Origin of the sequence: Hymenobacter sp. B81 (genome assembly GCF_044628455.1) — a bacterium.
Classification (GTDB): Bacteria; Bacteroidota; Bacteroidia; order Cytophagales; family Hymenobacteraceae; genus Solirubrum.
The window spans coordinates 1-57,671 of the sequence record NZ_JBIYZW010000001.1 but is presented as its reverse complement, the minus strand read 5'-3'; the positions used below and the strand labels follow the sequence as shown (position 1 = coordinate 57,671).

Genomic DNA, 57,671 nt, shown 5'->3' with positions numbered 1-57,671 from the left:
GAAAGGCTACGAAAGGCAGCATATTGGGCCTGCCATTGTAGTAGCCCCAGCGGTCAATGGCCGCACTAAAGGGCGTGGTACTGCCAGTGCCGAAGACCTGGTGATAGGTAAACTGATACGGTGCTTCCCGTTGCGAATGCCCGTCGGCGTAGCCAACTTCCGTCACCGCCTGCAAACTCAAGCGGTTCGCATAGTAGCCGTAGCCAAGGCGGAAAGTCCGATAACGGGTGCTGTCGTCGAGATGCTTGATCTGCACCGAATCGAGTCGATGCAGGCCGGCGGCATCCAGGCGCCCGGCGGTGCTATACAAATCGACCCGGGTGCGCCCGCACCAGATGCGCCGCGGGTACTTGCCATCTATCAGCGTGCTGGGCCGCTCATGAACCTCCAGATGAACGGGCGCAAAATCGCAGTTAGCTCCGTATGTAGCGCTGGAACCGCAGCTATGGTAGTGCCCCCGGGTACTGGCCGTAGCGCCCTGCCCAACCGCGGTATAATCGAGCTGAGCCTGATAGTCACGGTACTGCAGCGTAATCGTTTCGTTGGTCGGCGAAATAACCTGCGTCAGGTACCAGGCCGATACGCCCTGCAGATAGCCCGAAGCCGTCAGCGGCTGCGACTTTTCGATTGCGGTGAACAGGCAGCGGGTGCCATCAGGGGCGGTAATCTGCCAACCACTCGCGGGGAGTAACTCAATGCGCAGCGGCTGCTGGGTGATAAGGTGGGGTTTCCCCTGCCGGTCCAGCATAAACGAGCCCGAGTACCCCAGGAAATTGAAAGTGAACAGATCCGGCTGGCTGTCCATCCTGCCTTTCAAAATCTCGTCGGCGTAGGTGTAGTAATCAGGAGTACCTGCTGTCCGATCTGTCCCGCATCGATGGGGAATTTCAACCGGCACCTCGGGTGCGCCTACCGCAAACCCATTGGAGGCAAAGTCGTCGATGCCGCGGCAGGTGCGGGTGACCACGCCCCCGGCCGAGAGCGTCCAGCCCAATCCTACCCACGAGGCTTTTTGGTCCAGCCGGACGCCCCCGCCGTGGTACTGTAGCTTCAGAGGCAGTGCTACCTCGCGGCCCGCCACGTTGAACAACGGCACCTCAATGGAAGGGACTCCGGTATACAGACTCACCGGGACTTCCCCGTACTTACCGAGGGCTGCCGCATCGGGAGAAGGCGGTAGAATGTTGCGATTTAAGAGCGCGGCGGGCAGGGGGCTCTGGCTCTGGCTGCAGATGGCGGCGCCAAATACTAAAGCCCATAGCAGGGCTATCCTAGCACTATGTCTCATAGGGCAGTGGGATAATAAACACCAGAAAAAGGCACTAAAAACCGGTTATTGAGCTAAAGATAACTAAGTCAGTTAGTAAATAAAACTATTCCGATAAAAAATTTAACTAAAAAATTAATTCAATGATTATCAAGTATTTAAATACTGTCCACCCGTACATCCGCTGGCTTTGGAACTTACCGGTGGCCACTCACCCGGGCTCTGCACGATGTCGCCCCAACCTTCGATTGACGCGCGGTTCTTTCATTAGCTCGGTTTCGCCCTAGCTAGGTCGTAGCTCGTCGGCTTCGTACACCTGCGGGAGCTTTTTTTTGCGGACCACCACCTGATAGCGGGCCCGGTCGGCGCGCTCGTCCCAGAAGATATCGGACACGACACCGCGCACCCGCGGCTGGCCGGGTTGCAGGTGTACGGCCTCCACCGCGTCGCCGAAGCCGAACGGTGGGCGCCGCAAGGGGTGAAACAGGTCGCGGCGGACCAGAAACTGCTGTTCGTCGTAGCGCAAAGTCAGCCATTCGTCGTCCTCGCCGATTTTCTCGAACACCTTGCCCAGCGGTTCCAGCCACTCAAAAGAGCGGCGGTTCGCGGGGTGCACGTAGGCGTAGCCGTAGTCGGGCGTCCAGCCATACAGGCCGTACTCAAGCGGTAAACGAGACATAAAGCGGGAAAGGAATTGCTACCGCAAGAACGGCATTCAGCAACGCGCAGATTCCTGGCAATCCTCCCTAAGCCCTACTAGTGTCAATTATCGTTATATTGTAATAGAATTTATTTAAATCGTTATAAGCATAAAACATGGACACGACTGCGGAAATTGCGGCCCGGGCGTCGGCCTATCTGGAAATCCTGAGTGGCGTCGTAGCAGAATGGCGGCTCGAAACCGATTCCGCTGAACCCACTTTATACGGGTTTCGCAGCTGGCAGCAGTTGCCGGCTCACGTACCCGCCCCGGCTCTGTGCCAGCGCGGCACCGAGCTCACGCGCGGGCGCTACCCCTACCTCGTGCTCTGGCCCGACCGCCCCCGCCGGGTGCCGCAGGCCTTGCCCCAGGATTGTAACTGGGCCAGCTTCTGCCGGCAGGGTCGCTACCTGCTGGTGGTGCTGCGTACGCTCACCAAGCCCCCGGTCAGTGGTGGGCCGGCCCTGGCCGACTTGCTTAAGCAGCCCGAGGTACTGCCCCAGGTGTGGCGCCAGCAGCTGCGCCGTCATATTTACGACGACCCGCGCCTCGCCCGCCGGCTAGCCTGGGCCCTTGACTTCACTCCGCGCCTGCTCCGGCAGCTGTTCCGCGACGTCTGGGCGGGGCCGCCGGCGCCCGATGCCCCGCCTCCACCCCCGCCCCGCAACTCGGCCGAGCTGCTGGCCGAGCCCGACAACCTGCGGGCATACCTGGCTCACTGGCGGTGTGCCGTCCCGTTTGCCTACGTGTATGCGCAGGAGCTGGAAGACGTGCTGGAGCGCCGCCGGCAGCTACACCGCAAGCAAAAGCTAGCTACCACCCTGGGCTCGGCAGCGCCCCCCGAACCCGTTTTGCTCAACCCCCGGCTCAGCCCCTGGGACCAGGCCCGCCAGCTGGGGCTGTTTGGGCTGGGCCTGTCGGGCGGCGGCATTCGTAGTGCCTCCTTCAACCTGGGCGTCATTCAGGCCCTGGCGGTAGCGGGTGGACTGCCCCGCCTCGATTACCTGAGTACCATCTCCGGGGGCGGCTACGTGGGCTCGTGGCTGGTAGCCTGGATTCGCCGCCTGGGTTCGGTAACGCAGGTGCAGCATTTTCTGCACCCGCGCCGCACTTCCAATCCGCGGAGTGAAGAGCAACGCCCGCTGCGCTGGCTGCGCAGCTACAGCAACTACCTGGCTCCCGAAGCCAGCGCCCTGTCGGTGGATCTGTGGACCGTGGGCCTGACCTGGCTGCGCAATACCCTGCTCAACCAGTTGGTGCTGGCCCTGGCCCTCGGCGCTTTGCTGGGCCTGTCCTATCTGCTGCTGCTGGGCTGGCAGCACGCCTGGCAAAGTCCCCGCGACTACCGCCTCTGGGGTGGGCTGCTGCTGGTCACGGTGGTGGCTGGCTGCGTGAGTCTGGCCAAGGTGGTTGCTTTTTTCTACCGCCGCCAGGAGCGGTTGCGTCCGCCGGAAGTCAGCTCCCTGACCATTGGCCTGCTGGCCTTCGAACTGCTGCTGATCGGCTACCTGGCCAGCGCCTACGCGGTGGCCCACCCGCAGCTGCCGCTTACCGGCCTCGCGGCGCGGCTGGTGTTTGGGGTGCTGCTCGCGGGCCTAGGCGCGGTGGCCTATTTCGGCCGCTACCACCGCAGCTACCTGCCCCCTACGCCCCGGGCCTGGCACCAGCAGCTTTGGGCCTGGCGCACGCGACTGGTGCTGGCCACGGTGATTAGCGCCGCCGCGGGCACCCTGCTGCTGTGGGGCGCGGCCGGGTTGCTGACCAACATAGCCAACTGGCAGTCCGGTCAGGATTCGAAAGGACTTCACTGGCCGCCGCTGACATTCGTACTGGGCATGCCCCTGATGGTAGAAGCCCTGGCCCTGACGGTAACGCTGCGCATGGGTTTGCTGGGCCGCCACATTCCCGACGACCGGCGTGAGTGGTGGGGCCGGCTGGGGGCGCTGGTGCAACTGCTGCTGCTGGCCTGGCTGGTGTTTTCCGGACTGTCGTTGCTGGCCCCTCCAATCATCCGGGAGGCGCTGCCCCCCACCGGTATCGGCGGCTACGCGCTGCCAGCTTCCCTGGCCGGCTGGATGCTGCTCGTGGCCAAGGGCGTGCAGTGGGCCCAAAGCACTGTCACTCCTGCGCAGCCCGATCAGCCCGCCAAGCCCCGTAGCGGCTGGCGCGACCTGGTGGCCCGGTTCGCGCCCTACGCCTTTGCCCTGGGGTTGCTGCTGCTGCTGAGCTGGGGCGTGGGGGCCCTGCTGCCGGTGCTGGAAGCCTGGCTCACGCAATCGGGGGCGGACTTTTCCTGGCAGTCGGCGGGGCTGCTCACGGTGGGGGCGGCGCTGCTGGCCTTGCTGCTGGCGTATTGCCTGGGGGTGAATGAGTTTTCCATGCACCACTTCTACCGCAACCGCCTCACGCGGGCCTACCTGGGCGCCTCGCGCCGGGCCAGCGAGCGGCAGGCCAGCGCCTTCACCGGCTTCGACCCCGACGACGACCTCAAGCTCAGCCGGCTGGTGCCCTTCCCCGACCCGGCTGCGGCGCCGTCGACCGGCGGGGCCGTCGAGCCGCCGGGCTACGACGGGCCGCTGCCCATCATCGGGGCGGCGCTCAACATCACCCGCGGGCAGGACCTGGCCAACCAGGACCGCAAGGCCGAGTCCTTCGTGTTCACGCCCCGCTACTGCGGCTTTGACTTTGCCCGCCTGCGGCCCGCGCCCGACCCCGAGCGCGCCGCCGAGTTTGGCTTTCGGCCCACGCCCCACTACGCCTACCCCGACGGCCCCGCCCTGGGCACGGCCATGACGATTTCCGGGGCGGCCGCCAACCCCAACATGGGCTACCACTCCTCGCCGGTCACGGCTTTTCTGCTCACCGTGTTCAACGTGCGCCTGGGCTGGTGGATGGGCAACCCCCGCAGCCGCCACGACTACCGCCGCGCCGACCCGCGCTCGGGCCTGTTCTACCTCTTCTACGACCTGCTGGGCCGCGCCACCGCCGACCGCGACTTCGTGAACCTCTCCGACGGCGGCCACTTCGACAACCTAGGCCTCTACGAGCTGGTGCGCCGCCGCTGCCGCTACATCATCCTCAGCGACGCCGAGGAAGACGAGCAAATGCGCTGCGAGGGCCTGGCCAACGCCATCCGCCGCTGCCGCGTCGATTTCGGCGTCGAAATCACCCTCGACACCCGGCCCGTGCGCGACCTCGACAGCCAAGACTTTTCGGCTGCCCACGCCGTGCGGGGCCGCATTCACTATCCCGACTGGCCGGCCGAGGACTACGGGCAGCTGCTGTACCTGAAAGCCAGCCTTACCGGCGACGAGCCCATCGACGTGCTGCACTACGCTGCCGAAAATCCGGATTTCCCGCACCAGTCCACCGGCGACCAGTTTTTCACCGAGTCCCAGCTCGAAAGCTACCGCGCCCTGGGTTTCCACATTGCTCACCAGCTGCTGCCCACGCTCGACGACCAGTTCACGCCCGACCGGCTTTTCGCCCTGCCCGCGGCTACGCCCACGGCGCCCTCGCTGCGCGTGGGGCCCAATGGCCGCCTGCACCAGGAAAACTCCCCGGTCAACAATGGCCCCGCCTCCTGGCCCGACGACTACCCGTAGAAGCCCGCGCTGAACTCATTGGCAGATGAGGCGGAACGGACCCGGCACAACCAAATCCGCAGCTCGACAGTTAGCCGCTAGTGGTTCCGCCCCCTCTTTCCTGATTCATGCCCCCAACTTCTCCTTCCGCGCCGCGCCCCCAGGCGGCGGCGCCCGTGGCCGCCCTGGCTTCTGGCATGGGCGCCATCTGGCACCCCACTAGCGTCACGTTTCGCGTGTGGGCCCCCCACGCCGCCGCGGCGGCCGTAGTCGGCCCCTTCAACGACTGGAATCCGCAGGCCCACCCGCTGCAGGCCGAAGGCCAGGGCTACTGGGCCGGCGCGGTGCCCGCACTGCCGGCCGGCACCGAGTACAAGTTCTGGCTGCGCACCGCGGCCGGCCAGGAGCTGCTGCGCCACGACCCCTACGCCCGGCAGGTCACCCACTCCAACGGCAACTCGGTCGTCTACGACCCGGCCTTCGACTGGGGGGACGACGCCTTTCAGATGCCGCCCTGGAACGAGCTGGTGATTTACGAGCTGCACGTGGGTACTTTCCACGCTCCCGACCCCGAGCGGCCCGGCACCTTTCTCGACGTCATCGACAAGCTGCCCTACCTGCGGGAGCTGGGCATCAACTGCATCGAGGTGATGCCGGCCACCGAGTTTCCCGGCGCCCGCTCCTGGGGCTACAACCCGGCCCATCCCTTCGCTCTCGAAACCGATTACGGCGGCCCCACCGCCTTCAAGCAGCTGGTACAGGCCGCCCACGCGCAGGGCCTGGCCGTGGTGCTCGACGTGGTGTACAACCACTTTGGCCCCGGCGACCTGGATTTGTGGCAGTTCGACGGCTGGCACGAAAACGAGGGTGGCGGCATCTACTTCTACAACGACTGGCGCGCCGAGACGCCCTGGGGCCACAACCGCCCCGACTACGGCCGCGACGAGGTGCGCCGCTACATCCGCGACAACGCCCTGATGTGGCTCGAGGAGTTTCGTGTCGACGGGCTGCGCGCCGATGCCATTGCCCACGTGCGCAACGTCGACGGCTCGACCGACCCTGCCCGCGACCTGCCCGAGGGCTGGAGCCTGATGCGCTGGATCAACGAGGAAATCCGCCAGCGCATGCCCTGGAAAATCACCATCGCCGAGGACCTGCTGGGCAACGAGTACATCACCCGCGCCCCCGAGGACCAGGGCCAGGGCTTCGCCTCGCAGTGGGACGCGGCCTTCGTCAACCCCGTGCGCGCGGCCCTCACCGCCCCCCACGACGCCGACCGCTCGATGCCGGCCGTGGCCGCCGCCGTGCAGCAGACCTACAACGGCGACGCGTTTCAGCGGGTCATCTACACCGAGTCGCACGACGAGGTGGCCAATGGCAAGGCCCGCGTGCCCGAGGAAATCATGCCCGGCGACGCGGCCCACTGGTTTCCGAAAAAGCGCGCCACCCTGGGCGCGGCGCTGGTGTTTACCGCCCCGGGCATTCCCATGCTGTTTCAGGGCCAGGAATTTCTCGAAGACGGCCACTGGTCCGACGACCAGCCGCTGCGCTGGGAACGGGCCGCCCAGCACCCCGGTCTGGTGCAGCTCTACCGCGACCTGATAGCCCTGCGCCGCAACCAGCACGGCCATACCCGCGGCCTGCTCGGCCAGCACACCGACGTGTTTCACGTCAACGACCACGACAAGGTGCTGGCCTTTTTGCGCCGCCACGACGGCGGCCCCGGTGACACCACGCTCGTCGTCTGCAACTTTGCCGACCGCACGCACCCGGCCTACACCCTGGGCTTGCCCAGCGGCGGCAGCTGGCACGTGCGCTTCAACTCCGACTGGCAGGGCTATGACCAGGACTTCGGCAACTTCGCGAGCCTGGCCACCACGGCCGCCGAGGGCGTGTACGACGACCAGCCCTTCCACGCCAGCTTCGGCCTGGGTCCCTACTCGGTGCTCATCGTTTCCCAGGACCCAGCCTAAGCCCGACGGCCGCCGGAGTCAGCCGCCCGTGCGCAGGCGGCTGGCAAATGCCGGCCGCAGCCCGGCGCTGGCGGGGTCCTGCCCCACTGGGTCGATTTCGTCGGGCCGGAAGGCCATGGTGGGCGCCAGCGCTTCGATGTAGGGAAACCACAGGGTGCGCAGCCGCACGTAGGCGTCGGCGCCGGTCTGCTCGTCGTGGAGGGTGTCGATGCCGGCCTCCTGCAGCCGCTGCCGCGCCGCGCGGTAGCGGGCCCGCCACCGCGCGGCCGTGGCAGCGTCGGGCGCGTAGTTGGGGTCGGGCGTGTGGCGGGGCAGGTAGGTCTCGGTCAGCGTCATCACCAGCAGCATGGCCGCCCGCCACAGCTGCGCCACCGGCGCCGACTCTTTCAGCCAGCCGTGCTGCTCGTCGCTGAGGGTGGTTTTGAGCAGCGACACCGTGTCGAAGCACATGAGCGTGATGCGCGAGACGGAGTAGTGGGGCTTGCGGAAGCGGAAGTAAAACAGCACCGGGTAGAAGTGAAACGACTCCTTGACGTGGGTCATTTCGGCCGCCATTTCGGCCAGCACCGTGTAGCCGCTGCTGAACTGGCCCTGCGGACCCAGCCCAGCCAGCAGCTCGGCCGCGTCGCCGTTTTCGGCGGCCAGCAGGTGCAGCTTCAACCCCAGGGTATTGCGCCGCTGCAGGGCGTTGTAGACCTGCATCAGGTACATGAGCGTGAGCGAGGTCACGGCCGTGCCCACAATGGAGTTCAGCAGGAAAAACAGCTTGTAGGCGCTGGTGTGCGGCTCGAAGCCGCTGGCGCTGAGCACTGACAGGCTGCTGCCGCCCACGAACAGGGCCGTCACGAAATCGGTGGGCGTGGCGCCGGTGCCGGCCCGCACGGCCGAGCCCAGGGCCGGCTGCAGCATCAGCGCCGCGCCGCCGGCCAGCGCCATCGACCAGAAAAACACCAGCAGCACCAGCACGAAAGGCCCGCAGAACGTGAGCACCGTGCTGCGGTGCCGCCCAAACGGCCGCGCCCCCCAGCGGAACGCGTGCCAGGTAGCCACTGCCACCCGGTAGCTGATGATGCTGGTGCCGATGCGCGCGTAAAGCACCGTCAGCCACACGTCCACCAGCACCAGCACGAACAACAAACCGCCCAGCACCTGCTGCACTACCGGATAATCACGCATCATTCCGCAGGTTGATTTTCGAATTGAGTTTCCTGAAACGCCGCCGGGGCCCGGGCCGTTGTGGCGGCCGCCGGTCCGTCGAAAAAGGCGCGCCGCCGCCCGCCGCGCCGGTTCTGCGCTTATCTTACCGCCGCGCCACAATCGTTTGCCTATGCAGCTGCCCCCGTCACCGCCCGAAACCGTTGCCCCCGATGCCCTGCTGGTCGAAGTCGCCTGGGAGGTTTGCAACCAGGTCGGCGGCATCTACACCGTCATCCGCTCCAAGGTACCCGCCACCGTTGCCGGCTGGGGCGAGCGGTACTGCCTGCTGGGCCCCTACTTCGCCCAGGCCGCCCAGGCCGAGTTCGAGCCCTTCACCGAAACGCAGGTTGCCGCCGGCCGCGACCCGGTGGCCCGCACCGTGCGCCGCCTGCGCGAGCAGGGCTACGAGGTGCACTACGGCCAGTGGCTGGTCACCGGCAAGCCCCGCGTGGTGCTGCTCTCGCCCTTTCAGGTCTACCCCCGCCTGGGCCAGCTCAAAACTGAGCTCTGGGAGCAGCACCACATTCCCTCGCCCGACCACGACGATTTACTGCACCAGGTCATTGCCTTCAGTTACCTGGCCCAGGCCTTCGTGCAGGCGCTGGCGGCCGAAACCGCGGCCCTGGAACACCCCCTGCAGGTGCTGGCCCACTTCCACGAGTGGATGACCGGCGGGGCCATTCCGGCCCTGCGCCGCGCCCAGAGCCCGGCCCGGCTGGTGTTTACCACCCACGCCACCCTGCTGGGCCGCTACCTGGCCATGAACGACCCCAGCTTCTACGAGCACCTGCTGCACGTGAACTGGGAGCAGGAGGCGCGGCACTTCAACATCGAAACCGCCGTGCGTCTGGAGCGGGCCGCCGCCCACGGCGCCCACGTGTTCACCACCGTCTCGGAGCTGACCGTGCGCGAGTGCATGTACCTGCTCGACCGCATTCCCGACGCGGTGCTGCCCAACGGCCTCAACATCGAGCGGTTCGTGGCCCTGCACGAGTTTCAGAACCTGCACCAGCAGTACAAGGCGCGCATTCACGAGTTCGTGATGGCGCACTTCTTCCAGTCCTACTCCTTCGACCTCGACAAAACCCTGTACCTGTTCACCTCGGGCCGCTACGAGTACCACAACAAGGGCTTCGACCTCACCCTCGAAGCGCTGGCCCGGCTCAACTACCGCATTCAGCAAAGCGGCATGGAAGGCCAGGTAGTGATGTTCTTCATCACCAAGCGCCCCTTTCACAGCATCAACCCCGAGGTGCTGCAGAGCCGCGCCATGCTCGACGAGGTGCAGGATACCTGCCGCGCCATCGAGCAGCAGCTGGGCGAGCGGCTGTTTTACCAGGCCGCCAGCAGCACCGACTTCCAGCTGCCCAACCTCACCGAGCTGGTCGACGACTACTGGAAGCTGCGCTACCGCCGCACCCTGCAAAGCTGGAAAACTTCGCGCCTGCCGCCGGTCATCACCCACAACCTGGTCGACGACGCCTCCGACGAAATTCTGGGCTTCGTGCGCCGCGCCAACCTGGTCAACAACCGCCACGACCGCGTCAAGATCGTGTATCACCCCGATTTCGTGGCCAGTACCTCGCCTTTGTTCGGTCTCGATTACGGCCAGTTTGTGCGCGGCTGCCACCTGGGCGTGTTTCCCAGCTACTACGAGCCCTGGGGCTACACCCCGCTCGAGTGCGTGGCCCGCGGCGTGCCCGCCGTTACCTCCGACCTCTCCGGCTTCGGCGACTACGTGCAGCAGAACGTGCCCGACCACGAGCAGAAAGGCATTTTCGTGGTGCGCCGCCAGGACCGCAGCTTCGACGAGTCGGCCGAGGAGCTGACCAACATGCTCTGGCAGTTCGTCATCCAGAGCCGCCGCGAGCGTATTGCCCAGCGCAACCACGTCGAAAGCTCCTCCGGCCAGTTCGACTGGAGCCAGCTGCGCCAGCACTACGATAGGGCCTACGCTATGGCCCTGGAGCAGCAGTAGGCCGGGCAGCCATCATCGAGCCCCCAAACCCAAACGCCCGACTCACTGTTCGGGCGTTTGGGTTTGGGGCTCGGGCAGGCCGCACTCAGGGCTGGGGCAGCAGCACGCGGTCGATGACTGACTGGGCCCCACTGAAAAGGTTAGCCGGATTTGCGTATTTGCTTTGTGGCTCGACTCCTGCTTTTCTTTCTTGCTTTGCTGCTGGCCCTGGGCGCGGCGGCCAACGAGTTCTGGCTCGAGCCCACCCGCTTCGTGCTGGCGCCGGGCAGCCCCGTGCACCTGGGCCGCTGGGTGGGCCAGAACTTTCGCGGCCAGCGCTGGAGTGGCCAGAGCCAGCGCCTCGAAGAGCTGCTGCACCTGGCGCCCGGCAGCTCCCGCCTCGACCTGACCGCCCCGGCCCGCGCCGCCGACTCGCTGCGCACCACGGTGGTGCTGGCCCAGCCCGGCACCCACCTGCTGGCGTTGCGCACCAACGAGGCCCTGCTCAGCTTCAGCGGCTCCGAGTTCACGGCCTACCTGCAGGCCGAAAACCTGGGCGACATTCTGTACCTGCGCCGGCGCCGCAACCAAACCGACCGGCCCGCCCGCGAGGCCTACCGCCGCTGCGCCAAAACCCTGCTGCTGGCTGGCCCCGCCGCGCCCTCCGACACCACTTTCCGCCAGCGCCTGGGCCACCCGCTCGAAATCGTGGCCGAGCAAAATCCCTACCTCCTGCGCCCCGGCGCCTCGCTCACCCTGCGGGTGTGGGCCGACGGGCAGCCCGCCGCCTACCAGGCCCTGCGCGCCTTTATTCGCCCGCTCGACGGCAGCCCCGTGCAAACGTTTCAGCTGCGCACAAACCCAAACGGCCGCGCGCTGTTACGCTTGCAGCAGCCCGCCACGGTGCTGGTCGCCGCGGTGCGCATGCGCGCTCATCCCGCGCCCGCTACCGCCGACTGGCAAAGCACCTGGGCCTCGCTCACCTTCGCCTTTACCGGCCGCTGAAGGAAGCCGGCGCCGAACTTTTTTGCCCGCCGGGCTTAGATTTTAAACATCTTTTTTTTCTTTACCTTCGCATCTCGCCCATACCGACCGAACCTGCTTGGCATGAAGTACTCCATCGATAAGAAAGAAAACTACACGATCATCACGATTGACGAGAAGAAGCTCGACACCACTGTCGCGCCCGACCTGAAATCGGAGTTCGTGAAGCTCAATGCCGAAGGCATCAACAACCTGATTCTGGACCTGCAGAACGTGAAGTACACCGATTCGTCGGGCCTAAGCTCCATTCTGATTGCCAACCGCCTGTGCAACTCCACGGGTGGTTTGCTGGTCCTCACCGGCCTGCAGGATCACGTGATGAAGCTCATCACCATCTCCAAGCTCGAGTCGGTACTGCACATCCTGCCCACGGTGGAAGAAGGCATCGACCGCATCTTCCTGCACGCCATCGAGCGCGACCTGACCAGCAAGGAATAGTCTGATCTGGTTGTCAGTTGAAAGGTTGTTCGTTGTCAGTGCGCGAAGCTGACAGCGGACAACCTTCTTCGTTTTGCGGCCCCGCAAGCCCCGCCGCGGCTGACAACTTGCACCTGGCAACCAACCACTGTTTTGGATTTCGAGCTAACCATACTCGGCAGCGCTTCGGCCACGCCCATGCTGGGGCGCCACCACACGGCGCAGGCGCTTAGCGTGGGCCGGCAGCTTTACCTCGTCGACTGCGGCGAGGGCACCCAGGAGCGCCTGATTGAGCAGCGCATCCGGTTTCTGCGCCTGAGCTGCATTTTCATCTCGCACCTGCACGGCGACCATTTCTTCGGGTTGTTCGGGCTGCTGGGCACCATGCACCTGCAGGGCCGCACCGAGCCGCTGCACCTGTTTGGCCCCGCCGGCCTCGACGAGGTGCTCACCACCCAGCTGCGCTGCTCGGGCACGCCGCTCTCGTTCGATCTGGTGTTTACCTGCGTCGACACCACCCAGCACCGGCTGATTCACGACGACCACCAGGTGCAGGTGTACACCCTGCCCATGCGCCACCGTATTCCGTGCTGTGGCTACCTGTTCCGCGAAAAGCCCCGGCGGCGGCGCCTGCTCAAGGAACTGCTGCCCGCCGGCCTCACGCCCGAGCAGCTGCAGGCCCTCACCCGCGGCGAAGACCTGCGCGATGAAGCCGGCCACGTGTGGCTGCGCCAGCTCGAGGTGACCGAGGCCCCGCCCGCCCCGCGCAGCTACGCTTACTGCTCCGACACGGTTTACACCGAAAGCCTAGCCGAGCTGGTGCGCGGCGTGGATTTGCTTTACCACGAGTGCACCTTCCTGCACGAGATGCTGGAGCGCGCCGTGCAAACCGGCCACTCCACCGCTCGGCAGGCCGGCCAGCTGGCCCAGCGCGCCGCCGTGCGCCAGCTGCTCATCGGGCACTTCTCGTCCCGCTACCGCGACCTGCAGCCCCTGCTCGACGAAGCCCAGCGCGAGTTTGCCGACACCCGCCTGGCCTTGGAAGGACTGCGCGTAGAGCTGTAACGGCGCCGACTGGTACCTTCACGCCCCGCCCGCATTGGGTGGCCTCCTGCCCGCATGGAAACTTTGCCCGCCAACTCCCGCTTCGCCCACAAAAAGCAGCAGCTTTACCTGGTGCTCAGCGCCATCTTCATCGTCAATGCGCTGCTGGCCGAACTCATCGGCGTCAAGATTTTCTCGGTCGACGCGCTGCTGGGGCTGCCCGGCAACCTCACCGCGGGCGTGCTCATCTGGCCGGTGGTGTTCGTCACCACCGACATCCTCAACGAGTACTTCGGCCGGGCCGGCGTGGTGCGCGTGAGTTTGCTCACGGCCGCGCTCATCGTCTACGCCTTCATCATCATTCTGGCCACCACCGAGCTGCCGCCGGCCGCGTTCTGGCTCGACGTCAACAAAACCGACGCCCAGGGCCGGCCCTTCGACGTGGAGTTTGCCTACGACAGCATTTTCCGCCAGGGTTTGGGCATCATCATCGGCTCACTCACGGCCTTTCTGATTGGGCAGGTACTCGACGCCACGGTGTTTCAGGCCCTGCGCCGCGTCACCGGCAGCCGCCTGATCTGGCTGCGCGCCACCGGCTCCACGCTCGTTTCGCAGCTGATCGACTCGTTCGTGGTCTTGTTCGTGGCCTTCTACCTGTTCGGTACCTGGAGCTTCGAGCAGGTGCTGAGCGTGGCCAACACCAACTACTGGTATAAATTCGCGGCCGCCATTCTGCTCACGCCGGTGCTCTACCTGGCCCACGCCCTCATCGACCGTTACCTCGGCAAGGAGGAAACCGTGGAGCTGCAGCAGGAAGCCGAGGCGAATGTGAGCGTCTGAAGTACTGGTTTTTGGTTTTTGGTTTTTCGTTTTTGGCTGTTTCGCAACGATTACCCCGGAGGCCAAAAACCAAAAACGAATAACCAACAACCAACCCATGTCCCGCATCCTGACCGGCATTCAGAGCACTGGCCGCCCGCACCTGGGCAACCTGCTCGGCGCCATTCTGCCCGCCATCGAGCTGTCGAAAAATCCAGCCAATGAGTCCCTGCTCTTCATTGCCGACCTGCACTCCCTCACCCAGGTGCGCGACGCCGAGTTGCTGCGCCACAACACCTACTCGGTGGCCGCCGCCTGGCTGGCCTGCGGCTTCGACACCGACAAGAACCTGTTCTACCGCCAGTCCGACGTGCCGCAGGTAACCGAGCTGACCTGGTACCTGTCGTGCTTCACGCCCTACCCGATGCTGGCCAACGCCCACTCGTTCAAGGATAAGTCGGACCGGCTGTCGGACGTGAATGCGGGCCTGTTTACCTACCCGGTGCTGATGGCGGCCGATATCCTGCTCTACGACGCCGACTTCGTGCCCGTGGGCAAGGACCAGGTTCAGCACCTGGAAATTGCCCGCGACATTGCCTCCGCGTTCAACAACCGCTACGGCGAAACCTTCGTGCTGCCCCAGGCCCGCGTCGACGAGCAGATTCAAACCATTCCCGGCCTCGACGGGCAGAAGATGAGCAAGTCCTACGGCAACATCATCGACATCTTCCTCGACGACAAGGCCCTGCTCAAGAACATCCGCGGCATCGTGTCGGACAGCACCCCGCTGGAGGCGCCCAAAAACCCCGACACCGACACCACCTTCAAGCTGTTTTCCCTGCTGGCCACGCCCGAGCAGACCGCGGAAATGCGCCAGAACTACCTGCGCGGCGGCTACGGCTACGGCCACGCCAAGCAGGCCCTGTTCGAGCTCATCCGCACGCGCTTTGCCCGGGAGCGGGAGCAGTTCAACTACTACATGCAGAACCTGCCCGAGGTAGACAAGAAGCTGGCCGAAGGCGCCCGCAAAGCCCAGGACTACGGCGCCACCGTGCTCAACAAGGTGCGCGAAAAAGTGGGCTACCTGCCGCGGTAGCACCCGCAGACGGTGCGGTTGGCTGACATTGCGAGCGAAGCAACCCTTCCTCCAGTAGCACCGCCGACCCAATACCTACTATCTAAAAACAGCACCGCCCGAAACTGCCGAGTTCCGGGCGGTGCTGTTTTGTTTTGGCGGTTTTCGGTTCTGGTTTTTGTGCCGCTTCTGCTACTGGAGGAAGGATTGCTCCGCTCGCAATGACAGCGGGGTGAACCGCCACTAGTAAGTCAGCCCGTCGTAGCCTTTGTGGCGCTGCTGTTGCTGCTGCTCGCTGCGGAAGCTGAAGCCCACTTTGCTGCCGCGGCTCACCTGCTGGTTTTCGACTTTCTGCTTGACGCTGATTTTCTGAATGTCGTGGATGGGCGGGGCAATCAGGTCGTTGTTGACGGCGGCAATCATGGCGCTTTCCACGAACAGGCGCATTGCGTCGTGGGTCACCGGGTCGTCGGCCATGTCGTGGTCGGGCATCTCCAGCTCCTTCACGCCCTCGATGAAGTAGTGGTGGTCGATGTTGACCAGCAGGCGGCCGACCAGGTAGCCCGGGTCGTTCATGCGCTGGTACTTGATGGAGTCGGCCATGAAGTTGTAGGCCATGATGTGGCCGAAAAACCGCCGGCGGAAGTCGTCGAGCACATATTTGGTGTTGAACAGCGGGAAGTCGTCGGGGAAGGTGATGATGTTGGAGTGCATCACGAACACCAGCAAATCGCCCGAAAACTTGATGTGAAACTCCAGCTCGTTGATGGGCCGGTACTCGATGAGCACGCTCGAATCAAGCGGCGAGAGGCGCCGCGTAAGCTCCACCACCAGCTCCTGCGACACCTTGCGCAGGCAGTCGAAAGTGGCCTCGGTGTTGCGGAAAATGGCCTGCTTCGCCGAGGACTTCTGCCGCAGCCCCTCGAAAATGAGGTCGAGCTTGTCGATTGGCTCCTCCTGCGCGGTAGCCGCCCCGGCCTCACTTCCACTGCTGGGCTCGGGCGACAGCACGTCGGCGGCCGCCGGAGTCTCGGCCGGGGCCTCGGCTACCGACGCCTCGGTGGGCGGCGGCGTGTCGGGAGCGGCCGACTTGGCGGCCGACTTGCGGGCGGCGCCGGTGGGCTCGTTGGCGGGGTTGGGCGTATCGGAAGTCCAGGAGAGCGGGTTGTCAGCCATAAGTGCGGGCCCGGGGGCATTGGTTCGGAAAAGAAAATCAGGCAGCCAGCCGACCGCGGCCGGCTGCTGGCAGCCCGCCCACAGCCCGGGCGGCGCGCCAACGTAGCCTAATGGTACGCAGCTTGGCCGGAACGCGGTTTGCTTTTCGCCGGAATTCAGTGCTGAACCGCGTGGCCGGCGGGCGGCGGGCCGGTTGCGGGGGCCAGTTCCGTGCCCAGCGGCGGCGGGGCGCTCAGCGCGGCCGCCGCCGGCCACTGCGCGCTGCGAAACGCCACCGTACGCAGGCCCGGGTGCGCAAATTCGGCGGTGGCGGGCAGCAGCATGGCGGCGGCGGCGGGCTGCCGCAGCGCCTCGCCCGCCGTGCGCACGGCCCCGGCCGGCACGGCCCGGCGCTCCAGCTCGGCCAGCAAAGCTTCCCCGCTGACCTCGCCAATGCGCGCCGCCAGCAGCTCTTCCAGTTCGGCCCGGTGCCGCACGCGGGCGCCGTTGCTGGCGAAGCGCGCCTCCGCCGCCCACTGCGGCCGCTCCAGCACCTGGCACAGCTGCGCAAACTGCCGATCCGAGCCCACGGCCAGCACCAGGCGGCGGCCATCGGCGGCGCGGTACACCGTGCCGTAGGGCACAATGCTGGGGTGGCCCGAGCCCAGGGGCTGGGGGTCGTGGCCGGTGACGAGGTAGGTGCTGGCCTGGTTGGCCAGCGAGGCCAGGGCCGCGTCGTGCAGCGACACCTGCACCAGGGCACCCTGCCCGGTTCGCTCGCGCCGGTACAGGGCCGTGAGCACACCTTCCTTGAGCTGGTGCGCCGCCAGCAGATCCATCAGGGCCACCGGCATTTTCAGCGGGCCGCTGCCGGGCAGGCCGTTGAGGTGCATGAAGCCAGTTTCGGCCTGCAGCACGGCGTCGTAGCCGGCGCGGACGGTATCGGGGCCGTAGCCGCTTATCTGCCCGTAAATCAGCCGCGGGTTCAGGGCCTGCAGCGTGGCGTAGTCCATGCGCAGCCGCTCGGCGTCGCCGGGCTTGTAGCTGGCCAGCACCACGTCGGCCCGGGCCACGAGCCGGTGCACGGCGGCCTGGCCGGCGGCCGTGCGTAAATCGGCCACGGCCGACTGCTTGCCCCAGTTGGCGCAGGCAAAGTAGGCCGACACGTCGGTGCCGGCCGCCTCCGCCGGGGTTTTCCAGCTGCGCGTCACGTCGCCGCCCGGAGCTTCTACCTTGAGCACCGCGGCGCCCAGCTCGGCCAAGAACTGTCCCACTTGCGGCCCGGCCAGCACGCTGGCCAGCTCCACCACGCGCAGCCCGTGCAGGGGCAGTTCCTCAGAAGTATCCGTTGATTGCATCATGGTTTTTCGGTGCCGGGGATGTAGGGGCGCGTGGCCCGCGCCCGTTTCTCCAGCGTAAAAGTGCATCCGTGCCCGCCGCTGCAAGAGCTACGCGGCAGTAAAGCCGCCGCCGCCCAAACCGCCCACTTGGCGACGCAAACTTACCGGCCCGACCGATTTCCGCCGGCAGCGGCCGGCACGGAAAGGGCACCCCCGCGCCGAAACACCGACAGCACCTTCACCCCGCCGGCCCGGATGGCGTGCACCTCCCGGCCCAGGCTGTCGGCGTAGGACTGCGGGTGCCAGCGGTAGCCGGTGAGAAAGTAGGCGGCCGTGCCCTCGGCCCGGGTCGCGAAGCGCAGGCGGGCGCGGTCGGCGGGCGGCAGAATCAGGGAGTTGTTGTAGAACGGCACGTAGTGCGGGGTGCTCACCGTCAGGCGCGGGGCCGCGTCGTGGGCCAGCACCCACTCCAGCCCCTGCCGGTAAGCCAGGCCCCAATAGTCGCGCTCGAACAGCCGCTCGGCCGCCGCGGCGGGCAGCACGCTGAAGTACACGTTCTGCAACGGGTGCAGCTGCACCATGCGCGCCACGGTGTGCGCCACCCCAATACCGGCGCCTACCGCCAGTGCCAGGGCCACGCGCCGGGCAGCCAAGCCAGTCCGCGCCCAGCGCACCAGCAGCAGCCCCCCCCGCACGGCCAGCAGCAGCAGGGCGGGGTACACGAAGTACAGGTGCCGCCAGCCGTCGTAGAGCGCCGAGCCCAGAGCCATGACGGCCAGCAGCGGCCCCGCAAACCACAGCAGCAAGAGCAAATCGAGGCGGCCGGCGCGGTGGCGCAGGCGGCCGGTCCGCAGCAGGCCGCGCAGCGCGGCGCCCAGGCCCAGCAGGCCGGCCAGCACGTAGGGCAGCGGCGTGGTCACGGCCAGCCACACCGGGGCGTAGTGCCAGGGCACCTGCGCGGCGGACACGAAGCGCCCCCAATACAACACGCTGTGCCCCCAGCCGTAGGAGCGCAGCCCCGAGCCGAAGCGCAGCAGATCGGGCAGCGGCGCCGCCCACAGGTAGGGCCAGCCCAGCACCGCGAAAACCAGCGCGGCCCCGGCGTAGAGCCCGCCCAGCCTTCCGTACCGGGGCCGGGGCCCGGCCGGAGCTTCAGCCACGCCTAAGCGGGCCTCCAGCGCCAGCATCAGCCCGGTTACCAGCAGCAGGTGCAGGGCGTGGGCGCGCACGTCAATGGCGGCGGCGGTGGCCAGGGCGTGCAGCAGGGCGCGCCCGGCCGTGGGGCGCCGCAGCAGCCGCAGCAGCGTGAGCATGGCCAGGGTGTAAAGCGCCATGTACACCACGTCCTTGCCGTTGTAGAAGGCTTCGGCAAACAGGCGCGGCGAGGCCACCAGCGCCGCCGCCACCAGTAGCCCCAGGCGCCAGTCGCCAAAGCGTGCCCGCCCCAGCCCGTACAGCGCCCACACGCCCAGCCCGAAGGTCAGAAACACGCACAGGTGGCGCAGAAAGTAAAACGAGCGGGAGTCGCCGTCGGTCAGCGCCGCGCCCAGCACCGAGGTCAGCATCTCAAATAGGGCGCCGTGGTCGCGGTCCTTGTAGTGCAGCAGCTCGGGAATCCAGCGTTGGTTGAAGGGCGGCCGCGCAGCCAGCTCGGGCAGCAGCCGCTGGGCCACGTACTTGAGGTTGACCAGGCCGTTGAGGTGGTTGTTGACCTCGTCCCACGACACGCCGTAGTCGCGGTGCAGCGCCAGGCCCAAGGTCAGCAGCAGGCCAAAAAACAGACCTACCACCACGCGGCGGCCTTTTTCCGCAGGACGCATAGCGGGCTTTTCGGCCGGGGAAGCGGCGGCAGCGGCAGGTTTCACGGCCGGAAGGTAAAGCTCCGGGCCGCCATTGCCCGCGCCGGCGCCGGTTTTACCCCGCCGGCGGCCCTCCCCGGCCGCGGGCCTTTGGGCGCGGCCACCCACCGCACGGGCGGTTACCTTTGGGGCATGACGAATCCGATTCAGACTGGCCTGCTGGCCTACGGCATGTCGGGCCAGGTTTTTCACGCCCCCTTTCTGAACGCCCACCCGGGCTTCGCGCTGCGCGCCGTGGTCGAGCGCAGCCGCAAGCAGGCCCGGCAGCGCTACCCCGATTTGCGCAGCTACGACGCGGTGGACGAGCTGCTGGCCGACCCGGCCATCGAGCTGGTGGTGGTCAATACGCCCAACGACACCCACGTCGAGCTTACCCACCGCGCCCTGCGGGCGGGCAAGCACGTGCTGCTCGAAAAGCCCGTGGCCCCCACCGTGGCCGATATGCAGCAGCTCTGGGATGTGGCCCGGGCGGTGAACCGGCAGGTGCTGGCCTACCAGAACCGCCGCTGGGACTCCGATTTTCAGTCGGTGCGGCAGGTAGTGGCAAGCGGGCAGCTGGGCGAGCTGGCCGAAGTCAGCTTCCGCTTCGACCGCTACAAGCTGGCTCCCAGCCCCAAGGCCTTCAAGGAAATGCCCGAGCGCCCCGGCAGCGGCCTGCTCTACGACCTGGGCCCCCACCTGCTCGACCAGGCCCTGAGCTTGTTTGGCCGCCCCCAGGCCACGCGCCTCACCACCGGCCGCTTCCGTCCCGGCTCCCGCGTCGACGACTACTTCACCCTGCAGCTGCACTACCCGCAGGGGCCGCTGGTTACGCTCAGCTCGGGACTGGTGGTGGCCCGCCCGCTGCCGGCCTTCGTGCTGCACGGCACCCGCGGCAGCTACCTCAAGCCCCGCGCCGACGTGCAGGAAGCCCAGCTGCTGGCGGGCCTCGCCCCTCAGGCCGCCGGCTACGGCCTGGAGCCCGCCGAGCTGGCCGGCGAGCTGACCCTGGCCGACGCCGCGGGCCAGCTGCGCCCCCAAACCGTGCCCGCCCCCCGCGGCGACTACGGCGGCCTGTTCGAGGCCGCCTACCAGACCCTGCGCCACGGCGCCCCCTTCCCGGTGCGCGAAGACGAGCTGCGCTGGCAGCTGGAAATTCTCGGGCAGGCTGCCGATGCCTGGACCGTGGGCAACCCAGGCTGAGCAAGCGCCCGCGTCCCCGGCCGACCCTTTGCCCCTGACGCGCCCGTCCCCGCGCGTCATCCCGAAATCCGCCCGCCGCTCCGGCCCGCTTCGATTAGTCCAAAAACGCCCCTCATTTCCGCTGCCTCACCGGCCCCGTTCTTTACTGATAGCCCATTGCCCCGCCCCAATCCGGCTGCCACGGCCGGCCATTCCGGCTCGGGGCGTCCCCAAAGGCCTGGCAGCCGGCCTCGAGCCCCTTTCCGTCGCGCCCAAAGGCTTTCTGGCTGCTCCCAAACGCGCGCTTGCCCAACGAAAATTGGTTTCCGCCGCCTTCAAATCCGTTACCGGCGCCCCCAAATGGCTTTCCGGCGGCCACAAATCGGTTCCTAAACGTTACCCGATTCGTGTAATTTCCTTCCCCACGGCTTCGCTGCCCCCCCGCTGCTCCCCCCCTGCCCGTCCTGCGCCCCGGCAGGGCTTTTCGCTTATCTTTACCCTGCATAAGCTGTTTTTGCTGACCAGAAAGAACCATTAGGGTCAGCTCCCCCTTCACTTCACCTTGCTGAACCCTTGACGTTCGAAGAATTCCAGCTGCACCCCGACGTACTCGACGGCGTGCACATGATGGGCTACACCAAGCCCTCCCCCATTCAGGAGCAGGCCATTCCCGCCGCCCTGCAGGGCAAAGACCTCATTGCCTGCGCCCAAACCGGCACCGGCAAAACCGCGGCCTACCTGCTGCCCATCCTCGACCACATTGCCTACGACCGCCCGGCCCATACCGTGGCCCTGGTACTCTGCCCCACCCGCGAGCTGGCCAAGCAGATCGACGAGCAGGTGGAGGGCTTCGGCTACTACGCCGGCGCCAGCAGCATTGCCATCTACGGTGGCGGCAAAAGCGAAAACTGGGAGCAGCAGAAGCGCGCCCTCACCCAGGGCGCCGACATCATCGTGGCCACACCCGGCCGCCTGATGGCCCACATGCAGCTGGGCTACGTCAAGCTCGACCAGATCGACTACCTCGTGCTCGACGAGGCCGACAAGATGCTGGACATGGGCTTCTCCGACGACATCCTGCAGATTGTCGCCCAGCTGCCCACCCAGCGCCAGACCCTGCTCTTTTCGGCCACCATGCCGAACAAGATCCGCGAGTTCTCCAAGAAAATCCTGCACCAGCCCGACGAGATTCGCCTGGCCGTGTCGAAGCCCGCCGAGAACATCAACCAGCAGCTCTACATGGTGTACGACACCATGAAGATTGCCCTGCTCGAGCACCTCATCGGCCAGCTCGACGTGCAGAGCATGATTCTGTTCACCTCGCGCAAGATGAACGTGGGCCCCATCGAGCGGGCCCTGCGCAAAAAAGGCTTCAACGCCCGCGGCATAACCTCCGACCGCACCCAGGAGGAGCGCGAGCAGGTGCTGCGCGAGTTCAAGAACAAGCAGTTCCAGATTCTGGTGGCCACCGATGTGATGAGCCGGGGCATCGACGTGAGCGAGCTGAGCCACGTGGTGAACTTCGACCTCCCGCGCGACGCCGAGGACTACGTGCACCGCATTGGCCGCACCGCCCGCGCCGGCGCCGACGGCATGGCCATTACCTTCGTTTCGGACCACGACCAGGACGCGGTGGTGAAGATTGAGAAGCTGATTGAGAAGGAGCTGGTGAAAAATCCCACGCCCGAGGAAATCGGCCCCTCCCCCGAGTTCGACCCCAAGAAGTATCGCGGCCGCCCGCACGGCCACGGCAAGCCCCAGGGCCGCGGCGGCCGCTCGCCCTACGCCACCACCCCCGAGCGCAGCTCCGACAACAACCGCCCGGTGCGCCCCGCCCAGCAACGTCCGGCAGCCCCCGCTCCCGAAGGCGAGGCCGCTCCTGCGGCGCTGGCCGTCGAAGGCCAAGAAGCAGCCGCAGCCCCGCGCCGCAAGAAACGCCGCAGCGGCAAGCCCCGCGCCGAGCGCCCGGAAGGAGCCGTAGCAGGGGCTGGTACTGATGGTGCGCTGGAAGCCGGCGAAAACCTTACCCCGGTTGCGGCCGAGGGCAGCGAAGGAGCTACCGGCGAAGCCGCCAAGCGCCGCCGCAAGCGCGGCGGACGCAAGCGCAGCGGCCGCGGCCCCCAGCCCGAGGGTCAGGGCAATGCCGAGGTTACGGCAGCCACACCCGCAGCTGAATAGTCGGAGTCTGCACAACGAAAAGCCCGCTGCATGCAGCGGGCTTTTCGTTTTCTACTTCCCTTGGCAGCGTTTAAAGGGTTTTGTGGCTTTGCATGTTTTGAGCGTTTAGCCTACCCAGCCTCTTTATTCTGGGGCAGCAGCCATAAGCCGATAGCCAATGATGCACAACTAGCCAGCCACAACCAATAACCCCGACAATAGTCCGTAATTCCTGAATAAGTAGGAGCTTCACTTGAAACCACTTGACCGAAGAGCAAAAATGAAGCGGCCAAAGTCGCCGCAAGAGTACTCATCAACCTTGCCCACTTCCTGTTATTCGTAGCAAAACCCCACGAAAAAAGCATGAGGTGGTTGGCAAACCAGGCAATGGCGGCCCCGCCGCCTATTAGAAGCCCGAGTCAACCCACCAGCAACAGCCAAACAGGTGAAGCCCACGCATCATAGTCCTCCCGATCGATATAAAATGCGTCCTGCGTCAGGCTCAATCCAAAGAACACTACGCTAACGCATACAAGCACAACTTCTGGCTTGATTCGGTGTTTGTTACCCATAGTCTACTTCAGGCAGAGAAACTGCGCTTTACAGGAGTTGTCCTACGCCGAACAGCAGCACGAACAGCAGCGTGCTCAGGGCCATCTGCTTGAGCAGCGGGTCGAGCTGCATCGATTCCTGCCGCTTCCATACCTGCACGCCGTTGAAAGCCAGCAGCGGCAGCGCGCCCAGAAACAGCCAGCGCCAGGGCGAGGGATTCAGCGGGTAGGTAGTGGCTACGTAGAGCACCGCGGCGGCCACGCCCAGCAGTAGCAGCAGCCAGTGGTAGCGGCGGGCCCGGCGCGGCCCCAGGCGCACGGGCACCGTGATTTTGCCGGCCAGCTCGTCGGAGCGGATGTCGCGGATGTTGTTCACGTTGAGCACTGCGGCCGAAAAGCAACCCAGGCTGGCCGCGGGCAGCAGCACTTCCAGCGGCAGCGACGCGGCCAGCGCCTGCGTGTGCGAATAGGCCTGCAGAAAGTACGTCCCGCATACCCCCACCAGGCCGAAGAACAGGAATACCGACAGGTCGCCGAGGCCGGCGTAGCCGTAGGGCCTGGCGCCGGCGGTGTAGTTGATGGCCGCCCAGATGGCCGCCAGCCCCAGCACCAGGAAGGTACCGAACACCCACAAGCCCGCGAAGCCCAGGGCCACCCACAGCAGCGCCACGCCCACCGCGAACGAGGCCGCGCCGAACAAGACCATGCCCTGCTTCATTTGGGCCGCCGTGATGGCGCCGCTTTGCACCGCGCGCTGCGGCCCTTCGCGGTGCACGCTGTCGGCCCCGTTCTGCGAGTCGCCGTAGTCGTTGGCCAGGTTGCTCAGAATCTGCAGCAGCACGGTGGTCAGGGCGGCCAGGCCCACCACCACGCCGTTGAACTGCCCGCGGCTGGCCGCCAGAAAGGCGCCCATCAGGATGCTGGCCAGCGCCAGGGGCAGGGTGCGGGGCCGAAAGGCCGACAGCCAGGCCTGCCAGCCGGGCGCCGCGGAAGCACGCGAAGAAGTCATTGCAGCGGCAATGGGGGCGGAACGAAAAAACGCATCCTGAGCAAGAGCCCCGAGCCTTTTGCGCCCCCAACGCCAACCGTAACGCCGGTTGTCGGGCCCGCAAAAGGTCCTTGGCTTTCGCTCAGGATGACAAAGAAACAAGCTTACGGCGGGAAGCGCGGGCTACTTCATGATGGCGGCCACCAGCTCGTCGCTCGTGGGCTTCACCTTCGAGGGATAGAAGGCCACCACCTGCCCCTGCTCATTGACCAGGTACTTGCAGAAGTTCCAGCCGGGCTTCTCGTCGGTCACGCCGTTCTTCGATTTGTCGCCCAGGTACTGAAACAGCGGGGCCGCGTCGTCGCCCTTCACCGACACCTTGGCGAACAGCGGGAAGGTCACCCCGTAGTTTTTCTCGCAGAAAGAGGCAATCTGCTCGTTGGTGCCCGGCTCCTGCCCGCCGAAGTTGTTGGCCGGAAAGCCCAGCACCACCACCCGGTCGCCGTGCTTGGTGTAAAGCTCCTCCAACTCCTTGTACTGGGGCGTGTAGCCGCACTCCGAGGCGGTGTTCACGATGAGCAGCTTCTTGCCCTTGTACTTGCTCAGCGGCACGGGCTGGCCGTCGATGCCCGTGAGGGTGAAGTCGTACACCGAGCCGCGAGCGGCAGCGGGGGCAGTAGTAGCGGTTTCGGCCATAGCGGCAGCAGTGGTTTGGTTGGCAGATGGTTTGGTGAGGCCGCCGCAGGCAGCCAGCAATAAAGCCAGGGGTAAGTAAATCATGCGTCTCATGGCAAACGGTGGTTGGAGTCCGCCGCCGGCTGGTTAACCGGCACGGGCGGCAGTTGTTCGGGGCGGGAAAACGCAGGTCAGGCAGGAGGGGCTAGGTAAGCGGCGGCGTGAGCCACTTTTCCACGCTGGCCGGCTGCCAGGCGTGCATGAGCGCGAGCAATTCGTCGATGTCGGCGGCCACCAGCAGCTGGCGGCGGTTTTCGGCCCGCAGCAGCCCCTGCTGGGTCATGTGGTCGAGCAGCTGCAGCAGTCCGTCGTAGAAACCAGCCACGTTCAGCAAGCCGATGGGCTTGCGGTGCAGGCCCAGCTGGCCCCAGGTCAACACCTCGAAAAGCTCTTCTAAGGTACCGAATCCGCCCGGTAAGGCAATAAAACCTTCGGATAGTTCAGCCATGCGCAGCTTGCGCTGGTGCATGGTTTCCACCACTTCCAGCGCGGTGAGGCCCAGGTGGGCTACCTCCTTCTGCTTCAGGAAATCGGGAATGACGCCGATGGCGCGCCCCCCGCTTTGCATCACGGCATCGGCCACGGCGCCCATCAGGCCCACCCGGCCGCCGCCGAATACCAGGGTGATGCCGCGGCGGGCAAAGGTCTGGCCCGTGCGGGCGGCCTGCTCGGTGAAGCGCGCATCGAAGCCGGCGCTGGAGCCACAGTACACTGCAATGGAGTTCATTCGGTTCGGACACTCGGCCCCGGGGCCGGCAGCGTTGCTTAAGGGGTAAAAAGAAAGCGCCAACCGGCGCTTTCCAACTGATACTTACATGCGTTCCGGGACCGACATACCCAGCAGCTTCAGGGCCGCTCGCAGCGTGTCGGCCACCTGCGCCGACAGGGCCACCCGCAGGCTGCGCTTGGCCGCGTCGGGCTCGGCCAGCACCGGCACTTCGGTGTAGAAGCGGTTGTAGATCTTGGCCAGGTCGTAGGCGTACTGGGCAATGACGGCGGGTGAGTACGCTTTGGCGGCCTCGGCCACGGCCGTGGAGTAGCTGGCCAGGGCCTGCACCACGTCGCGCTCGGTTTCGTGCAGCTCGGCGGTGTCGGCGCTCAGCTCGGGCTGAATGCCCATCTCGGCGGCCTTGCGCCGCAGCTGGGCAATGCGGGCGTGGGTGTACTGAATGAAAGGCCCCGTGTCGCCTTCCAGCTTCACCGACTCTTCGGGGTTGAAGAGCATGCGCTTTTTAGGGTCGACTTTCAGCAGGTAGTACTTGAGCGCGCCCAGGCCCAGCTGGTGGTAGAGCTGCGCCAGCTCGGCTTCGCCCAGGCCTTCGGTTTTGCCCTTGGCCAGGGTGGCCTGCTTGGCCGCTTCGGTTACTTCGCGCACCAGCTCGTCGGCATCCACCACGGTGCCTTCACGGCTTTTCATCTTGCCCGAGGGCAAATCCACCATGCCGTAGCTGAGGTGATGGATGGCGTCGGCGTAGGGGCGGTCGAGCTTTTTGAGCACGGCCTTGAGCACCTGCATGTGATAGTTCTGCTCGTCGGCAATGACGTACACCGACGAGTCGTAGCCGAACTGCTCGTACTTGAGCTCGGCCGTGCCCAAATCCTGGGTGATGTACACCGAGGTGCCGTCGGCGCGCAGCAGCAGCTTCTCGTCGAGGCCTTCCGCCTGCAGATCAACCCACACCGAGCCGTTTTCCTTGCGGAAAAATACGCCCTTCTGCAGACCTTCCTCCACGTGCTTTTTGCCCAGCAGGTAGGTTTCCGACTCGTAGTAATACTGGTCGAAGTCGACGCCGATGGTGCGGTAGGTTTCGTCGAAGCCCTCGTACACCCAGCCGTTCATCTGCCGCCACAAACTCACCACTTCCTCGTCGCCGGCCTCCCACTGTTGCAGCATTTCCTGGGCGTGGCGCAGCAGCGGGGCCTCGCGCTTGGCTACTTCCGGGGCCACTCCTTCGGCCTCGAGCTGCTTGATTTGCTCGCGGTAGTGCTTCTCAAACAGCACGTAGTACTTGCCGATGAGGTGGTCGCCCTTGATGCCGGCCGACTGCGGGGTTTCGCCGTGGCCGTACTGCTGGTAGGCCAGCATCGACTTGCAGATGTGAATGCCGCGGTCGTTGACCAGGTTGGCCTTGGTGACGGTGGCGCCGGCGGCTTTCAGAATCTCGGCCACCGAGTAGCCCAGGAAGTTGTTGCGCAAATGGCCCAGGTGCAGGGGCTTGTTGGTGTTGGGCGAGGAGTACTCCACTACCACGCGCTGCGGCCCGCCGGTGTGGAGGGGGGCGGCCACGTCGTGCTCGCACAGCTCGCGCAGCAGCTGCAGCCACTCGGCGTCGGCAATTTCCAGGTTCAGGAAGCCCTTCACCACGTTGAAGCCCTTCACGCGGGGCTCGTGGGCGCTGAGCCATTCGCCCAGGCCCTGCCCGATTTGCTCGGGACCTTTGCCCAAGGGTTTGGTGAGGGGAAACGTGACCAGGGTGAGGGAGCCCGCGAAATCCTTGCGGGTAGGTTGCAGGCTGAGCTGCTCGGCGGGCACGGCCGCGCCAAATACCTGTTGAATAGCGGTGCTCAGGGCCGCTTTGAGGGCTTGTTCGAGTTGTTGCACGAGGTGCGGGGGTTATGGTCGGCGCGCCCCGGGGCGCGCGGCGAAAACGGGAAAGGAAACGACGGGGACGCGTGGCGTAAACCCGGCCCGCGACCACCCCGGGGGCAGCCGCGTCGGCCCGAGGCTTACGCTACATTCGTCGCCCGCTGCGGTTCCGAAACGACCGCCCGACTGAATTCAAAAAGAAGAATGGCCGTGGCTTCACGGCGGCAAAGATAGCCCTCGGCGGCTACCGATGACTACCCCCCGCGGCGTTTCTGCCCCACCCACCGATTTGGCGCCCTCCCCGGCCCGTTCACCAGGTTCCCCGCCGCCGGGAAGCCTCTCTGACGGCCGTATTCCTTCGTCCCGCCAGCGGGCCGAAGGAATACGGGCAGCCCATCCACAAAATCCGCGAACCGAAGGAAGGCGGAGCCAAATCCGTCGAATCCGCCGGAATCCGTGATTCAGCGGCCCGCCACGGTATCGAGGCGCAGGCGCTCCTGAATGGCCTCGGTGGCTTCTTCCAGAATGTCGAAGGCGTTGGCGGCCATGGTGTTTTCCGAGTCCAGCGTGGGGTTGATTTCCACCATCTCGAAGCACACCACGCGCTCGTTTTCGAGCAGGGCGCGGCACAGGGCCTTGGCCTCGGGCACGTCGAGGCCCAGCTCCACGGGCGTGCCGGTGCCCTTCGAGAAGCGCGAGTCCAGCGAGTCCACGTCGAAGGAGATGTACACCAGGTCGCAGAAGCGCAGCTGCTGGTAAATCTCGCGGGCTACCTGCCGCGGCCCCTTGGCGCGGAACTCGTCGAGCCGGAAGTTCTTGATGCCCTTCTGGGCAATGATGGTGTCCTCCTCCACTTCGGTGTCGCGCACCACCACGTACACCAGGTGCTCGGGGATGATTTTGGCGCCTTCTTCGCCCAGGTTTTTGAGGCGGCGCCAGAAGAACTCGGTTTCGGGCTCCACCTGGTTGCGCTGCAGGTCGAGGTGGTCGGCGCCCAGGGCCATGGCCAGGGGCATGCCGTGTACGTTGCCCGAGGGCGTGGTGTAGGGCGAGTGAATGTCGGCGTGGGCGTCGATCCAGACCACGCCGAGGGTTTTGTGGGGGTAGGCGGCCTTGATGCCAGCCATGGTAGCGGCGGCGTTGCTGTGGTCGCCGGCCAGCACCAGGGGAAATTCGCCGAAGCGCAGCGTCTGCTCGACCGTGCCGGCAATGGCCTTCTGCACGGTGTAGATGGCGTCGATGTGCTTGGCGTAGGGAAAGTGGTTTTTGTCGAACAGCACGTGGTTCTGGTCGGGCACCGCCACCGAGTTGAAGCGGCGGAAATAGTCCGAGCCCTTGTTCAGACAGGCTACTTTGAGGGCGTCTACGCCCAGGCTGGCCCCGCGGGTGCCAGCGCCGAGTTCCGACCGAACTTCGATCAGCTTGATGCGTCGCATATCTACTACATCGCAGAAAAATTAAAGGTGTTGTCTGCCGATTGAAGGGGGCCGGCGGGGCCATCCGGAGCGGGCTCAACGGACGGCGCGGCCAAGGCAGCGCCCAGCTAGGCTCGGCACCCGGTGGACCTTCCACGGCATGCCGACGAACAATCAACAACCAAAACACCCCCGAGGGGGTATCTTTGCTGACCGCAAGTTCGTGAAAAATAGCCGTAAATCGGCCTTCACGGCGGTAATTCTCCCTTTTTCAGCCGTTTGTCTGCCCGCTTTGCTGCGCGGCCCATCCCCCCTTCTGCCCGCCGATGGACACGTACCACGACCTGATCAGTCAGACCTTTGATTTTCCCACCCAGGAGTTCACCGTTGAAAGCAACGAGCTGCACTTCCACGGCATTCCGCTGATGGACCTGGTGCAGAAGCACGGCACCCCGCTGCGCCTAACCTACCTGCCCAAAATCAGCACCCAGATTCAGCGGGCCAAGCAGTGGTTTGCCGACGGCATCAAGAAGATTGACTACCAGGGCAGCTACACCTACGCCTACTGCACCAAGGCCTCGCACTTCGCCTTCGTGGTAGAGGAAGCCCTCAAGAACGACGTGCACCTGGAAACGTCGTCGGGCTACGACATGTACATCATCCGTTCGCTGTTCAACCGCGGCAAGATCGACAAGCAAAAGTACATCATTGCCAACGGCTTCAAGCGCGAGCGGTACAAGCGCTACCTCACCGAGTTCATCAACGACGGCTTCGTGAACTGCATGCCGATTCTCGACAATTTGTCGGAAATCGACTACTACGCCGAGCACGTGAACCAGGACGCGCGCGCCAACCTGGGCATCCGCCTGGCCTCCGACGAAGAGCCGCGCTTCCAGTTCTATACCTCACGCCTGGGCGTGCGCTACGCCGACGCCATTCCGCTGTACGAGGAGCGCATCAAGAACGACCCGCGCTTCGAGCTCACGATGCTGCACTATTTCATCAACACGGGCATCAAGGACACCTCGTACTACTGGTCGGAGCTGCGCCGCTTCGTGCACAAGTACTGCGAGCTGCGCAAGGTGTGCCCCACCCTGCACACCATCGACATCGGCGGCGGCCTGCCCATTCAGACTTCCATTCAGAAAGAGTACGACTACCCCTACATGGTGGAGGAGGTGCTGCGCACCATTCAGCGCATCTGCCGCGAGGAAGGCGTGCCCGAACCGCACATCTTCACCGAGTTCGGCATCTTCACCGTGGGCGAATCCGGCGCGCACGTCTACAAGATTCTCGACGAGAAGCTGCAGAACGACAAAGAGCTGTGGTACATGATTGACGGCTCGTTCATCACCAACCTGCCCGACACCTGGGCCCTGAACCAGCGCTTTATCATGCTGGCGCTGAACGGCTGGGAAAAAAGCTACAAGAAGATTCAGCTCGGCGGCCTGACCTGCGACTCGCAGGACTACTACAACGCCGAAAAGCACATCTACCAGGTGTTCCTGCCCGAGCAGGCCCCCGAAAAGCCGCTGTACGTGGGCTTCTTCCACACCGGTGCCTACCAGGAAAGCCTCTCGGGCTACGGCGGCGTAAAGCACTGCCTGATTCCGGCCCCCAAGCACATCATCATCGACCGCGACGCCGACGGCACCGTGCGCGACTGGGAGTTTGCCCCCGAGCAGGATCCCGAGTCGATGATGCGCATTCTGGGCTACGTGTAGGCTTCATACATGCTCGTGTTGCAGCCCGCCCGGTGGTTTCGGCCGCCGGGCGGGCTTTTTTGGCCCTACTCCATTGGCTTTTATAGTGCATCTGGTACTAGGCAAAGTTGCAGGTGTTTTGTAAGTTTGTTCCCCTACAATTTCTTAGCCCCTGCGTCCAATGAAACGAATTTTACTCCTGGCCCTGGCCACGGCGACCCTGGGCCTGGGCGCCTGCAACCGCCAGCGCTGCCCCGCCTACACCAAGTCGAGCCTGCGCACCGCCGAGCCGGTAGCCTCGGCCGCTCCGGTTGCTGCTGAGCGTCAATAGCTCCGCGCCGGCCGCATTTCCGCCCGCCGCGCTTGCCCTGGCAAGTGCGGCGGGCGGGCTCGTTTTCAGGCTTGTCGAAATCTTACTATTCCACATCAGGAAATTACCGTGATGAAATTTTTCTAGGAGGCAACAAACTAGGGGTAACACAAAAGCGTTAATTTTGAGCTGATTGAACCACCCACCCCCTTGCATTTCTTGCACAATTACATGAAAAAGCTACTCATTCTGGCCGCCGCATTCCTGAGCTTCGGGTTGGGTTCCTGCCGTACGCAATGCCCGGCTTACTCGCAGCAGAAGCCCGCCACCCAGCAGGCTACCGCCGTAACGGCCAGCGCCGAAACCAGCGCCGCCGAGCGTCAGTAAGCCGGCGGCTTTTCCAGCAAAACGCCCCGCGGCCAACCGGCTGCGGGGCGTTTTTACTTTGGGGCTTGCATCTGCGCGCCCCGGCTATTCCTGACGAATGATGTAGTCGGCGGCGGCGGGCAGGTCGGGCAGGTGCAGCGCCCCGGGCAGCGGCTCGGCGTCGCCCACCAGAATGCCGCGCACCCCTACCCTGGCGCCGGCCTGCAGGTCGCGGGCCCGGTCGCCCACCAGCCAGCAGCGGGCAGGGTCGAGGGCAAAGCGGGCCAGGGCTTTTTCCAGCATCAGCGAATCGGGCTTGCGCAGCAGCGACTCCGATACCGACGGGTGGCCGGGGGCGTAGTAGAGCGCGTCGATAACGCCGCCGCAGGCCTGCTGCAGCTGGGCGTGGCAAGCCTGCACCTCGGCCGGGCCGTAGAGGCCCTTGGCAATGCCGGCCTGGTTGGTTACCACAATCAGGCGGTAGCCGGCCGCGTGCAGCCGCTGCAGGGCCTGGGGCACGCCGGGCAGCACCACAAAGTCCTCGGGCCGCCACACGTAGGTCCCGATTTCGGCGTTGAGCACTCCGTCGCGGTCGAGGAAAACGGCCCGGGCCGTGGCAGCTTGGTTCATGCGACAAAGGTAGAAGCCCGGCCGCAACCCCGCTGATTCGCGGCCCGGGTCTACCTTTGTCGCGCGGGGCGGTTATGGCATCAAGCGGCCCTTGAGCGCATGAGAGTAGCAATTCTGGGTGGCGGCATTACGGGGCTGGCCACCGCCTGGCACCTGCAACAAGCTGGCGCCACCGTCCACGTATATGAAGCGGGCCCCACGGCCGGAGGCAACGTGGGCACCCGCCAGCACCCGGCAGGCTACGTGCTCGAGCTGGGGCCCAATTCCTTGCAGCTCAGCCCCGAGTTGGAAGAGCTGATTCAGGCCCTGCACCTAAACGACCGAATTCGAGAGCCCGAGGCGGTGAGCGGACGGCGTTACGTGGTGCGCGGCGGCCAGCCCCGCGAGCTGCCCGGCCGGCCCCAGCAGCTGCTGTTCAACGGCTTTTTCAGTTTGAAAGCCCGCTTCGCGGTGCTGCGCGAGCTGAGCCGCCCGGCCCAGCCGGCCGACCCGCAGGAAACCATTGCTCACTTCTTCCGCCGCCGCTTCGGCCCGGAAATCCTCGACTACGCCGTCAACCCCTTCGTGTCGGGCATCTACGCCGGCGACCCGGAGCGGCTGCTGCTGCAGCGCACCTTCCCGCAGCTGGCGGCCCTGGAGCAGGAGCACGGCTCGGTACTCAAGGGCCTGGCCCGCAGCATGAAGGGCGTGGGCCGCCGCCGCATCATCTCCTTCCGGGGCGGCCTGCAAACCCTCACCGACGCGCTGGCCACCCAGCTGGCCTACCTGCACCTGAACACCCGCGTGCAGGCGCTGGAGCCGCTGCCGGACGGGCGCTACCAGCTTCGCCTGGCCGAAGGCGCGGCCTCCCCCGAGCCCTTCGACGCGCTGGTGCTGGCCTTGCCCGCCTACGCCGCCGCCCCGCTGCTGCAGCCCCTGAATGACGCGGCCGCAACGGCACTGCAAGCCGTGCACTACCCGCCCCTTACGGCCGTGCACACGGCCTACGACCGCGCCGACGTGGCGCACCCGCTCAACGGCTTTGGGGCGCTGAGCCCGCGGGTGGAGCAGCCGGTGGCGGCGGGCACCTTGTGGAGCAGCTCGCTGTTTCCCGATCGGTGCCCCGCGGGCCAGGTGCTGCTCACCTCCTTCGTGGGCGGGGCCCAGTACGAGGAGCTGGCCCGGCAGCCCGACGAGCAGTTGCTGGCGGCGCTGCGCGGGGAGCAGCGCCGGCACTACGGCATCCGGCCCGGGGCCCGCCCGCGGTTTCAGGAGCTGTTTCGCTGGGAGAAAAGCATTCCGCAGTTCGACGAGCGGATTGGGGCTGCCCACGCGGCGGCCGATGCGCTGGAAGCCCGCGGCATCTGGACGGCGGCCAACTGGCGGGCGGGCGTGGGCATTCCCGACTGCCTGCGCCGGGCCCGGCTAGTGGCCGAAAAAATTAACGCAGCCCGCCGGGCGTAATTGTTACTTTTGAGTTAATGAACGATTCGCTCGTCATCATACCGACCTACAACGAACGGGAAAACGCCGAGCTGATCATCCGGAAGGTGTTTTCGCTGCCCAAGGCCTTCGACGTGCTCATCATCGATGACGGCTCGCCCGATGGCACGGCCGGCATTGTGCGCGGCCTGATGGCGGAGTTCCCGGGTCGGCTGCACCTGGAAGAGCGCAGCGGCAAGCTGGGCCTGGGCACGGCCTACATCCACGGTTTCCGCTGGGCCCTGGCGCGCGGCTACGGCTACATCTTCGAAATGGACGCCGACTTCTCGCACAACCCCGAAGACCTGGTGCGCCTCTACGAAGCCTGCGCCGTGCAGGGCCACGACCTGGCCATCGGCTCGCGCTACATCACCGGCGTGAACGTGGTGAACTGGCCCATGAACCGGGTGCTCATGTCGTGGTTTGCCTCGGCCTACGTGCGCTTCGTCACCGGCATGCCCGTGATGGACGCCACCGCCGGCTTCAAGTGCTACGCGGCCCAGGTGCTGCGCACCATTCCCCTCGAGCGCATTCACTTCGTGGGCTACGCCTTCCAGATCGAGATGAAGTGGCTGGCCTACAAGTATGGCTTCCGGGTGACGGAAGTACCCATTATCTTCACCGACCGCACGCGCGGCGCCTCCAAAATGAGCAAAGGCATCTTCAAGGAAGCCCTGCTGGGCGTGGTGCAGATGAAGATTGACAGCTGGTTCCGGCGCTTCGACCGTCCGGCCACCGCTGACCGCGCCGCGCCGGCTTTCCCGGCATCGGCTACAACCCCGGCCCCCGAAACTCGGTAAGGTCCCCAACGCCCCCGCGGGCTTCGTTTCCGCCTCGTACGTACTGCATGCAAAATACCTGGTTCTGGGTCGGCTTCAACGTGTTTGTGCTGGCCATGCTGCTCATCGACCTGCTGGTGTTCAACCGCAAAGCGCACGTGGTGCGCATGCGGGAGGCCCTGAGCTGGAGCGCCTTCTGGATTGCCCTGTCGCTGGCCTTCAACTACCTCGTGTACCACTACATGGGCCGCGAGGCGGGCATGAACTTCCTCACCGGCTACCTGCTGGAAAAGGCCCTGAGCGTCGACAACCTGTTCGTGTTCCTGCTCATCTTCACCTACTTCAAGGTGCCGGGCGAGTACCAGCACAAGATCCTGTTCTGGGGCGTGCTGGGGGCCCTGGTACTGCGCGCCCTGTTCATCGTGCTGGGCGCGGCCCTCATTGCCAAGTTCAGCTGGACGCTTTACCTGCTGGGCGTGTTCCTGGTGTACACCGGGGTGAAGATGGCCACCAGCGCCGGCGACCCCAACATCGACCCCGAGAACAACCCGGTGGTGAAGTTCCTGAGCCGCCACCTGCCCATCACCAACAAGTACGAGGGCGGTAAATTCTTCGTGCGCAAGGAAAAGCTGCTCTTCGCCACGCCCCTGTTCGTGGTGCTGGTGATGGTGGAAACCACCGACGTGGTCTTCGCCGCCGACTCGATTCCCGCCATCCTGGCCATTACCCAGGACAAGTTCATCGTGTACACCTCCAACGTGTTTGCCCTGCTGGGGCTGCGGGCCCTGTACTTCGCCCTGGCCGGGCTCATGCAGCTGTTCCACTACCTGCACTACGGCCTCTCGCTCATCCTCATCTTCATCGGCGGCAAGCTGCTGCTCCACGACTTCGTGCACGTGCCCACCGAGTGGGCCCTGGGTACGGTGGCCCTGCTGCTGGGCCTCTCGGTGGTGATGTCGCTGCTGCTGCCCAAGAAGGCCGAGCCGGAAGCCGCCGACGAGCCGCCCCTGCCCCCGGTGAGCTGACCGGCCCCGCCCCAACGCAAACCGCGCCACGCCTCCCGGGAGACGTGGCGCGGTTTGCGTTGCGGGGCGCCGTAGCGCGAACGGGGTAGTTCGAGCGGCAGAACGACCAGGCGGCGCGGGGCTACGCGAACTAAAAGTTCGCGCTACACCGGGCTGGCCTTACTTGGGCCGCTGGGCAGGCTCCTCGTCCTGGCGCGGGGCGGTGGTGTTCACGCCCTCGTCGGGGGCGCCGCCGGTGTTGAGCAGGTCGATGAGGTTGATGGGCTCGAACTGGCTGCTGTCGGGCGCGGCTACGCGGGTGGTGTCGGGGCGGGCCTGGAAGTTCATGAACTGCCGGGCCGGGCCGGTCAGGCTCACCGAGCGGCTCAGCCCGTCGGCCTCACTTTCGGGAATGTAGCCGCGGGCGGCCATGATGTCGGCAATCAGGCGGAAGAAGTAGCGGGTGCTGCGGCGCAGGTCACCGTAGGCATCAAACGAGCCGCGGGCCTGGCGGGGCTTGGGAATGATGCTGGCCAGGTACAGGCTTTCCTGCAAATTCAGCTCGGCGGGCTCCTTGCCGTAGTAGAAGCGGGCCGCCTCCATCACGCCGTACACGCCCCGCTCGCCCGAGGGCCAGCGGTAGCGGCTCGGCCCCCACTCGATGATGTTCAGGTACACCTCCATCATGCGCTGCTTGCTCACCAGGCGGGTGTTTTCGATCAGCCACACAATCAGGGCTTCCTCTACCTTGCGGGCCACCACCTTCTCGCGGGTCAGGAACACGTTCTTGACCAGCTGCATGGAGAGCGTGCTGCCGCCGCGGGCGAAGCGCTTCTCCTTGATGTTCTGGATGGCCGACTTCACGAAGGCCTTTTCCATGAAGCCCTTGTGGGTGAAGAAGCGCGGGTCTTCGGCCGTGATGATGGCGTACTTGAGGTAGTCCGACACCTGGCTGAAGGGCACGAAGTCGGGGTTGGAGGGCCCCACGGCAAAGGTCTTGAGCGAGTCGCCCCGGTCGTTGTAGGCGGTGTAGTCGAACTCGGTGTTGAGCTTGCGCAGATCCACCTTGCCGAAGCGGGTGATGCTGAAGTCCTTGCTTTTCTTCAGGCCCGAGTCGAAGCGCAGCGAGTCGATCTGCTGCATGTCGAGGGCCGCGCTCAGGCGGTACTGCAGCGTGCCGGTGCCCTGCATGCCCTCCACCGTCTCAAACATGCCCTCGGGCAAGGAGGCGAAGAAGTCGGTGGTCCTGGTTTCGGCCGACTCCACCTGCAAGGCCACCTGCAGGCCGGCCAGGCGGCCGGTGTAGGGCTTGGCCGTGGGCAGCGCGTCGGGCGGGGTGCGGCGCAGCTCGGGGCGCAGGCGCACGCTCAGCTGCGGGTACAGCTCCATGCGGTTGAGGGTGATTTTGCTGCCCTTGTCGAGCGAGGCGTAGTTCTGGCCCAGGGTGGCCACGAAGTCCAGGCCGCCGCGGCGCACCACGATGTCGGCCGTGGCCAGCTTGGGGTGGTTCACCACGAAGTTGCTGGCCGAGGCCGCCCCGCGCACCGTCAGGTTGTCTTTGTCGCTGTCCTTGCCCGTCAAACTCAGGCGCAGGGTGTCGAACTGCACCCGGGCGCCGTAGCGGCGCAGCACGTAGGGCAGCACCACCGGGCGGCGCTGGGCGGCAAACACCTCCAGCTGGGCCTCGTAGTCGCCGGCCTCCACGTGGCCGCGCAGCCCGATCTGGTTGCTGACCGAGTCGAGGATGACCGTGAGCTGCCCCTCGATGTCGCCGTCTTCGATGCTGAAGCGCGGCATGGTGAGGCGGGCCTGGTGGCGGGGGCCGTCGTACACCACCAGGAAGTCGCGGAAGTCGGCCTCCTCGGGCAGGTTGTCGAAGGCGGCCTCCAGCAGCTGGTTGGCCAGCAGGCCGTAGTTGGTGCCCTGGGTGGTGTCGCGCACCACGGCCGCGGCGGCGCCGCGCTTTTTCAGCAGGAAACCGTAGTTGTCGCCGGCCGCGGTTTTGCGGGCCGTGAGGCGGGCGCGCTCAATCTGCAGGTTGCTGAACACCGGGCGCCGGGCAAACAAGGAGCGCAGGCTGATGCTCGCGTTCAGGCTGCGGGCCGTGAGCAGGGTGTCGGCGCCGGGCGTGGTGGGCACCAGGCTCAGGCCCTCTACCTGCACCGAGTTCAGGTCGGTGAAACGGGCCGGGCCCAGGGTGAGCGTGACGGGGTAGCGGCGCTCCACTTTCTGCTTGGTCACGCGCAGGGCATACTGCAGCAGCTCTTCGCGCTTGAGCAGAAACACGCCCAGGCCCAGCAGCAGCAGCAGGCCCAGGCTGCCCAGGGTCCAGAACAGTATCTTCTTGGTTTTCGGATTCACTCGCGGGGGGGTAGGTAAGCGCGGGCCGCTCTGGCCAGATTCGTGCCGAACCCGGGCCGCGCATGCTACAAAAGTATACTATATCTGCCCCTACGCCAGCCCGGCTCCCGCGTTGCCCGCCGACCGGCCGCGCCCGGCGGCTCTTTCCCGCCGCCCGGCCCGCAGCCCCCGCAATTAATGTCGTAGCCCTCCGCCCGCGGTGCTACCTTCGCGCCACCAAGCCCGGCAGCCGGCCGGGGAGCCGCCGTAGCGCGAACTTTGTAGTTCGCGTACCCCGCGCCGACTGGTCGTTCTGCCACGCGCACGACAACCGCCGGTCAGCGCAGCTAAAGTGCGCACTACTGGTAGACAGCTCGTTCTGGCACGCGAACTACAAAGTTCGCGCTACTGGCGCCCCGCCCTCCAGCCGGCCCGGCCCGGCGGGGCAAGGTCCTTCGCTCTGCTCAGGATGACAGCTCCGACCCCACGTCCCAATCCAGCCCCGGTCCCCACCTGAGCCTCCAACTAAGACCTAAGCCCCAAGTCCCTAAGACCTACCTCCCCCATGCTCCACGACGCCCTCACCCCGCTCACCGCCCTCTCGCCCCTCGACGGCCGCTACCGCCGCCAGACCGCCCCGCTGGCCGCCTACTTCTCCGAGCTGGCGCTGATTCGCTACCGGGTGCTGGTGGAGGTGGAGTACTTCATTGCCCTCTGCGAGCTGCCCCTGCCCCAGCTGGAGCAGGTACCCGCCGCCGCGTTTGAGCCCCTGCGCCGCCTCTACCTCGACTTCACCGAGGCCGAGGCCGAGGCCGTAAAGGCCCACGAGCGCGTGACCAACCACGACGTGAAGGCCGTGGAGTACTGGCTGCGCGACCAGTTCGCGGGGCTCGGGCTGACGGCCTTCCAGGAGTTCATTCACTTCGGGCTCACCTCGCAGGACATCAACAACACGGCCGTGCCGCTGAGTTTGCGCGAGGCCCTGCACCACGAGCTGCTGCCGGCCTACGAGCAGCTCATCGACCAGCTCCGGGCCTTCGCCGCCGAGTGGCAGGCGGTGCCCATGCTGGCCCGCACCCACGGGCAGCCGGCCTCGCCCACCCGCCTGGGCAAGGAAATCGAAGTGTTCATTGCCCGCCTCGACGCCCAGCTGCGGCTGCTGCGGCAGGTGCCCTTCGGCGCCAAGTTCGGCGGGGCCACCGGCAACTTCAACGCCCACCACGTGGCCTACCCCGGCGTCGACTGGCACCAGTTCGGCACGCGCTTCGTGAACGAGCAGCTGGGCCTGTCGCGCTCCTACCCTACCACCCAGATCGAGCACTACGACCACCTGGCCGCCACCTGCGACGGGCTCAAGCGCCTCAACACCATTCTCATCGACCTGTGCCGCGACGTGTGGCAGTACATCTCGCTGGGCTACTTCCGCCAGCAGATCAAGGCCGGTGAGGTGGGCTCCTCGGCCATGCCCCACAAGGTCAACCCCATCGATTTCGAAAACGCCGAGGGCAACCTGGGCTTGGCCAACGCCGTGCTCGAGCACCTGGCCGCCAAGCTGCCCATCTCCCGCCTGCAGCGCGACCTGACCGACTCCACCGTGCTGCGCAATCTGGGCGTGCCGCTGGGCCACACCCTGCTCTCGCTCACGGCCCTGCAGCGCGGCCTGGGCAAGCTGGCCCTCGACCCCGCCGCCCTGCACCGCGACCTGGAGCAGAACTGGGCCGTGGTGGCCGAGGCCATCCAAACCATTCTGCGCCGCGAAGCCTACCCCGACCCTTACAACGCCCTCAAGGGCCTCACCCGCACGGGCGAGGCCATTTCGGCCCGCACCCTACAAGGCTTCATCGACGGGCTCGACGTACCCGACGCCGTGAAAGCCGAGCTGCGCGCCATCACCCCCCACAGCTACGTGGGCGTGTAAGCCCATCCGCAGCCCTGGCAGTATGTACCTGCGTTTTACCACCCGCTTCACCGACGAGACGGGCCAAAGCGTCACCGGCATCTTCAACGCGGTGGCGTATGTGCGCGACTATGCGGCCACCGACAAAGCCGACGTGGATCAGCTGGCCGAGTTGTACCAGTGGTTCAACAAGAACCTGAAAGTCCCGCCCTGCTTCGACGCTTACGATGACCCGCACAATCTTAGCCCCCTGGCGTGGTTTAAGGACTCGGCAGCCGAACACATCCGCATGATGCGCCACATCGTGCGGCTGCTGGCCAAGTACGACGTGGTAGTGGAAATGATCCATAGCCGTGACCCGGGTCCCATTCTCTACCACGACGAGTTTCAGGTAGCGGCGTTTCCGCCGCACACCCGCCAGCTTCAGGTGCATTGATTGTCGGCTCGGGCCCCTGCCCCGGCCCGACCGACTGGCTGCCTCCGGCCGCGCGCCGGTATCGGGTGGGGTTGGTTGGTGGGTAAGTTCCTCTCCGCCGGCCAGCCGAATGCCCGCGCTCTTTCCTCATTTGCCAGACTCCTCCCATACTGTTGGACAAGGCCCGGCTTCCTCTGTGACAGGAAGCCGGGCCTTGTCCGACAGGAAGCCGGGCCTAGTCGGACAAGGCCCGGCTCCTGGTCCGACAGGATAAGTCCCTTCCAGTCGGACAGGAAGCCGGGCCTTGTCCGACAGGATAGGGACCCCGCCTTCAAACGGGGTAGGCCATGCAGTTAATGCAAAGCCCCCGGCCTGGCAAAACCGGGCCGGGGGCTGCTGTGCAAACGAGCCCGCTGAGGGCCCGGCGACGGTACTAAGCCACGTCGAGCAGGCTGGGAGCTACGCCGGCGCGCAGGTCGGTACCCTTGTGGTGGCGGTTGCGCACTTCTACCCGCCAGTCGGGGCCGGTTACGCCAGCGGGAGCCACCACGATGATTTCGCCGGGCATGTTGCGCACTACCACCGTAGCACGCACGGCCGCGGCCGTGCCCTTCTGGAAGAACACGCCCTCATCGGCAGCTTTAGCGTCGAACTTAAGGCCGGTACCCGAAAGGCGCACGGGTGCGCCGGCCGTGAAGCGCTGGTTCACGGTTTGAGTGGTGGCATCGGTCACCGCCTGGATGCGCGGCTCGGGCCGGGCCGCTGCTACACGCTCCACGCGGGTCTGGTCGGCCAGCAGCTTGGCCAGCTTCTGCCCCGGCTGCAGGCGGGCCACCACCTGGTGGCGGCTGGGGTCGAAGGCGGTATCAGGCGAGGCGAAGGAGCCGGTGATGCTCACCCCGTAGTTGGCAAAGCCGGTGTTGACGGTGCGCCCCTCGGCCACCACGTCGGCAATGACGCTGGGCAGCAAGGCAAACACCGCCCGCAAATCGGCTTCAGTAAGGGTGCTGCCGCGCTTGAGCAGGCGGGCAATCAGGTCGTCTTCGGTGGCCGTGCCCTGGGTCACGGTCTGGGCGGTGTAGCCGCTGTCGGGCGAAATCTTGCTTTCGCGCAGGGCATAGGTGATGGACATACAAACAATTGAGAAAAAGGATGAAGGCCCCGGGCCTAGCTGGCCGGCAAGGTCCCCTAATGGGGCCTGATGGAGATAATGCTAAAAAAGATTCCGTAATAATGCAAGATCCGGTAAGCCGTAAAAAATACCCGGAAGTAGGTATTGTGCCAGCCGGCGGGCGGCGGCTACCTTTGAAGATTGCCGTCTGGCGCCAACGCTTCCCGGCTCTTTTTCTCGTTGCTTATGAGTAACCTCTCCTCCCCCGCGCACTCTTCCAGGGCCCGGCGCTTCTTTTGCCTACTCGGCTGGCTGCCCGTGCTGCTGCTGGCCCTGGGCCTGGCCCCAGCCGCCCAGGCCCAAACTTGCAACCTCTATTTTGAAACCCAAGCCGCGGTGGACAGCTACGTGGCCTCTGGCGTCCGCTGCCCCACGGCCCAGTCGCTCTTCATCCGGGGCTTCATTCGCAACAGCGACGGATCCACCAACGGGGGGGTCTCGGATATCAGCGGCTTGCTGCACATCACCGCCGTGACGCAGGGCGTGTTGGTTGTGATGGGTGAAATGTCTAGCCTGGCCGGTTTGGCCAACATTCAAAATATCGGGGGAGGGTTGACCATCCAGGGTGTAATAGCCCCGACTGCGCTTAATGCCTTCCCCAACCTGCAGCGGGTCGGCGGCACGGTGGGAATTACCCTCAGCCCCGGCCTGACGGGTATTGCCGGGTTCGGCCGACTGCAAAGCGTGCAGAGCATTACCATTCATGACTGCTTAAATCTGGTTAGCATCGCCGGGTTCGGGGCGCTGACCACCGCGGAGTATATTTCCATCTCATCGATGCCGGCTCTGCGCTCCATTAGCGGGTTTGGCAACCTGCATACTATCACCGGGCCGACTCCAGGGGTATCAAACGCATTGGGGATATCCTATAATCCCGTTCTGGAAACCATTCCGGCTTTTCCTACCCTCGCCTCCGTGGGGAGCATTAGCATCACCGCGAATCCCCGGCTGCAGACGGTCGTTGGATTCGACGGGTTGCGGAGCGCCTCCTACATCAACATCGGTGAGAATACGGCCTTGCACACTATCTCGGGCTTCAACGGCCCTCTGGTGGTGACGCCCATTGGCGGCTCTTACGGACACATAAACATTGGCCAGAACTCGGCCCTGGAAACCCTCGCCGGCTTTGACGGATTGGAAGCTTTGCACGTGAACATTGGCAATAATCCCCGCCTGCGGGATATTGCCAGCTTCAACAACAGCAAGTTGAACGGGCAGCTCAGCGTGTACGACAACGCGGGCCTAGAGAAAATTACCGGGTTTCGGTCGCTGAGAGGGGTACAGGATGTATCTATTTCCCGGAACGCGGTACTGGACAGCATTAGCGGCATCACGGGAAGCGCTGCCCCGCGGGGAATTTTCATACAAGACAACCCCACCCTGCGGACCCTTACGCCCGGTCTGGCCTTTGCCGACTATTCTGCCCTGAACTTTCTCTACCTGCTCAACAACAGCAGCCTGGCCGGGTGCAATGTGTCCTGGATTTGCCAGTACCTGGCCCGCGGCGGCTCCGCCAACATCAGCGGCAACGCGCCCAGCTGCACCTACGCGGCCATTCAGCAGGGCTGCGCCTCGGCGCCCACCAACGACCTGGTGGTGGCCGGTAGCCAAAGCATCAGCGGCAGCTACCGCAACGTGACCGTCACGGGCACGGGCGTGGCCACGCTCAGCGGGCCGCTCACGGTGGCCGGCACCCTGGCCGTGCAAAGCGGGGGCACGCTGGTCACCAACTGCCAGCCCCTGACCGGCCCCGGCAACTTCTTCCTGCTGAGCGGCGGCCGCCTGAACGTGTGCGCCCCGGCTGGCCTGGCTACTGCCGGGGCAAGCGGCGCCGTGCAGCTCACGGGCACCCGCTCGTTCAGCGCCGACGCCGACTACGCCTACACCGGCACCCAGGCCCAGGCCACCGGCAACGGCCTGCCCCCCGTGGTGCGCCGCCTGGCCCTCGACAACCCGGCCGGCCTCACCCTCAGCCAGCCCCTGGCCGTGACCCAGCTGCTCACGCTCACCGCCGGCACCCTGTCTACCAGCGGGCAGATGCTGACGCTGCGCTCCGACTCGGCGGGCACGGCGATGGTGGTGAACGACGGCGGCGTGGTGCAGGGCGCGGCCACGGTGCAGCGCTACGTGTCGGGCACGGTGAACCCCGGGCGCGGCTACCGCCACTTCTCGGCCCCGGTGAGCAACACCACCGTGAGTGACCTGGCCACGGCTGGCTTCGCGCCGGTGGTAAACCTGGCCTACAACAGCTCGGCCACGCCCAACCTGGTGACGCCCTTCCCCACCGTGTTCGGCTACGACCAGAGCCGCCTGAGCCTGAGCAATAACCTGTCGGCCTTCGACAAGGGCTGGGTCTCGCCCGCTTCCCTGGGCAGCCCGCTGCAGGTGGGCCGCGGCTACACCGTCAACCTGCCCGCCGCGCAGACCGTGGACTTCGTGGGTAGCCTGAATAATGGCAACGTGGCCCAGAGCCTGGCGCGCGGCCCGCAGGCCGACGCGGGCTGGCACCTGGTGGGCAACCCCTACCCGGCGCCCCTGGACTGGAGCCGCGTGGCCCCCGCTGACCGCAACGGCCTGACCGGCGCCGTGTACGTGTTCCAGAGCGCCTCGCAGTACGGGGGCAGCTACCGCGCCTACGTCAACGGCATCGGCAACCCGGTGGTGGCGTTGGGCCAGGGCTTCTTCGTGCGCGTGGCCGACACGGCCGCCAGCGCCACCCTGACGCTGCGCAACGCCCACCGCCTCACCAGCCCCGCCGCCCAGCCCGCCTTCCAGCGCGGCCCGCTGGCCGACCCCCGCACCCGGGTGGAGCTGACCTTGCGCAACAGCGCCGGTAGCCTCGCCGACGCCACGTACGTGTACTTCGAAGCCGGCGCCACCGCCGGCGTCGACGCGCAGTACGACGCCTACCAGCTGCCCAACACCACGGGCCTGGCGCTGGCCAGCCTGGCGGGCCCCACGGCCCTGTCCATCAACGGCCTGCCCCTGCTCGCGGCCCAAACCGTGGTGCCGCTGCAGGTGCGCGTGCCCGCTGCCGGCAGCTACACCCTGCACGCCACCGAGCTGCTCAACCTGGCCACCACCGAGCTCTACCTGGTCGACGCCGTCACGGGCCAGCAGGTGAACCTGCGCCAGCAGCCCCAGTACGCCTTCGCGGCCCCCGCCGCCGCCCAGCCCGGCCGCTTCACGCTGCGCTTCACGCCCAGCGCCATTGCCGCCGCCCGCCCGGGCAGCTGGGCCGCCGGCCTGGCCCTCTACCCCAACCCGGCCCGCCAGCAGGCCACCCTCCTGCTGCCGGCCGTAGCCGGCGCCAAGCAGGCCGAGGCGGTGCTCTACAACGCCCTGGGTCAGCCCGTGCGGCGCTTGGCGGCCGCGCTGGGCACGACCACGGGCCTGGACCTGACGGGCCTGGCGGCCGGCGTGTACACCCTGCGCGTGCAGGCCGGCGCCGAAACCGCTACCAAGCGCCTGGTGGTGGAATAAGCCCGGCTACCTTGCCCCATTGCGACACGCCCCGCCGAATCGGCGGGGCGTGTTTGTTTTCCCCCAACCTAAACCCGCCTGATTCTCAACCCGGTGGCCAAAGCCTTGCATAATTCCTACCTGTAGCTCAATTGTAGTAGCGAATGTTCAGCGTAAGCCCCTTACCTTGAGGGGTGCGACCCGAGCGTTTGTTCCCCCAACGGCCGGGTTGCACCAGGAGAATCGCGCGGGTGCAGGTGTCTTACCAGATGCTGACCCGCGTTTTTTTATGCTGCCGCGCCACCGACCACACCGTCTTTCCCGCGCATGGTTTCCGAGTCTGCCGTTCAAGCCAGCATCAACGAAATAGCCGCTATTGCCGACCACTACCCCGGAGTCCTCATCATTCTCGATCAACAAGCCAGCCGCGTGCGCTACATGTCGGCGCGGGGGCTGCAGCGCCTGGGCACCACTGTGGCCGAGCTGACGGCCCTGGGGGCGGCGTACTACGAGCGGTATTTCAATCCCGAGGAAGCCCAGGAGTACGTGCCCAAGGTGCTGGCCCTGCTCGACGGCCAGGACCCGGCCATGTGCGCCACGTTTTTTCAGCAGGTGCGCACGGGGCCCCAGGGCACGTTTGAGTGGTACCTGAGCACGGCCCAGGTGCTGCTGCGCGACGCGGACGGCCGGCCCGAGCTGATCATCTGCTTTTCCTGCCCCATCAGCCCCGATAGCCACATCACGGCTAAGGTGCAGCGCCTGGTGGAGGAAAACATCTTCCTGCGCCGCCACCACGCCACCTTTGGCCTGCTCACCCAGCGCGAACGGGAGGTGCTGCGCCTGCTGGCCCTGGGCCGCACCGCGCCCGACATTGCCCGCGAGCTGTTTATTGCCCCGCAAACCGTGGAAACCCACCGCCGCAACCTGCGCCAGAAGCTCGGCGCCGAGTCGCTTTTCGAGCTGAGCCAGTACGCCCGCGCCTTCAACCTGATTTAGGGCTTTTCGGGGAAAGAAGCGTCTGCCTGGGGCTGGAAAAATACCTGGAAGTAGGTATTGTACCGGGGATATGAGCGGGGGACCTTGGTGCTTTCCACCAACCTACGTCCGTGCCCATGAAACACCGTTACGTTCCTACCGCTGCGCTACGCGGTGGGTGTACAGCCCTGCTGCTGGCCGCCGCCGCGTCGGCCTCGGCGCAGTCGCTGAACTACCACCCCGAAAACGCCCAGAACCTGGCCGGCAGCTACCAGCCCATTGCCGACACCACCGGCCGGGTCATTGCCACGGCCAACTTCGACGATGCCGACTCGGCCCCGCAGAACATCGGCTTCAGCTTCCCCTTCAACGGCAGCAGCTTCAGCACCTTCATTCTCAGCAGCAACGGCTTCATCAAGCTGGGCAGCGCGCCGCTGTCGGACCCCTACCTGTTCTTCGAGTACGCCCAGACCGAATTTTCAGTGTCGTCGGGAGGGGTAACCATCTTTCCGGGCGGGCCGATAGCCAGCACCGATTCGCGCAGCACCAACATCGTAGCTCCCTTCGCCACCGACCTGATGGCGGCCACCGGCGGGGGTACCGAGTACCGGGTGGTGACCACCGGCACGGCGCCCAACCGCGTGTGCACCATTGAGTGGAAGAACGTGCGCGACAAGCCCAAGCAGGCCACGTCGACCAATACCACCGTCATTGGCTCGCAGTACGACAACTTCTCGTTCCAGGTAAAGCTCTACGAAACCTCGGGGCTGATCGACTTCGTGTACGGCGCCCCCACGCCCGGCGCGGGCCCCGACGCCTTCCGCACCGTGGCCGTGGGCATCAAGGGCGACACGCCTCAGGCGGGCGACGTGGTAATGGCCGATAAGAACTCCACCGGCTCGTGGGCCAACGCTACCTTCATCGACAACTACTACGTGGGCGGCGACCCGCACAACGTGCGCAGCTCGGTACGCCCCGACATGGGCCGCACCTACCGCTTCCGCCCCGACGCGGAAACGGATGCCACGGTAAAGGCCATCTACACCCTGGGCCAGGTGCCGGTTGGTCGCCAACACGCCGTGCAGGCGGTAGTGCGCAATCAGGGCACCCAAACCCTCACCAACCTGCCGGTAACGCTGAACGTGACCGGCCAGAACACGTTTAGCAACACCCAGATCGTGAGCAGCCTCGCGCCGGGCGATGTTACCACGGTTACGTTTGCGGCCTATACCGCGGCCCCGCTGCCGGGCAACAACACGGTGCAGGTGAGCGTACCGGCCGATGCCTACGCATTTGCCAACTCGCGCACCCTGACTCAGGCCGTGACCCGCAGCACCCTTAACTACGTGCAGCCGATTGCCGGCTCGGGACTGGTACCGGGCTCTTACGGCTACGACACGCGGGCCGGCGTAACGGCCGTGAAGTTTACCACCCCGACTGCCACCAAGGTGGAGGCCGTGACCAACTTCATTCCGACTGCCAGCAACTCGACCGGGCGCACCATCTACGCGGCGGTATACAACGCGGCCGGCAGTCAGCTGGCCCGCACCCCCGATTACATCGTGCAGGCTTCGGACCTGGGCACCAACGTTACGTTCGCCTTCGCCGCGCCGGTCGCCATTCCGGCGGGCTCTTTCTTCGTGGGCATTGCCCAGCCGGCCAGCCCGGTAGCACATTACCCCGTTGGTCTGCTGGTCGAAAACCCGGTTCGCCCCGGCACCTTCTACGACCGGCCGGGCATTGACCCCAATGGCACGTTCAACGACCGCGCTTTCGCGGGCCTCGCGCCCTTCCTGATCGGCGCCGTGCTGACGCCCGCGCCGGTTATTGCCGCCATCAACCCCGACAGCAGCCTGGTGGGCGCAACCGTTACCATCACCGGCACCAACTTCGGCGGTGCCACGGCCGTGACCTTCAACGGCACGCCGGCCTCCAGCTTTGCCGTTGATACTGCCGGCAGCTCGATCAGCGTGGTGGTGCCCAGCGGGGCTACCTCAGGCCTCGTTCGCGTTATCACGCCCGGCGGCACCTCGGCCGGCATGATGTTCACCGTGATTCAGGACCTGGTCATCAGCAGCTCGCAGAACGTGCCCGCGGGTTCCTACCGCAACATCACCGTGCTGGACGGCGGCGTGGCTACGCTCACCGGCGCCACCACCGTGGCCGGCACCCTGCAGGTTCGCAGCGGCGGCACCCTGAACACCAACTGCCAGGCGCTGACCGGCTCCGGCAGCTTTGAGCTGCAGGCCGGCGGCACGCTCGGCATCTGCAACGCGGCCGGCATTACCTCCTCGGGGGCTACCGGCGCCGTGCAGCTGACGGGCACGCGCAGCTTCAGCTCCGACGCCAATTACCTCTACAACGGCACAGCGGCCCAGGTAACGGGCAGCGGCCTGCCGACGCAGGTGCGCAACCTGACGTCGACCAACAGCAGCGTTCTGACCTTGTCGCAGCCGCTGGCCATCCGGCAGGTGCTGACGCTGAACGCGGGCAACCTGAGCCTCAACGCCCGCACCCTTACGCTGCTCTCCGACGCCACGGGCACGGCCCTGATTGCCAACCTGGGCACGGGTGCCGTGTCGGGTACTACGGTGACGGTGCAGCGCTACATCGACCCCACGCGCAACCCCGGCCTGGGCTACCGGCACCTGGCGGCGCCCGTGACGGGCCAGACGGTGGCCAGCTTCGGCTCGGGCGGCGCGGCGCTGGTCGTCAACCCGGCTTACAACAGCTCGGTGACGCCCAACCTGGTAACGCCCTTCCCCACCATCTTCGCCTACGACCAGGCCCGCCTGGCTTCCTCGCCGGCCACCACGCTGTCGGCCTTTGACAAAGGGTGGGTTTCGCCGACCTCGCCGGGTGACGACGCCGCCCTTGCCAGCCGTGGCTTCACCGTGCAGCTGCCCGGCGCCAGCACGCTGAGCTTCACCGGGCAGGTGGGCAATGGCAGCGGCAACATCGCGCTGAACCGCAATAGCGGGGCCACTGCCGCCGACGCGGGCTGGAACCTGATTGGCAACCCCTACCCCTCGCCGCTGGACTTCAGCACCATCCCGGCCGGGCAGCGTACCAACGTCGATGCAGCGTTCTACACCTACGAAAGCACCGCGCAGTACGCGGGCCAGTACCGCAGCTACGTCAACGGCGTCGGCAACCCGCTGGTGGGCACGGCCCAGGCGTTCTTCATGCGCGTGAGCAGCGGCCGCACCAGCGGCACGCTGAGCCTGAACAACGCGAACCGCGTGACCAGCTACACCCAGCAGGCCCCGGTGCGCCGCGGAGGCGACACCCGCCCACTGGTGCACCTGACGGTACAGGGCACCGGCGGCCTTACCGATGAGGCGTACGTGTACTTCCAGGCAGGGGCCTCGGCCGGCATCGATACGGAATACGACGCGCGCAAGCTCGGCAACCCGCACGGGCTGAACCTGGCCGTGGCAGCTGGCGGCGAGCTGCTGGCCATCAACGGCCTGCCCCAGCTCACGGCCGAAACCGTGCTGCCCCTGCAGGTAAGCGTGCCGCAAGCCGGCAGCTACACCCTGCACGCCGCCGAACTGCTGAACCTGGCGCCCGGCACCCGGGTATTGCTGCGCGACGCGCAGACCGGTCGGGAAATCGACCTGCAGCAGCAGGCTAGCTACTCGTTTGCGCTGACCGGCCTCTCCGCCGGCCCGCGGTTTACGCTGGTGTTCCGCCCCGGCAACATCACGGCGGCTTCGGCGGCGCAGCTTTCGGCCCTGACGGCGCTGTACCCCAACCCGACCAGCCGCTCGTTCACCCTGGAACTGCCCGTAACAGCCCGCGTGGCGGGTTCGGTAGCGGCCACGCTCTGCAACAGCCTGGGCCAGGTGGTGCTCCAGCGCACCCTGCCCGTGGGGGCCAGCGGCGTACAGGCCAGCTTCGACGTGAGCACGCTGCCCAAGGGCGTGTATGTGCTGCGCCTGCAGGTCGGCGAGCAGCCCATCAGCAAGCGCGTGGTGGTTGAGTAATCGTTGCCCTGCCTCTTTCTTTTAATCCGGCCGCCCTGCGGGGCTGCCTTCCCCAGTACTTGTATGATGAATAAGCTGATTCTCTTTTTCGGGGTGCTGCTGCTGCTCGGCAGCGCCGCCTCCTCGGCGCGGGCCCAGGGCAACCCCGGCTCGGGCGGCCCCCAGCCCGGCCAGCCCACGGCCGTGCCCATCGACGGCGGCGCTTCCCTGCTGCTGGCCGGCGGCGCGGCCTACGCCCTCTCGCGCCTGCGCCGCAGCTCGCGCCCGAGCTAGCGCCGCCTGACGTCTAAAGACAAAAGCCGCTTCCGATTTTCGGGGGCGGCTTTTGTCTTTAGGCGCCGGGGCTTTTTCGTGCGGGGCGGGCGTATTCCGGGGCGCGCGGGCCTGCTACCTTTGCCGCTGCTTTTCTTTTCTTCCCGCATGGCCATTCTCTCCGGCGTTACCGTTCACCCCGACTGCCGCCACTTCCGCGGCGACCTGCCCTGCCGCCCCAACAAAGAGCACGGCTACGTGTGCCAGGGCTGCCCGGTGTACGCCCCGGTGCGCCAGCGCATTCTCATCATCAAGCTCGGGGCCATCGGCGACGTGATTCGCACCACCCCGCTGCTGCGGCGGCTGCGTCAGGAGTACCCGCAGTGCTACATCACCTGGCTCACCCACACGCCCGCCATCCTGCCCGCCCAGGATGGCCCCGACGAGGTGCTCAAGTTCGAGCTCAGCAGCATCGTGCAGCTGCAGGGCCGCGAGTTCGACCTGCTCTTCAACCTCGACAAGGATAAGGAAGCCGGGGCGCTGCTCAACAGCATCCGGGCCACCCAGAAGTTCGGCTACGCCCTGCGCCCCTACGACGGCGTGGTGTGGCCGCAGAACGAGCTGGCCGAGCACAAGTTTCTCACCGGCGCGTTCGACCAGCTGAGTTTGCAGAACCAGAAGCCCTACGTGCAGGAAATCTTTGAGCTGTGCGGCTACGAGTTCCGGGGCGAGGAATATGTGTTCGACACCCACGACGACAAGGGCTACCAGTGGCCCATGCTGCCCCCGGCGGGCCGCCGCGTGGGGCTGAACACCGGCTGCGGGGATAGGTGGACCACCCGGCTGTGGTCCGACGAGCAGTGGATTCGCCTGATCGGGCAGTTGCAGGTCGGCGGCTACCAGCCCGTGCTGCTGGGCGGCGCGGCCGAGGACGAGCGGAACCGGCGCCTGCACGCCGCCACCGGCGCGGTGTACCCGGGCACTTTCCCCCTGCCGCAGTTCATCAACCTCATGCAGCAGATGGACGCGGTGGTGACCCAGGTGACCATGGCCATGCACATCAGCATTGCCCTGCGCAAGCCCACGGTGCTGATGAACAACATCTTCAACCCCTACGAATTCGACCTCTACGGCCGGGGCCAGATCGTGCAGCCCAACCGGGAGTGCGTATGCTTCTACCGCGGCACCTGCCAGCTGGGCACCAGCTGCATGGAAGAGCTGCCCGCCGAGAAAGTCTTCGCCGCCGTGCAGCAGACCCTGCCGGCGTAGGCCCCCCGGCGGCTACGCCCTCCCCCGATGCGAGGGGTATGCGGCCGTCCGCAACGCGGGCGACAATGGTTCCGGCAAGTCGTTCTACGACGCGTGAAGCTTCGCGCTCCGCCGCGTGGGCCATTCCCCGGTCGGCCGGGTTGCCCGGCACGCCGCTCGGAGGGCATAGCAGCCGCCCCTACGCTGGCCGGCCGTTGTCCCCGTCGTCGTCCAGCAGCCGGGTGATTTCGGCTATTTCCAGCGCAATGGCCGCCAACCGCACCTGCAGCAGCGCGGGCGCGCCGGCCTCGTGGCGCAGAATGCCGGCGGCCCGCCGCTCGAAAAGGCTCAGCCACTCGTGGGCGTGGGCATTGTCGGCGGGAAAAGCGGTTCGCAGCTGCGGCAGCACCTGCTGCCAGCAACGGGCCTGGGCCAGCCGCACCTGCAGGTGCTCCAGCTTCTGTTGCAGCGGACGGGCCGCTACCCGCAGGCCTTGGCGCCGGAAGGAGAGGTCGTCGCGTTGGGCCTCGGTCAGCACCGGCGGCTCGGGCGGTGGTAGTGCGGCGGGCAGCGCGGCTTGCAGCGCGAACAACAGCTTTGCCTGCGGCCAGGGCAGGAACCGGGTGCCGTGCTCGTCCATGGCCACGGCTGCCCGCGACACCTCCATGAGGTAGGCCAGGTCGTCCTGCGTCAGGCCCAGGCGCGCCCGTACCGCCTGGGTAGCGTTGTGTGAGGACTGCAGCGGCCGGTGGTGAGAGAATTTTCGTCTTTTCATTGGGGCTGGAAGGAGGCGGCCCCAGTAAGTTCGTTTTTTTGTGACAATGAGTGGTGTGACAAAGATTATTGTCACACCACTCATTGTCACAACGGCCGATGGAGTCGGGTGGGCCGCGCCAGACGCTACACTCCCCGGAGGCACCGCGGCCGCCTGCGGCCTAGCCCGGCGCGGCTACGGCTTTGAGGGCTTTCACCATCTCCACCCAGGAAAACTGCTTTTTGTAGTGGCGGGTGCCGGCTTCAAACACGGCCTCCTTCTCGGGGTGGGTGGCGAAGTCCACCAGCGCCTCGGCCAGGGCCCGGGGCGTGGGCGGCACCACGTAGCCTACTTCGCCGTCGGGAATCAGCTCGGCCAGGCCGCCCACGTCGGTGACCAGCATGGGCCGCTCGAAGTGGTAGGCAATCTGCGAGACGCCGCTCTGGGTGGCATCCTTGTAGGGCTGCACCACCAGGTCGGCGGCGCAGAAGTAGTCGGCCACCCGTTCGTTGGGAATAAACTCGGTGGCGCGCACCAGCCGGCTTTCCAGGTCGTGCTCCTTGATCAGGGCCTCGTAGGGCGCCGCGTCCTCGTAGTACTCCCCGGCCACGATGAGCTTCAGCGGCAACGCGCGCAGCCGCTCGTCGGCAAAGGCCTGGAGCAGCGTGTCGAGGCCCTTATAGGCGCGGATGAAGCCAAAGAACAACAGGTAGCGGTACTGCGGGTCGAGCCCCAGCCGGCGCAGCGCCTCGGGCTTGGGCACGATGGGGCCGAAGTTGTCGTAGAGCGGATGGGGCTGGTACTGGGCCGGCTGCCGCAGCCCCAGGCGGCGCAGATCGGCCAGCACCGCGCGGCTCATGGTCACGAAGCCGTGGTTGCGGGGCAAAAAGTACCGGGTCAGGGGCCGGTCGCCGGGGCGCTTCTCGTGGGGAATGGCGTTGTCGGCGATGGTGACGAGGCGGGTGTGCCCATTGCCGCGCACCAGGCGGGCGATGGTGCCCAGCGCCGGCCCCATAAAGGGCAGCCAGAAGCGAAAAATCACCAGGTCGGGCCGCTCACGGCGCAGCTTCCACCCCACCCGCCACCAGCTCAGCGGGTTCACCGAGTTGAGACTGACTTCGATGGCGAGGTCCTGGGGCGCGGGGCCGGTGCTGTACTGGGTGGTACCCGGAAACAAAAACTCGGGGTACTGCAGCGAGAACGTGACGATGCGCACTTCGTCGCCGGCCTCGCGGAAAGCCCGGGCCAGCCGCTCGTTGTAGGTAGCCAGTCCCCCGCGCAGCGGATACGCCGGCCCGATGATGACAACTCTCATTCTTTCTTAATTATGAATTATTAATTCGTAATTATTAATTACCCGGGCCTGGGATGCTACGCAGGGAGTAATTAATAATTATGAATTACTAATTATTAATTACTCGTTCGGCTCCGCACGGATACACAGAGCCCCAGGAATGAAGCACGATTAATTAATAATTAGTAATTCATAATTATTAATTAATCGTATCCCGCACCAGGTAAGGATTCTTCTTGCGGCCGGTGAGGGTCACCATTTCGGCCAGGAAGCCCGTCAGGAACAGCTGCACGCCCACAATCACGGCCACCAGGGCCAGGAAAAACAGGGGCTGATCGGTAACGTCGCGGGCGCGCAGGCCGTGGGCCGCCAGCCAGGCTTTGTCGTGGGCGGCCAGGTAGATTTTCTGGGCCACCAGCCACAGCGTAATCAGCGCCCCGAGCAGAAACGACACGGTGCCCATGGTGCCGAAGAAGTGCATGGGCCGCTGTCGGAACCGGCTCACGAAGGTGATGCTCAGCAAATCGAGAAAGCCGTAGACGAAGCGCTCCAGCCCGAATTTGGTGGTGCCGTACTTGCGCTCCTGGTGCTGCACCACCTTCTCGCCGATGCGCCTAAAGCCGGCCCACTTGGCAATGACGGGAATGTAGCGGTGCATCTCGCCGTACACCTCAATACTCTTGACCACGCGGTTGTCGTAGGCCTTGAGCCCGCAGTTGAAGTCGTGCAGTTCGATGCCCGAAAGCTTGCGCGTGACGCCGTTGAAGAGCTTGGTGGGAATGGTCTTGGAGAGCGGGTCGAAGCGTTTCTTCTTCCACCCGCTCACCAGATCGTACTTTTCCTCGGTAATGAGCCGGTAGAGTTCGGGCAGTTCCTCGGGCGAGTCCTGCAGGTCGGCGTCCATGGTGCACACTACCCGGCCGCGGGCCGCCTTGAAGCCCGTGTCGAGGGCCGCCGACTTGCCGTAGTTGCGGTTGAAGCGGATGCCGCGCACGTAGGGCTCGGTATCGGCAATGTCCTCGATGACGTCCCAGGAGCTATCCGTCGAGCCGTCGTCGATGAGGATGATTTCGTAGGACAGGTTGTGCTCCTTGAGCACGCGCCGGATCCAGGCCGTCAGCTCCGGCAGCGACTCGGCTTCGTTGAGCAGCGGCACGACTACCGACAGCTCAACCGGGAACGAATGCGGATTGCGTTTACTCAAACTCGGGTTGATTGCGCTTGGTAATGGCCGAAATAATCAGCGAGAGGATCAGCCCGCCAATGAGGGCACCCAGAACAGCAAACAGCGCCATGGACGGCCCCGTCATAAACTTGCTGGTCATGGCCATAGCCTGATCTACCTGTTCGGGCGACGTGCCATCGGCCTCCATTTTGGTACGCGCGTTTTCGAGCAGGCGCGTGGTGAAGTTGGTGTCGATAACCGTGGCGTAGATGTAGATGAAGATGGCCCCCAGCACGCCCGACACAACGGAGAGGATGGTGCCGATGCTCACGCCCTGGCCAAACGACATAAAGCCATTGTTGTGGCGCTTGAAGTACTGGTGAGCCAGCACAATGGCCGCAATGGAAATGATGTACGAGACGTACTTCAGCGGGCTTTCCTCGCTGTTGGTGGCGAACATGATCAGCGAGAAGATGATGCTGACGATGCCCGTCAGTACGCCGTAGCGCAAGCCAACGGAAGAAGGGGTAACGGTGGGGGTAGCGGTGTTTTCCATATGAGTTGGGGGTTTGGTTGGGGCAAGAAAGGGCTTATTTGCGAAAGAACACGCCGCCGGGAATACTCAGGATCAATCCCACAACCAACTTCTTCTGCCAGTCGTCCATCGCCAAGTCGCGCGGCGAGTCGGCAATGCCCTGGCGGTTGGCCTCGTAAAGCAGGGCTCCGTTCTTGAGTTTGAGATAGTAAGGCTTCTCGGCGGCCAGCATCTTCTCCATCTGGGCGCGGTTTTCGGCAATGAGGCCGGGACCCGCCAGCCGGGCCAGGCCATATACGCCCGCCGCTGATACTACCGCAGCTATTACCGTTGTGAGTACGCCGGTGAGTACCGCCTTACCCAAGCCCGGCCCATTTTCGGGGAAGTAGCGGCGCACGTACCACTGGCTCAGCAGCACGGCCAGGGGCGGCCAAAACAACGTCATCAGCCGCTTGGGGCCGTAGGGATTCTGCCCGGTCCAGTATAAAAACAGCCACCAGACTACGCTCAGCAGGCCCGCGCCCGCGCCAAACAGCAGCGCCGTTCGGATAACAGAATTGTTTTTCATGCAGCTCTTGACCGCTCGCGGCCATTAGCGGGCAAGTTAGCCACTTTGGACCAGTAGCGCGGTTCAGGCCGCGGCCAAAGCCGGCGTATTGCGCCGGCCAAAGCGCAGCAGCAGCACCTCACCCAGCAAAGCCAGCAGCGCCACCAGCAGGCAGTAGCGCCACAGCGCAGTACCCAGGTTCTGTTCGCGCAGTTGCGCGGCCAGGCTCTGGGCGCTACCCGCTTCGTACACGTGCACGTTGGGGTATGCCGCCGTCAGCTGCCGCAGCTCCGCGGCCGAGTAATAAGCCAGTTCCGACTCGCTCTTGGCCGGGTTGAACGCGAGTGTAGTCACTCGCTTGCCACTCAGGGTCAGGTCGTAGAAACCGGCCTGTTGCAGCCCCGCCGGTAGTTGCAGCAGCAGCTGACCATCTACTCGCTGCTGCGCCGGTACCCAACTGGCGGTATCGGCTTGGAGCTTGTAAACCGGCTCGGTTCCAGCAGCAGCCGCGGCGCGCAGAGCAACGGGCTGCCCCAAACGGTAAGCCGGCGCCTGGGTGGCCGAGTAGCTTTGCATGGCCAGGCGGTACATCACGGGCACAAACAGCGCGTTGTCGGGGAAAGTGGAGTAGCCCTGCCCGAAGGGCGAAGCAAATACGTATACCATGCCGGCGCCGCTGCGGAACCCCGACAGGAACGCATCCCCGTCGCGCAGCCGCAGCAAATCGGTCGACGAGCGGCTCCAGGTCAGCAGCGGCGCGGCTTTGGGCATTTCAGGCTGCCGCACCTGCTCGCCAAACACGTTGCGAAAAAACGGGCTCTGCGCCGAAGGAAACGCCAGTTCACGCAGCTCAGGTTTCGTTGCCCCCATACTTTGAAAACGAATGGCAGCCAGGGCCAGGTCGGCAAACAGGTTCTGATAGTCCTCGCGTACTGCCGCCGCCGCGGGCACCACTACCAGATTGCCGCCGCGTTCCACAAAAGCCGCCAGTTGCCGGCGCAGATCCGCTCCGATACGTGGCAACTCCTGCAACAGCACAAGGTCGGCTCCATCCGTCAACGCCCCCGGTGCCGCACCGGGGCTAACTCTTGAATAGGTAAATACCGCCTCGTTGGGATATACCCGTTGGGTAGCCGTAAGCGAAGTGGCAATATCCAGCACCCGAATGCGCCCCGCCGGCTGCAACGTGAAATAATAAGTATTGTCGAACGCCACCGCCTCATCCTCCAGTTCAATACGTCCCTGCTGCGGGCCATTACCGCTGATGCGTACCTTGGCTTTAACCGTAGCAGTGCCCTTGGCAGGTACGTCTACCTGGAATGCACCCGCCTGAACATCCCCAATCAACAAGCGCACCTGCGAGTTCGTGGCGTTGCTACTGCCCCCATTGCGTAGCCGGACGGTTAGCTCCAGGTCGGCCCCAGGGCGCACAAACTCGTCGCTGAACAGCAGGCTGTCCACGTATACATTCGCTTTACCAGCTGCGGAGACTGGAGCCAGATATACCGGCCCCAGTTGCGCCAGACGGGCAAACTCCGCCGCCGGAAAGTTGGACTGCTGGAAATCGGAGAAGATAAAATTGGCTGCCTGTCGGCTGCCCCCACCCTGCAGCAGCTTGCTGATTTGCCGCTGCACCGGCTGGTTGCCCTGCCGGTCAACTTCACCAATCTTGTCGGAATAGAGGGCCGCTGACACGGGCCCTCCGCTCACTGAAGGCAGTACTTGAAACCGCGTGCTACTTGGAAAAGCGCTGGGCAAATCCCGCGCCCTGACCAGGTTAACTTCCGCTACTGGTAGCCCTGCCGGCGTTTCGACCTGGGTGCTGGGAGTCGTATCAAAAATTACGTTTACTGAGGACAAACCTGCTAGTTCGTTCTGTGCCGCCGGAAGAAAAGGCTGAGTGAAAGCCAGTACCAGGGCCAATACGAACAAAGTACGTAGTAACAGTACCACCAAGTGCTGCAAACGCCGTTGGCGGGCCGTCACCAGCTTCACTTCCCGAATAAACTCCACGTTGGTGAACAGCAAGCGTTGCGGCCGGCGTAGTTCGAATAAGTGAAGAGCAATTGGAATTGAAACAGCTAATACGCCCCAAAGCGCCCAAGGATAAGTCAGCAGCATGCGCGTGAATGATTACTTCCTCCAAGGTAACGCCATAAAAACAATGGCTGCACAATAAGTAGAGAAGAAAAGAGCCCGCTTGCCAAAACAAGCGGACTCTTAGTAGGTGTTTTTATGGATGAAGTAACAAGCCTCAAATGCAGAAACGCCCCCCGCGGTCGGGCGGACCGGCGGGGGGCGTTTCTAGTATCAGAAGGTTGGCGGCGACCGACTCTCCCGCCGGCGAAG

43 protein-coding genes (1 of these 43 running past the window's edge) are annotated in these 57,671 nt (G+C 65.5%); 23 read left to right on the top strand and 20 right to left on the bottom strand.

What is annotated here, in order from left to right:
- Both ACE191_RS00215 and ACE191_RS00210 read right to left on the bottom strand, forming a co-directional pair.
- A protein-coding gene (locus ACE191_RS00215; protein WP_400190158.1) for an RHS repeat domain-containing protein crosses the window boundary here: on the bottom strand, positions 1 to 967 show its 5' portion. Its footprint begins 2,309 nt before the window's first position; only the first 967 of its 3,276 coding nucleotides appear in the window; its start codon is at positions 965 to 967; its stop codon lies off the left edge, out of view.
- Between the two features lie 583 nt (positions 968 to 1,550).
- Entirely contained in the window at positions 1,551 to 1,946 is a 396-nt protein-coding gene (locus tag ACE191_RS00210; protein ID WP_400190157.1) for a DUF6960 family protein, read from the bottom strand.
- 137 nt (positions 1,947 to 2,083) lie between these two features.
- Between ACE191_RS00210 and ACE191_RS00205 the strand changes: the two genes are divergently transcribed.
- Together ACE191_RS00205 and ACE191_RS00200 are read left to right on the top strand one after the other, a co-directional pair.
- The gene (locus ACE191_RS00205; protein WP_400190156.1) at positions 2,084 to 5,572 is read left to right on the top strand and encodes a hypothetical protein; all 3,489 of its coding nucleotides are present in this window, start codon (positions 2,084 to 2,086) and stop codon (positions 5,570 to 5,572) included.
- Positions 5,573 to 5,679: 107 nt separating this feature from the next.
- Positions 5,680 to 7,524 (top strand): alpha-amylase family glycosyl hydrolase, encoded by a 1,845-nt coding sequence (locus ACE191_RS00200; protein WP_400190155.1) that lies wholly within the window; start codon positions 5,680 to 5,682, stop codon positions 7,522 to 7,524.
- An 18-nt stretch (positions 7,525 to 7,542) separates the two neighbouring features.
- Here the strand turns inward: ACE191_RS00200 and ACE191_RS00195 are convergent, their stop codons facing one another.
- Positions 7,543 to 8,703, bottom strand: coding sequence for a hypothetical protein (locus ACE191_RS00195; protein WP_400190154.1), 1,161 nt, complete (start codon positions 8,701 to 8,703; stop codon positions 7,543 to 7,545).
- 148 nt (positions 8,704 to 8,851) lie between these two features.
- Between ACE191_RS00195 and ACE191_RS00190 the strand changes: the two genes are divergently transcribed.
- The 6 genes from ACE191_RS00190 to trpS all read left to right on the top strand — a co-directional run bounded on the left by ACE191_RS00190 (position 8,852) and on the right by trpS (position 15,098).
- A complete protein-coding gene (locus ACE191_RS00190; RefSeq protein ID WP_400190153.1) occupies positions 8,852 to 10,699 on the top strand; it encodes a glycosyltransferase in 1,848 nt (615 codons plus the stop codon).
- 165 nt (positions 10,700 to 10,864) lie between these two features.
- A complete protein-coding gene (locus tag ACE191_RS00185; protein WP_400190152.1) occupies positions 10,865 to 11,683 on the top strand; it encodes a DUF4198 domain-containing protein in 819 nt (272 codons plus the stop codon).
- Positions 11,684 to 11,785: 102 nt separating this feature from the next.
- Positions 11,786 to 12,160, top strand: coding sequence for an STAS domain-containing protein (locus ACE191_RS00180; RefSeq protein WP_078012567.1), 375 nt, complete (start codon positions 11,786 to 11,788; stop codon positions 12,158 to 12,160).
- Between the two features lie 132 nt (positions 12,161 to 12,292).
- The gene (locus tag ACE191_RS00175; RefSeq protein WP_400190151.1) at positions 12,293 to 13,204 is read left to right on the top strand and encodes a ribonuclease Z; all 912 of its coding nucleotides are present in this window, start codon (positions 12,293 to 12,295) and stop codon (positions 13,202 to 13,204) included.
- A 54-nt stretch (positions 13,205 to 13,258) separates the two neighbouring features.
- Entirely contained in the window at positions 13,259 to 14,023 is a 765-nt protein-coding gene (locus tag ACE191_RS00170) for a queuosine precursor transporter (RefSeq protein ID WP_400190150.1), read from the top strand.
- A 97-nt stretch (positions 14,024 to 14,120) separates the two neighbouring features.
- Positions 14,121 to 15,098, top strand: coding sequence for a tryptophan--tRNA ligase (trpS, locus tag ACE191_RS00165; RefSeq protein WP_400190149.1), 978 nt, complete (start codon positions 14,121 to 14,123; stop codon positions 15,096 to 15,098).
- A gap of 222 nt (positions 15,099 to 15,320) precedes the next feature.
- Here the strand turns inward: trpS and ACE191_RS00160 are convergent, their stop codons facing one another.
- The 3 genes from ACE191_RS00160 to ACE191_RS00150 all read right to left on the bottom strand — a co-directional run bounded on the left by ACE191_RS00160 (position 15,321) and on the right by ACE191_RS00150 (position 19,437).
- Entirely contained in the window at positions 15,321 to 16,253 is a 933-nt protein-coding gene (locus ACE191_RS00160) for a hypothetical protein (protein WP_400190148.1), read from the bottom strand.
- A 155-nt stretch (positions 16,254 to 16,408) separates the two neighbouring features.
- Positions 16,409 to 17,593 carry a CaiB/BaiF CoA transferase family protein gene (locus ACE191_RS00155; RefSeq protein WP_400190147.1) on the bottom strand — a complete coding sequence of 395 codons (1,185 nt, stop codon included), beginning with the start codon at positions 17,591 to 17,593 and terminating at the stop codon, positions 16,409 to 16,411.
- 140 nt (positions 17,594 to 17,733) lie between these two features.
- A complete protein-coding gene (locus ACE191_RS00150) occupies positions 17,734 to 19,437 on the bottom strand; it encodes a hypothetical protein (RefSeq protein ID WP_400190146.1) in 1,704 nt (567 codons plus the stop codon).
- 126 nt (positions 19,438 to 19,563) lie between these two features.
- On the opposite strand from ACE191_RS00150, the gene ACE191_RS00145 reads away from it, so the two are divergent.
- Positions 19,564 to 20,613 (top strand): Gfo/Idh/MocA family oxidoreductase, encoded by a 1,050-nt coding sequence (locus tag ACE191_RS00145; protein WP_400190145.1) that lies wholly within the window; start codon positions 19,564 to 19,566, stop codon positions 20,611 to 20,613.
- A gap of 552 nt (positions 20,614 to 21,165) precedes the next feature.
- Positions 21,166 to 22,770, top strand: coding sequence for a DEAD/DEAH box helicase (locus ACE191_RS00140; RefSeq protein ID WP_400190144.1), 1,605 nt, complete (start codon positions 21,166 to 21,168; stop codon positions 22,768 to 22,770).
- A 579-nt stretch (positions 22,771 to 23,349) separates the two neighbouring features.
- Here the strand turns inward: ACE191_RS00140 and ACE191_RS00135 are convergent.
- The 5 genes from ACE191_RS00135 to ACE191_RS00115 all read right to left on the bottom strand — a co-directional run bounded on the left by ACE191_RS00135 (position 23,350) and on the right by ACE191_RS00115 (position 29,046).
- Positions 23,350 to 24,309, bottom strand: a complete 960-nt coding sequence (locus ACE191_RS00135) for a 1,4-dihydroxy-2-naphthoate polyprenyltransferase (RefSeq protein WP_400190143.1) — start codon at positions 24,307 to 24,309, stop codon at positions 23,350 to 23,352.
- Positions 24,310 to 24,471: 162 nt separating this feature from the next.
- Positions 24,472 to 25,077 carry a glutathione peroxidase gene (locus ACE191_RS00130; RefSeq protein WP_400190142.1) on the bottom strand — a complete coding sequence of 202 codons (606 nt, stop codon included), beginning with the start codon at positions 25,075 to 25,077 and terminating at the stop codon, positions 24,472 to 24,474.
- Between the two features lie 91 nt (positions 25,078 to 25,168).
- On the bottom strand, positions 25,169 to 25,750 hold the full coding sequence (locus ACE191_RS00125) for a TIGR00730 family Rossman fold protein (RefSeq protein WP_400190141.1): 582 nt from the start codon (positions 25,748 to 25,750) through the stop codon (positions 25,169 to 25,171).
- 84 nt (positions 25,751 to 25,834) lie between these two features.
- On the bottom strand, positions 25,835 to 27,625 hold the full coding sequence (gene argS / locus ACE191_RS00120; RefSeq protein WP_400190140.1) for an arginine--tRNA ligase: 1,791 nt from the start codon (positions 27,623 to 27,625) through the stop codon (positions 25,835 to 25,837).
- Positions 27,626 to 28,071: 446 nt separating this feature from the next.
- A complete protein-coding gene (locus ACE191_RS00115; protein ID WP_400190139.1) occupies positions 28,072 to 29,046 on the bottom strand; it encodes an arginase in 975 nt (324 codons plus the stop codon).
- 305 nt (positions 29,047 to 29,351) lie between these two features.
- Between ACE191_RS00115 and ACE191_RS00110 the strand changes: the two genes are divergently transcribed.
- From ACE191_RS00110 to ACE191_RS00100, 3 genes are all read left to right on the top strand, one after another.
- A complete protein-coding gene (locus ACE191_RS00110) occupies positions 29,352 to 30,749 on the top strand; it encodes an arginine decarboxylase (protein WP_400190138.1) in 1,398 nt (465 codons plus the stop codon).
- Between the two features lie 160 nt (positions 30,750 to 30,909).
- A complete protein-coding gene (locus tag ACE191_RS00105; protein ID WP_400190137.1) occupies positions 30,910 to 31,059 on the top strand; it encodes a hypothetical protein in 150 nt (49 codons plus the stop codon).
- A gap of 210 nt (positions 31,060 to 31,269) precedes the next feature.
- Complete coding sequence (locus tag ACE191_RS00100; protein ID WP_400190136.1) at positions 31,270 to 31,425, top strand: hypothetical protein; 156 nt, start codon at positions 31,270 to 31,272, stop codon at positions 31,423 to 31,425.
- A gap of 84 nt (positions 31,426 to 31,509) precedes the next feature.
- On the opposite strand, the gene ACE191_RS00095 is transcribed toward ACE191_RS00100, so the two are convergent.
- Positions 31,510 to 32,034: a D-glycero-alpha-D-manno-heptose-1,7-bisphosphate 7-phosphatase gene (locus tag ACE191_RS00095; protein WP_400190135.1), complete on the bottom strand. Its 525-nt coding sequence runs from the start codon at positions 32,032 to 32,034 to the stop codon at positions 31,510 to 31,512.
- Between the two features lie 99 nt (positions 32,035 to 32,133).
- Here ACE191_RS00095 and hemG point away from each other — a divergent pair, with 99 nt between their 5' ends.
- The 3 genes from hemG to ACE191_RS00080 are packed head-to-tail and all read left to right on the top strand — an operon-like array spanning position 32,134 to position 35,299.
- Positions 32,134 to 33,477, top strand: a complete 1,344-nt coding sequence (gene hemG, locus ACE191_RS00090; RefSeq protein WP_400190134.1) for a protoporphyrinogen oxidase — start codon at positions 32,134 to 32,136, stop codon at positions 33,475 to 33,477.
- Between the two features lie 17 nt (positions 33,478 to 33,494).
- On the top strand, positions 33,495 to 34,295 hold the full coding sequence (locus ACE191_RS00085; RefSeq protein WP_400190133.1) for a polyprenol monophosphomannose synthase: 801 nt from the start codon (positions 33,495 to 33,497) through the stop codon (positions 34,293 to 34,295).
- A gap of 47 nt (positions 34,296 to 34,342) precedes the next feature.
- Complete coding sequence (locus tag ACE191_RS00080) at positions 34,343 to 35,299, top strand: TerC family protein (RefSeq protein ID WP_400190132.1); 957 nt, start codon at positions 34,343 to 34,345, stop codon at positions 35,297 to 35,299.
- Positions 35,300 to 35,458: 159 nt separating this feature from the next.
- On the opposite strand, the gene ACE191_RS00075 is transcribed toward ACE191_RS00080, so the two are convergent.
- Positions 35,459 to 37,639 carry a transglycosylase domain-containing protein gene (locus ACE191_RS00075; protein ID WP_400190131.1) on the bottom strand — a complete coding sequence of 727 codons (2,181 nt, stop codon included), beginning with the start codon at positions 37,637 to 37,639 and terminating at the stop codon, positions 35,459 to 35,461.
- Between the two features lie 544 nt (positions 37,640 to 38,183).
- Between ACE191_RS00075 and purB the strand changes: the two genes are divergently transcribed.
- Both purB and ACE191_RS00065 read left to right on the top strand, forming a co-directional pair.
- On the top strand, positions 38,184 to 39,536 hold the full coding sequence (gene purB, locus ACE191_RS00070) for an adenylosuccinate lyase (protein WP_400190130.1): 1,353 nt from the start codon (positions 38,184 to 38,186) through the stop codon (positions 39,534 to 39,536).
- 22 nt (positions 39,537 to 39,558) lie between these two features.
- Positions 39,559 to 39,951, top strand: a complete 393-nt coding sequence (locus ACE191_RS00065) for a hypothetical protein (RefSeq protein ID WP_400190129.1) — start codon at positions 39,559 to 39,561, stop codon at positions 39,949 to 39,951.
- Positions 39,952 to 40,363: 412 nt separating this feature from the next.
- Here the strand turns inward: ACE191_RS00065 and ACE191_RS00060 are convergent, their stop codons facing one another.
- Positions 40,364 to 41,062, bottom strand: a complete 699-nt coding sequence (locus tag ACE191_RS00060; RefSeq protein WP_400190128.1) for a DNA-binding domain-containing protein — start codon at positions 41,060 to 41,062, stop codon at positions 40,364 to 40,366.
- A 225-nt stretch (positions 41,063 to 41,287) separates the two neighbouring features.
- On the opposite strand from ACE191_RS00060, the gene ACE191_RS00055 reads away from it, so the two are divergent.
- The 5 genes from ACE191_RS00055 (at position 41,288) to ACE191_RS00035 (ending at position 51,048) form a co-directional block, all read left to right on the top strand.
- The gene (locus ACE191_RS00055) at positions 41,288 to 44,584 is read left to right on the top strand and encodes a T9SS type A sorting domain-containing protein (RefSeq protein ID WP_400190127.1); all 3,297 of its coding nucleotides are present in this window, start codon (positions 41,288 to 41,290) and stop codon (positions 44,582 to 44,584) included.
- A 306-nt stretch (positions 44,585 to 44,890) separates the two neighbouring features.
- Complete coding sequence (locus ACE191_RS00050; protein ID WP_400190126.1) at positions 44,891 to 45,559, top strand: LuxR C-terminal-related transcriptional regulator; 669 nt, start codon at positions 44,891 to 44,893, stop codon at positions 45,557 to 45,559.
- A 116-nt stretch (positions 45,560 to 45,675) separates the two neighbouring features.
- The gene (locus ACE191_RS00045) at positions 45,676 to 49,527 is read left to right on the top strand and encodes a T9SS type A sorting domain-containing protein (RefSeq protein ID WP_400190125.1); all 3,852 of its coding nucleotides are present in this window, start codon (positions 45,676 to 45,678) and stop codon (positions 49,525 to 49,527) included.
- Between the two features lie 63 nt (positions 49,528 to 49,590).
- Positions 49,591 to 49,800: a PID-CTERM protein-sorting domain-containing protein gene (locus ACE191_RS00040; protein ID WP_400190124.1), complete on the top strand. Its 210-nt coding sequence runs from the start codon at positions 49,591 to 49,593 to the stop codon at positions 49,798 to 49,800.
- 147 nt (positions 49,801 to 49,947) lie between these two features.
- Entirely contained in the window at positions 49,948 to 51,048 is a 1,101-nt protein-coding gene (locus ACE191_RS00035; RefSeq protein WP_400190123.1) for a glycosyltransferase family 9 protein, read from the top strand.
- Between the two features lie 178 nt (positions 51,049 to 51,226).
- Here ACE191_RS00035 and ACE191_RS00030 read toward each other — a convergent pair whose 3' ends face one another.
- The 6 genes from ACE191_RS00030 to ACE191_RS00005 form a co-directional block, all read right to left on the bottom strand.
- Positions 51,227 to 51,802 (bottom strand): hypothetical protein, encoded by a 576-nt coding sequence (locus tag ACE191_RS00030; protein WP_400190122.1) that lies wholly within the window; start codon positions 51,800 to 51,802, stop codon positions 51,227 to 51,229.
- Positions 51,803 to 51,962: 160 nt separating this feature from the next.
- Positions 51,963 to 53,096 carry a glycosyltransferase gene (locus ACE191_RS00025; protein ID WP_400190121.1) on the bottom strand — a complete coding sequence of 378 codons (1,134 nt, stop codon included), beginning with the start codon at positions 53,094 to 53,096 and terminating at the stop codon, positions 51,963 to 51,965.
- A gap of 178 nt (positions 53,097 to 53,274) precedes the next feature.
- Entirely contained in the window at positions 53,275 to 54,279 is a 1,005-nt protein-coding gene (locus ACE191_RS00020; protein ID WP_400190120.1) for a glycosyltransferase family 2 protein, read from the bottom strand.
- Complete coding sequence (locus tag ACE191_RS00015) at positions 54,272 to 54,796, bottom strand: DUF4199 domain-containing protein (protein WP_400190119.1); 525 nt, start codon at positions 54,794 to 54,796, stop codon at positions 54,272 to 54,274. Before ACE191_RS00015 ends, ACE191_RS00020 begins: the two co-directional genes overlap by 8 nt.
- Before the next feature lie 34 nt (positions 54,797 to 54,830).
- Entirely contained in the window at positions 54,831 to 55,343 is a 513-nt protein-coding gene (locus ACE191_RS00010) for a DUF4199 domain-containing protein (RefSeq protein ID WP_400190118.1), read from the bottom strand.
- Between the two features lie 63 nt (positions 55,344 to 55,406).
- Positions 55,407 to 57,443 carry a BatA domain-containing protein gene (locus ACE191_RS00005; protein WP_400190117.1) on the bottom strand — a complete coding sequence of 679 codons (2,037 nt, stop codon included), beginning with the start codon at positions 57,441 to 57,443 and terminating at the stop codon, positions 55,407 to 55,409.
- Positions 57,444 to 57,671 lie beyond the last annotated feature (228 nt).

Coding starts and splice junctions, on each gene's coding strand:
- ACE191_RS00180 (WP_078012567.1), top strand. CDS start 11,786: ATGAAGTACTCCATCGATAAGAAAGAAAACTACACGATCATCACGATT.
- ACE191_RS00135 (WP_400190143.1), bottom strand. CDS start 24,309: ATGACTTCTTCGCGTGCTTCCGCGGCGCCCGGCTGGCAGGCCTGGCTG.
- purB (WP_400190130.1), top strand. CDS start 38,184: ATGCTCCACGACGCCCTCACCCCGCTCACCGCCCTCTCGCCCCTCGAC.
- ACE191_RS00210 (WP_400190157.1), bottom strand. CDS start 1,946: ATGTCTCGTTTACCGCTTGAGTACGGCCTGTATGGCTGGACGCCCGAC.
- ACE191_RS00205 (WP_400190156.1), top strand. CDS start 2,084: ATGGACACGACTGCGGAAATTGCGGCCCGGGCGTCGGCCTATCTGGAA.
- ACE191_RS00030 (WP_400190122.1), bottom strand. CDS start 51,802: ATGAAAAGACGAAAATTCTCTCACCACCGGCCGCTGCAGTCCTCACAC.
- ACE191_RS00045 (WP_400190125.1), top strand. CDS start 45,676: ATGAAACACCGTTACGTTCCTACCGCTGCGCTACGCGGTGGGTGTACA.
- ACE191_RS00010 (WP_400190118.1), bottom strand. CDS start 55,343: ATGAAAAACAATTCTGTTATCCGAACGGCGCTGCTGTTTGGCGCGGGC.
- ACE191_RS00100 (WP_400190136.1), top strand. CDS start 31,270: ATGAAAAAGCTACTCATTCTGGCCGCCGCATTCCTGAGCTTCGGGTTG.
- ACE191_RS00170 (WP_400190150.1), top strand. CDS start 13,259: ATGGAAACTTTGCCCGCCAACTCCCGCTTCGCCCACAAAAAGCAGCAG.
- ACE191_RS00200 (WP_400190155.1), top strand. CDS start 5,680: ATGCCCCCAACTTCTCCTTCCGCGCCGCGCCCCCAGGCGGCGGCGCCC.
- ACE191_RS00115 (WP_400190139.1), bottom strand. CDS start 29,046: ATGCGACGCATCAAGCTGATCGAAGTTCGGTCGGAACTCGGCGCTGGC.
- ACE191_RS00005 (WP_400190117.1), bottom strand. CDS start 57,443: ATGCTGCTGACTTATCCTTGGGCGCTTTGGGGCGTATTAGCTGTTTCA.
- ACE191_RS00055 (WP_400190127.1), top strand. CDS start 41,288: ATGAGTAACCTCTCCTCCCCCGCGCACTCTTCCAGGGCCCGGCGCTTC.
- ACE191_RS00160 (WP_400190148.1), bottom strand. CDS start 16,253: ATGGCTGACAACCCGCTCTCCTGGACTTCCGATACGCCCAACCCCGCC.
- ACE191_RS00155 (WP_400190147.1), bottom strand. CDS start 17,593: ATGATGCAATCAACGGATACTTCTGAGGAACTGCCCCTGCACGGGCTG.
- ACE191_RS00035 (WP_400190123.1), top strand. CDS start 49,948: ATGGCCATTCTCTCCGGCGTTACCGTTCACCCCGACTGCCGCCACTTC.
- ACE191_RS00040 (WP_400190124.1), top strand. CDS start 49,591: ATGATGAATAAGCTGATTCTCTTTTTCGGGGTGCTGCTGCTGCTCGGC.
- ACE191_RS00105 (WP_400190137.1), top strand. CDS start 30,910: ATGAAACGAATTTTACTCCTGGCCCTGGCCACGGCGACCCTGGGCCTG.
- trpS (WP_400190149.1), top strand. CDS start 14,121: ATGTCCCGCATCCTGACCGGCATTCAGAGCACTGGCCGCCCGCACCTG.
- ACE191_RS00190 (WP_400190153.1), top strand. CDS start 8,852: ATGCAGCTGCCCCCGTCACCGCCCGAAACCGTTGCCCCCGATGCCCTG.
- ACE191_RS00085 (WP_400190133.1), top strand. CDS start 33,495: ATGAACGATTCGCTCGTCATCATACCGACCTACAACGAACGGGAAAAC.
- ACE191_RS00125 (WP_400190141.1), bottom strand. CDS start 25,750: ATGAACTCCATTGCAGTGTACTGTGGCTCCAGCGCCGGCTTCGATGCG.
- ACE191_RS00025 (WP_400190121.1), bottom strand. CDS start 53,096: ATGAGAGTTGTCATCATCGGGCCGGCGTATCCGCTGCGCGGGGGACTG.
- ACE191_RS00060 (WP_400190128.1), bottom strand. CDS start 41,062: ATGTCCATCACCTATGCCCTGCGCGAAAGCAAGATTTCGCCCGACAGC.
- ACE191_RS00095 (WP_400190135.1), bottom strand. CDS start 32,034: ATGAACCAAGCTGCCACGGCCCGGGCCGTTTTCCTCGACCGCGACGGA.
- ACE191_RS00050 (WP_400190126.1), top strand. CDS start 44,891: ATGGTTTCCGAGTCTGCCGTTCAAGCCAGCATCAACGAAATAGCCGCT.
- ACE191_RS00130 (WP_400190142.1), bottom strand. CDS start 25,077: ATGAGACGCATGATTTACTTACCCCTGGCTTTATTGCTGGCTGCCTGC.
- ACE191_RS00110 (WP_400190138.1), top strand. CDS start 29,352: ATGGACACGTACCACGACCTGATCAGTCAGACCTTTGATTTTCCCACC.
- hemG (WP_400190134.1), top strand. CDS start 32,134: ATGAGAGTAGCAATTCTGGGTGGCGGCATTACGGGGCTGGCCACCGCC.
- ACE191_RS00065 (WP_400190129.1), top strand. CDS start 39,559: ATGTACCTGCGTTTTACCACCCGCTTCACCGACGAGACGGGCCAAAGC.
- ACE191_RS00015 (WP_400190119.1), bottom strand. CDS start 54,796: ATGGAAAACACCGCTACCCCCACCGTTACCCCTTCTTCCGTTGGCTTG.
- ACE191_RS00195 (WP_400190154.1), bottom strand. CDS start 8,703: ATGATGCGTGATTATCCGGTAGTGCAGCAGGTGCTGGGCGGTTTGTTG.
- ACE191_RS00080 (WP_400190132.1), top strand. CDS start 34,343: ATGCAAAATACCTGGTTCTGGGTCGGCTTCAACGTGTTTGTGCTGGCC.
- ACE191_RS00145 (WP_400190145.1), top strand. CDS start 19,564: ATGACGAATCCGATTCAGACTGGCCTGCTGGCCTACGGCATGTCGGGC.